Source organism: Paenibacillus sp. An7 (genome assembly GCF_009870785.1).
In the GTDB taxonomy this organism is placed as follows: Bacteria; Bacillota; Bacilli; order Paenibacillales; family Paenibacillaceae; genus Paenibacillus.
Window position 1 is genome coordinate 57,300 of sequence record NZ_WTWX01000009.1, and the last position, 57,671, is coordinate 114,970.

The window sequence follows — 57,671 nt, forward strand, 5'->3', positions numbered from 1 at the left end:
ACCCTGAAGAAGTCATTCCGCGGGAAGATATTGTAGAACTCGTCGATTCGCGCTGGAAATCATATTTCGCAAAGGTCCAATAAGAAGCAGGGATTCTGAGTGCCTGGATGGGGAAAAATGAGGTACAGGGAGGATGTTCATATGCTGCGTACTTTATTAGGTGAACCACCCCGGGTGAACTCGGGATACTTGAAAGAAGCAATGGATGCAATGGCACGCATGCTGCAGTTACTCATGAATGAAATAAAAGAGAGTACAGACCCAACACATGATTATCGTGAATTGGAAATATGGACCCGTGGACTCATCACCTCATTAGATGAGTTCGAACAAAGTTCGTATGCTGCTTCTTTTTATGCGGCAAAGGTTCATGCAGAATCAACAGATGATATGGGACCAGACGAGAAAGCCGATTATGCCAGATACGTATACTTTTACAAGGACGGCTTTATCCGTATGTTTGCAACCTTAGACAAACTGGGTAATGTTCTAGATGACTGGTATCACTTAGAGACCTCCAGAATCAAAGCGCATTTTTCCTATTTCACGGTTCTGAAACAGCTCGAAGGGCAACCCAAACATAAGACACTTCTCATCCAATTAAGCAGCCTGAAAGATAAGTATCATCAGCCCATGAATCGTCTTCGCAAGAGACGAAACACAGAGATCCATCATATGAATGTGGAGATGCAAGATGATTTATGGCAAAGGCATCAGGCACTGCATGGGAAAGTGAAACTGGAAGACCTAAAAGCATTTACTTCTGATCTGGAACTTGGTGTGGATCTCGTCTCGAGAAGTTTACTTGAATCCTTTGAGTACATGATTAGCACATGGAAAAAACAAACGGTTCGCTCTTAATATTTTCCTTTGACAAGTGTTATGAAATATCATATACTTTCACTAAGTTTCTGAAACAATTATTTGTTTAGCAAACGTCAACATTCGACATTATCATTATTCATAACTGCATATCATTCTTATCGAGAGTGGCGGAGGGACAGGCCCTATGAAGCCCGGCAACCGATTCTTTATAGAATATTTTCTATATAGGATGACATGGTGCTAAATCCTTCAAGATCATACATTTTGGTCTTGGCAGATGAGAAGGAGTCGTTTAACTATTGATGCCCTCTTTTTCTGTGAAAAAGGGGGTTTTTTGTGTCTATGAGTCAAAATGAGAATGACCGCAAGGCAAGGAGGTACCGTATTGATTGAATTAAAAAATATCCGCAAAGATTATGGACAAGGAAAGCACGTAACCACTGCACTTTCAGGGCTTGATTTGTCTATTCATAAAGGCGAAATCTTTGGTGTAATCGGTCATTCCGGAGCAGGGAAAAGTACACTGATTCGGTTGATTAACTTATTAGAGCGTCCAACATCGGGTGATGTTTATGTAGACGGTATTAATATGACAAAATTAAATAAATCACAACTTCAAGCGCAGCGGCGCAAAATAGGGATGATTTTCCAGCATTTTAATCTGCTGAGTTCTGCCACAGTTTATGAGAATATCGCATTCCCGCTGCGTTTAGTAAAAACGGACAACAAGAAAGTAGATCAAAAGGTGAAGGAATTACTTGAACTGGTGGGACTTACCAACCACAGTAACAAATATCCTTCTCAACTGTCCGGAGGACAAAAACAGCGTGTCGGTATCGCAAGGGCGCTGGCAAGCGATCCTCAAGTCCTGCTGTGTGATGAAGCGACCTCAGCGCTTGATCCGCAGACAACGAACTCCATTCTTAAGCTCTTGCTTGATATTAATCAGAAGTACAATCTTACGATTGTACTCATTACCCATGAGATGCATGTAATACAGACCATCTGTGACCGGGTGGCTGTTATTCATCAAGGCGGGATTGTAGAAGAAGGACCAGTGGCAGAAGTATTCCTGAAACCACAACATCCCGTTACCCAAGAATTTATTTTACGTGAGACGGAAGTTAGCGATTTAATGAAGGAAGCCATTCAGGCTACGCATTTAGAACATTCACAAACGGTAAAAATCACTTTTCTTGGGAGTAAAACTTATGATTCGATTTTATCACAGACGGTGCGGCAAACCGGAGTGGATTTTGCAATCTTGCAAGGAACAATCTCTACAATTAAGCAGATGCCGTATGGTCAGTTGATGGTTCGTTTAGAGGGACATCCTGAACAGATTTTAAAAACGGTTGAATCCTTGACTTCGCAAGGTCTTGAAGTGGAGGTGCTGAATAGTGGGTCTTGATTTTTCCGTCATTAACTGGGATGAGATTCAAAAAGCTACCTTAGAAACACTAAGTATGCTGCTTGTATCCGGTATCTTTACTTTTATTATTGGTCTGCCGGTGGGAATTATTCTATTTTTAACTTCACGATCTGCTTCTATGCCAAATCGTGTCATATACACTGTGCTTTCTTTTATCGTAAATATTTTGCGCTCGGTTCCTTTTATTATTCTGATTGTTGCCATGCTTCCGATCACAAAAGCGCTTGTTAGCACAACAATCGGGGTTGTGGGAACAATCCCGCCGCTCGTGGTAGGTGCAGCACCTTTCTTTGCAAGGCTCGTAGAGACTTCTCTGCGCGAAGTAGACAAGGGTGTTATCGAAGCATCGCAGGCGATGGGGGCTTCCACGGGGCAGATTATCATGAAGGTGCTCATGCCTGAAGCTCTTCCTGGTTTACTTGCAGGGATTACAATCACGGTGGTTACCCTCATATCCTACACCGCAATGGCCGGGATGGTTGGCGGAGGGGGACTGGGTGCGCTAGCCATTAACTATGGGTATTACAGGTATGAACGAGAAGTGATGATTGTTGCGGTTATTGTTATGATTATTCTGGTACAAGTCCTGCAGATGGCAGGGGACAGATTAGTCAAACATTTTACACGTAAATAGCAATTCGCTTTAAGAGATAGGGATTTACTATAATTAGGAGGGTTTAACGATGTTAACGATGAAAAAATGGTTATTGTCTGGTCTTACACTCGCATTGGTACTAGTTCTAGCTGCATGTGGAAATGATTCTGCTGGTAAGGATACGACAGGAAGTGGCGATAGCGGTCAGACAGATCAAAGAGTCACCCTTCGAGTAGGAGCATCACCTGTACCGCATGCTGAGATTTTGGAGCAGGTAAAACCGATCCTCGCAGAAGAAGGTATTGATCTTGAGATCACCATCTTTAACGATTATGTACAGCCTAATTTACAGCTGTCTCAAAACCAGCTGGATGCGAACTTCTTCCAACACAAGCCGTATTTGAATGATGAAAATGAAAAACGCAGTTTGAACTTGGTAGCTCTTAACAATGTTCATGTAGAACCTATTGGAGCTTATTCTAACACAGTTAAATCTGTAGATGAATTAAAAGAGGGTGCAAAGATCGCCATCCCTAATGATGCTACTAACGGTGGTCGTGCCCTGATGTTACTTGATAAAAACGGTATTATAAAACTGAAAGACAACATGAATGTAGAGTCTAAAATCAGTGACATTGCGGAGAATCCGAAAAATGTGAAAATCGTTGAATTGGACGCAGCTATGCTTCCAAGACAACTGGGTGAAGTAGATCTCGCTGTAATCAACGTGAACTATGCACTTGAAGCTGATTTAAATCCACTTGAGGATGCCTTGTTCATTGAAGATGAAGATTCTCCATATGCGAACGTGCTTGTCGCTCGTGAGAACAATCAGAATGATGAAGCTGTACAAAAGCTTAATGCTGCTCTGAATTCCGATGAAATCAAGACGTTCATTGAAAATAATTATGCGGGAGCCATTGTTCCTGCATTCTAAAAACGACGAAGAACCTGCGCTCTGTTCATAGAGGCAGGTTCTTTTTTCTAGAAATCCTTCTTTCTTTTCTTATTACTCCTGCTATATTATACTGAGTAGGAACCGCTCTTTTTAGGAGGAGGAAGGGATGTTGGACAACAAAGTCGCTCTGATTACAGGAAGCGCTAAGGGACTTGGCAAGATGACAGCACTTCAGCTTGCAGCAGAAGGATATGATATTGCTCTGAATTATGTACATAGTCAGAAGGAAGCAGAGGAATTATGTGCAGCTGTCAAAGAACGGGGTGTTCGTTGCATCGCAGTACAGGCGGACATATGTAAGGCAGAAGATATCGAACGGTTGATCTCAACAGTAGAGCATAAGCTTGGTGTAGTGGATATACTTATAAACAATGCCGGTCCTTTTATTAGGGATCGAAAGCTGTTTTCCGAATATACGCAAGAAGATATTATTATGTTAACGCAAGGAAATCTGGTAGGGACGATGTTGTTAGATCATCGGGTGCTTCCGGGTATGCGGAAGAAAAATTGGGGCCGAATTATCCATTTCGGATTCAGTCATGCCGGTGAAGCGAGATCTTGGCCACAACGGGCGGTTTATGCCTCTGCGAAGGTAGGGCTTGTTTCTTTTACAAAGACGCTTGCCGTCGAAGAAGCACCTTATGGCATTACTGTAAATATGATTTGCCCTGGTGATATCAGGGGAGCACATAAAGAGATGACCATTGAACAAGTAAGTGGTTTAATTGATAAGGAGACACCAAGAGGAAGACCAGGAAGCGGAGAAGATGTAGCAAGAGTTATTCATTATCTATGTAAGAACCAATCGGACTTTATAACTGGGAATATTATGGATATATCGGGAGGACTTGATCCTATTCGTCCAACCATTACAGAATAAAAGAAGAGAGTCCCGAATAGGGGACTCTCTTATATGCTGAGGGGATGATTAGAATACTTGAACTACTTCTTGTACGCCCTCTACTTCTTCAACGAGTGCGCGTTCAATCCCTGCTTTTAATGTAATGGTGGAGCTTGGGCAACTACCGCAAGCACCCATTAGTTTCAGCTTAACGATGCCGTCTTCAACATCAACCAATTCCACGTCACCGCCATCGCGTTGCAGGAATGGGCGAAGTTTATCAAGAACTTCTAGAACTTCATCATACATGGTGCTGCTTTGTACGTTTTCGCTCATATTGTCAACTCCTTTCCTTCCCTTTATTATAGTACAATTGAAGTCAAAATAAAATGGTCAAAACTGAAGCAGGTGAATAATTTGAGACCCATTATTGAATTTTGTACCAACAACATGCATTTTGGAACAGATGAAATCTTTGAGGCACTGGAAGAAAACCTCGAATACGATGTAATCGAATACGGATGCCTCACGAATTGCGGACAATGCAGCAGCACTCCATTTGCTCTTGTGAATGGGGAAGTTGTCACAGCAACAAGTGCAAAAGAATTGCATGAAGCCATTTTGTCCAAAATTGCAGAAATTGACGCATGGAATGACCTGGATCTTTAAAGGAAGAAACTTTCTTCTTTAACCCAGATGACGTTTCGACATCCAGAGGACACCGCTTTTTAGAATCCGCGGAACACGTCCCATCATCGATGTCTTACCCATAAGCCCAAAACCAGCTTTCTTGCCAAGTGCTCCTAGAGTACCGCGCAGTTTGAGAGCTTCGGTTTTGGGTTTTTCATTCTTCCAAAGTGCATGAATGATATGTGCAATGTGTTCTCCTTGCACTTCAGCAGCCTGTGCGCTTGGTGCAAAAGGAAGGCTTGCACAGTCACCCACTACATATACTTCAGGATATTCAGGAATTTGATAATACTCGTTAAGAGTAACACGACCTTGGGGATCTTTCTGTACATTCAAATCACGGACGATTTTTACAGGCTGAATTCCTGCAGTCCATATTACCGCATCCGTTACGATTTCTTCATCTCGGTTATAAATGGCATGAGGTTCTACTCTGGATACCGAGATATGATTTTTAATCTCTACCTGATGTTCTGCGAACCATTCTCCTACATAAGCAGATAATCGCTGCGGAAAAGCGGAAAGAACACGGTCACCTCTGTCCAAGATGGTTACATTTAGATCTGAACGGCTTTCTCTGATTTCTGCAGCAATCTCGACCCCGCTGAGTCCTCCTCCTACAATGTGAACTTGACCGTAAGGTTTAATTTCACTTACGCGCAGATAGGTCTCACGTGTGCTTCGGAAGCTTTGAATGGTATTACTGCATTCTTCTGCACCCGGAGTTCCATGAAAACGGTCCGTGCACCCAAGACCAATAACTAATTGGTCATACGGAAGAGGGTCCTCATTTTGAATTTGAATTACTTTTCCTTCTAAATCAATAGATTCAACTTCACCATATTTATAGGTCAGACGTTCATGAACAGGGTACTGCACACGCAGATCATAATCAGATACAGTCCCTGCAGCTAGTGCATAATATTCAGTTTTGAGCCCTTGAAAAGGCATACGGTCCACGAGGACAATCTGGGTATCATTTGGGATAGAGCCTTCAAGAAGATGTTTAATAACGGTAAGACCGCCGTAGCCGCCTCCGAGGATAACGATATTTTTCATGACGAATTAACTTCCTTTCTTATGCGATCTTGCAAAGATGTTAGTTTACGCTCGGTCATGATGCATTTGGCCGGGTGGGGATGATGGGATAATGAATGGAATTGCTGAAGCAATAAAATTGGATTCAGCTCTATAGTAAAGAGCTGAATCCATATGGGAACTCTTTCAAGTATCAGGTCATTATTCGAAAACTTCGATCTCATTATAGAAGGTGTCACGTTCAACGGGAATACGGCCTGCACCTTTTACAAGCCAGATTAATTCTTTACGAGTCAGCCCTGCAGGTGTAAGCGCACCGGCAGCGTGACTGATCTGTTCACGTACAATCGTACCATGCACGTCAGAAGCACCAAAGCTGAGAGCTACTTGGGTTAATTGAGGGCCAATATTAATAAAATAGGCTTTCACATGATCGATGTTATCAAGCATGAGTCTTGAGATCGCAATGGTCTTAAGATCTTCATAGGCAGAGTTACGACGCATAATACCGGCATTTTTACTTTTCGGCTGCATCGAGAGTGGTATAAAGACCATGAATCCACCTGTTTCATCTTGGAGCTCACGAATTTGAAGCATATGCTGAATTCGATCTTCGTAGGATTCAACAGAACCATAAAGCATGGTGGTGTGTGTTTTCATACCAAGCTGATGAGCTGTCCGGTGGACTTCGAGGTAGCGATCAACATTGGCTTTGGTTACTTTCATTTTCTGACGATATTCATCCGATAAAATTTCTGCCCCGCCACCTGTGAGGGATTGGAGTCCTGCGTTTTGCAGTTCTTGCAAAACTTCTTTGATACTAAGGCCGCTAATTCGTGTGAAGAAATCAATCTCAGCTGCCGTATATGCTTTAAGCGTAACATTCGGATATTTTTCGTTCAGAGCACGCAGGGATTCAACATAATATTCGAATGGAACATGAGGATTATGGCCACCAACAATGTGGAACTCCCTAACACCAGGATGGATGTGCTGTTCTACATAGTCAATCATCTCTTGTCCAGAAAGGGTATAAGATCCTTCTTCCCCTTGGTCTTTTCTGAAGTTACAAAATGCACAGCGTGCTTCACATACATTTGTAAAATACAAACTCATATTTTCAATGAAATATACTTTTTTACCGTTTTTGCGAAGATTTGCTTCATTGGCAAGTTGTCCGATCGTAAGAAGATCATCGCTCTCATAAAGATAAACACCGTCTTCCAGTGTCAAACGCTGTCCATTCTGTACTTTTTCGACGATGGCAGCCATTTTGGTATCTGTAAATGGTGTGATTAATGTAGACATGCTTATTCCTCCTGAGTCATGACTTTCTGTGTTCGCCCGCATATTAAATAATTCAAAGACAAAACGGTTGTCATGTTAGAATGTGAAAAAAGTTACAATAGAAATTACGGCTACAAAAGCAGGTTTCTGTGACAAATCTTTGACAATTACATGTACAATTCCCTACTATTATAAACCTCACATCCAAGCGGTTCAATACAAAGGTGTAAAAAGCTTGTTTACTTAGGACCTTTATTCCATGTTCATCTCTTGAGGTAGGAGAACAGGTGGAGTATAATTCTACATATGATATAGGAATTCAACTTATTTCTACGTCCCTTTGAACGTGAGATGACTTGAATCTTATTAGATAGAAGGAGGTATGACCGATGATTACCATTAGTGATGCAGCAGCAGAGCGTTTGAAAGAGATGCTTGAGCAACAAGAAACACCAAATATGTTTTTGCGTCTAGGCGTAGCACCCGGTGGCTGTACCGGATTTTCATATGCAATGGGGTTTGACGATAACGAAACAGATCAAGATGTATTTATGACGATTCAGGATATGAAGGTAGTTGTGGAGAAAGACAGCCTTCGTCTGTTAGAAGGTCTGGAAATCGACTTTGAAGAATCCGGCATGACCGGGGGATTCACCATCCATAACCCGAACGCGGTTGCTACCTGCGGATGCGGTTCTTCGTTCCGTACGGCAACCGATGCAGGCAAACCAAACGAAGAGCCTTGTTAAGGGCATTTTTTCATAGAATCAAAATTTAAAATGTGTAGGACAATACCTCCTGAACCTAAGTATAGCGAAAGTGATACTTAGTTCAGGGGGTTTTTGTTTTTTTATAAATCAGTAAGACTCATCATAATGATCATATTCACCGATATCTTTTATATAAGTAGGTCTTTGTACATAGAAAAAGGGGATAGGATGATGGCGAACAACATAAATAGGGTCCTGCGAACGATCCTTGTCATGCTGATTATTTGTGCAGTTCTGTTGATTCTGGTACAAAAAGTGGTTGAACCTGTACTTTCGGATTACATTGCACAGCCCATCTCAGAACATATCGTCAAAAAAGCTTCGGATTATTTAGAGTTTCCGCCGTCACCTGAGACGCTTGGCGAGTTTAAACAGGAAGCACTGGATAACGATTGGTATGATTCAGAAGGGGAGTTAACCGTGGGTTATCAGCAGCTTCCAAATGCCGCAGAAGGAACGATTACGGTATCGTACTCCGAGAGATTTTTGATATTTATGCGACTAAGCTCTTCGTCCACTAAGGTGGTTTATTATCAGAAGCCTCTTCATACAGAATTTGTTGTTTCGAGTGAGGATAGAGATCTAGGGCAGATTACGACTGAATATGCAGATGGTACAGAAACCGTACAGCGTGAAGAGACCGATGAGTTAACTACAGAGAGCGAAACCATAGAGAGCGAAGCCGTAACAGCAACAGAAAAAACTGCACAACAACAAGACGAATTTTCGCAAGAAGCTGAACAACCCAGCAAGGATAACGCAGAGGTGATATTGACGAATGCAGTAAATTCTACCGAGGTTCCTTCTGAAGAACATGGTGTTGCTTTATATGTAGACGGATCCTATTTCGATGCTTTTTTTAATAAACAGGATGCGTTGAAGCTAGCTGCTTTTGTCGAAAATGCAAAAATTATCGATTTGGTCACGAGTCGTGTCGTGTGGGAGAGTAAATAAAAAGAGCCTGACGATCTCGCATGAAGAGATGCTGCCAGCTCTTTTTTTAATTATATTTACAGATTTCAGAATTTGTGTAAACAAGAAGCGCAGGATGTGTTAGCATAGCATTACAGATTATTTTGTAAACTATTTCCTATACAAAATACACAAAAAGAGGTGCAACTACCGTGATTGAAATGGAACGAATCCATCATGTGAGTTTGGCTGTTCGAGACTTAACAAAGGCTCATCAGTTCTATTCCGAAAAATTACAATTGAAACAAATCACACGGCCTCCTTTTGATTCAACAGGAGTTTGGTACGCAATCGGAAAAGATCAGCAGCTGCATTTATTGCAGCACCCAGCAGGAGAGACACTTCGGAAGAGCGGCATCGACACAACGGACGGACACTTCGCTGTATGGGTAAAAAGCTATGAAAAAACAAAGCATTGGCTTGAATCAGTAGGAATCCCCTACGAAGCAAGACCAAACAGTGTAGCTGGTTTTGCCCAAATTTTCATCCTCGATCCCGATCAGAACATTATTGAATTTGCTGCACCGTATTCATCCTAACCTGTAAGCATTAAAAAACGACTACATTACAACGGGTACTGCTTCGTGTCATGTAGTCGTATCTATATATTAAACCTCGGTTTGGAATATAACGGTATCTCTAGAGTAATGGTGTTCCATTCCATCTTCACTTCGAACTCGAACCTGATCATTAGAAAACATTTCTACATATCCGCGAGCGATTTCGCAATATACGCCTGCGGAATCTTCCTGCCAGACGGAAACGACGGTTTGAGATAAGGCAGCAGTAAAAAACTCTATGTTTTTTTGCAGCGTTCTAGATTTGTTAGAATTCATCGTATCCTCCTTCTATTAGGTGTTAATTACGTTCTAATGCCCTAAAGAGAGCTGACGTAAACACTTTACCTTCTCTCTACTCTATTGTAAAGCATTCGATAGAATTTGGCAGATTCGCACTCGAAACTTTATGAATTCTTCATTCTATCTATGATATATATATGCAGTTAGATGGAAGATTTTACATTATGTTTACATAAATTTAACATAGGGCTGATGATTGATTCTTTTAGTAGGGTTTACAATAGAGTGAGCTACTATAATGATTCTTACTGTGAGGGGTCTTATGAAAAAAGAGAATGTGATTCTAGAAAACAGGACGGAACGTGAAATATATTCATATTTGAATCGCGATTTAAGCTGGCTCGAGTTCAACCGAAGAGTACTTCAAGAAGCGCAAAATGTGGACACACCTCTATTAGAACGTGTTCGTTTTTTATCCATTGTTACCTCAAATCTTGATGAATTTATGAGTGTGCGGGTTGCCGAAACAAGAGAGAAGATAAAGGCAGAGCTGATGAAAAAAGATTTTACGGGTTACACACCAACGGGTCTATACAAACGATTAATGAAGCGGATCTCTAAGATGATTCAGGAACAGTACCGCTCCTATCGGGATCTTATGAGACAGCTCTCCAAAAAAGGCATTGTATTTATGGAATACACAGATCTGAATGCAACCCAGCAGAAGGCAATGGAGCAATATTATCATGATATTGTTTTTCCTGTGCTTACACCTATGGCTGTAGATCAAAGCAGACCTTTTCCTCTTGTGCATCATAAGTTTGTTTATCTCGCTGTCGTCTTGCGGAAAGAAGGAGACGCGAATGAATTTTATTTTGCTATCGTCCAAGTCCCTTCCAATATTCCAAGAGTCATTCAGGTTCCACTCCGTTCAAACAGTAAGAAAAAATCATTTATCCTTACCGAAGAGCTGATAAAACATCATATTCATACGCTGTTCAGCGGGTACATACCAGAGTCGGTTCATGGTTTTCGGTTAACCCGAAATTCAGATCTTTATATTAATGAAGAAGAAGTAGAAGATTTACTCGAAGAAATAGAAAAAGAGCTGAGACGCCGCAGACGGGGGGCCCCGGTATGCCTTGAAGTGGAGGAGGGCATTCACCCGAATGCGCTTGCTTACTTAAAGCATGAATTCGGTATTAAAGACGACCAGATGTTTGAGATTCAAGGTCCGCTTGATCTTGGGTTTCTAGGCAGTTTTGTTGACCAGCTTGAAGGATATAATCATTTAAAATATCCGAATCTAAAACCGGTCTATCCCGAAGTTTTCCACACCGACGAAAGCTTTTTTAAAATTTTACGCAGACAAGATGTTCTCTTATACCATCCCTATGAATCTTTTGATGCAGTGACTGATTTTCTGGAAGAAGCAGCAGAAGATCCAGATGTGATGGCGATCAAAATGACTTTATATCGGGTTAATGGAGACTCGAGGTTAATTCCTGCATTGGCACATGCTGCAGAGATGGGGAAACAGGTCACCGTCGTCGTAGAACTCAAAGCAAGATTTGATGAAGAACGAAATATAGCTTGGGCAAGAGAGCTAGAAAAAGCCGGATGCCATGTCGTTTATGGCTTATTAGGTCTCAAAACGCATGCAAAAATCATTTTGATTGTACGCAGAGAACAAGATACACTTCGCAGATATGTTCATGTAGGCACCGGTAACTATAATGCGAATACGGCACGGATATATACGGATATCGGGTTATTGACCTCTGATCCTCAGATCGGTGAAGATGCTTCACAGGTATTTAATGAGATTACCGGTTATTCAGAAGCGCAGGGGCTGGGTGAGATTCACCTCTCACCAGAGGGACTGAAAAATAAATTGTTTGAAATGATCCGGCGAGAAGCAGCAAATGCCCAAAGCGGCAAACCCGCAAGAATCATTGCCAAGGTGAACTCTCTTTCTAATCAAGAAATGATTGATGAACTATATGCAGCTTCACAAGCAGGAGTACAAATACAGCTTATCGTTAGAGGGGTTTGCTGCCTGCGTCCGGGTCTTGAAGGGATCAGCGAGAATATACAAGTGATAAGTATTGTCGATCGTTTCTTAGAGCATTCGCGTATATTCTACTTTGAGAATGGAGGAGAATTCGAAGTTTATTTATCGAGTGCAGATTGGATGACAAGAAATCTGGATCGCCGAATCGAACTCATGTGCCCGGTTAATGACCGCAAATTAAAAGAAATACTGGTGAATACACTGGAACTTTCCCTTAAAGACAACGTAAAGGCCCGCCTGTTATTATCTAACGGAACTTATGTCCCGGTGAATAACAAGGAGCCTTTACTTCGGAGTCAATTTGAGGCGATTCAGATTAAGGCTTGGAAGAAATCGAGATAGTCCAATGTAAGTGTATTTTCCAAGCTTTTTCTACTTCTTTTTTTATGTCTTCCAGTTCTTTTTGTTCCATAGACGGCATTCTGCGGCAAGTTAAATGTAGCTGCAGGAAGTCGTCTTTTTTTTCTGTTTTCATCGATTCTACGGCAGTTCCTCCGTTTCCGTACAAGGCAGAAGCAAGTCTTAGCAGTGAGCCAAGGCGAGTGATCCGTTTATAGTCTTCTGAATATAAGATATCTTGATGATAGTCGATCTCAGCAGGCGTTCGGCCTTTTGGATGATAGTCGGCTATGATCGCAGTGATGATCGTTTCACGGTGGCTAAGGCCCCATATTCCGTGATTCTTAATCCAGTAGAGCGAGTGCTGGCTTGCTTTATGATGCTGAAGTTGTTCCCCAATACGGTACAGCATGGAGGAGGCATACATGATTCGGCTGTCGGATACCGAAGCTTCCCCTTCTAGCACCTGATACAGCTGCTGCATACCGGAATGGACTTGGTTCAACTGTCCTGCCGGGGCTGTGGAATGAAAATGAAGCAGATTCCAAATACTTTTTGTTAATACGTCCTGTTTCATAAAGTCAGGATAGTCTTTTTGCATGAGTTCATAGAATAGCCCGTCCCGAAGCCCTGCTCCACTGACAATGTAATGGGTAGATTCCAGCCAGTTGAAGATCGTTTGCAGCAAAATGACACCAGGTATGATCAGATCTGCCCGGTCTTTTGATAAGCCGGGTATTTTTTTTCGTTGATCTGAAGGAATATAAGGAAGGGTATTATAAAATACGCGAATATCTTCCGGTTCCATTCGGTAATTGTGCATGACAGGAAGAGAATATTCTTGTTTTTTCTGTACCATTTTAGCTAGAGATCGTACCGTTCCACCAAGACCAACCAGTGTAAGTCCTGGATGGTGCTGTGTCCAAACATGTTCTTTTAAAAAGGTATGTATGGAACTCACGAAATCATCTACCATCTCACGACTCCAGTGAGTAGAAGTGCCATAGCGGGCATGCGCATTGACAGCACCGTAGGGAATAGAAAGGCTTTCCTCATATTGACCGTTTAGAAAAAGAGTGATCTCCGTACTTCCTCCGCCGATGTCAATAATAAATCCGTCAGATAAGGAAATGGACTCAATGACACCCAAGAAGCCAAGACGCCCTTCATCTTCACCAGAGATCAGCTGGATTTCAAGACCAGTTTCTTCCTTAATCCACCTCGTTATGTCACTGCTATTCTGTGCATTACGTATCGCCGCCGTAGCGGCTGCCCTGACGTGAGATACTTGGTAGCTTGCACATATATCCTGATAACTGCGGAGTACCGGCAGAATAGAGCTGATTGCTTCATAGCCGATCGTCCCATCCATATCTACCTTTTGACTCAGTCTTGCTGCATACTTTTTCTCGTATAAAACCCGGTAGGCCCCCCCATTCAGCACTTCATAGATGACAAGTCTGATGGAGTTTGATCCGATATCAATGATTCCCATACGCTCCGACATAGGTAGAACAGCTCCTTCTTTCCCCGTTTTTCTTATTGTAACCGAAAAAGAGATATACGAAAAAACCACCTTTCTCTTGGTAGGAGAAGATGGTTCCCTGTGGTCCAATACTTAAGCGATAACTAACTTAATAGCTTCTATAATAATTACGGTAAAAAGAATGGAAAAGCCAATACAGCCGATTCCAAATCCAATATGTTTTTTATCACGAATGAACTTAATGCCGGTGATAAAGGTGAGAAGGGTGACTGCCACGAGTACGATGGCCATTGCAAAATAGGCAACCCCATAAAAACTTTCAATAAATTGAGCCACGAAGTAATAAGCTCCTTTCCTAATCGTAATCTATCTCTTAATATAGCCTATCTTTGGTAAAAACCCAATTCTCTTTTCCCTCATAAAAAGGCGTCTCTATAAGGACAGACATACAAGAGAAGAAAGAGTTACCGAAATATATATAGTATTAGGACTCAATCTGACCTCATTATTTATGTTCTGAAGGAGGGAAACGTATGAATCGAACTATTGGAAGTAAGTGGATCAAAACAGAAGTTCTTCAGACAAATCCTTATATCGCAAATCATATCCCAGAAACCGCAATATTTACCGAGCAACATTTGAAAGATATGTTACAGAAATATGGAATGGTATTTGTTAAGCCCGTGCATGGCGGGGGTGGGAACGGCGTTATGCGTGTGGGAAGAGAGGGAGAGAAATATACCTTTACAAAAATGTCTCATACGTATAGCTTCTCTAACTATAAATCGATGTATCGTTCACTCGCGAAAAATAAATTGAAAAGAACCTATCTTATTCAGCAAGGAATTACACTGGCTCATATTAAGGGACGGCCTCTTGACTACCGAGTAAAATTTGTGAAGAAAGAGACAGGGTGGAAGATTACAGCCATGCTTGGAAGGCATGCTCGAAAAGGGCTCGTCATTACTAATGTATGTAAAGGAGGAACACTCCTGAAATGCCGGGAGGCTTTACGTCGTTCACTACCTCATATTGATGCGAGAGCCAAGCAGCAAGAAATGCGCAAACTTACACGGACCTGCACCGCACTTCTGGAAGAAAGGTTCCCGGGCATTGGTGAACTTGGTTTTGATTATGGGCTTGATCACTCTGGTAAAATATGGATTTTGGAAGTGAATACGAGACCGCAATAAATTTTTAAAAAAGGGTTTAGGAAAGATAATTCATGGGTAATATATTCGGGGATTTCTTATAATCTAGTCATTTCACTTTAAATCTAGCTAATTTCTCTAATAATATATGAAATATATTTTTCTTTAGAAAATTACATTTTTATCCTGTGTATAAATATTGTCCACATATCCTTCCTTCTAAAACTTCGGATTTTGCCATTTATTAACAAACTATACACAGGATTTCCACAGTTGGTTGTGGATAACAGAACGCTTGTTCTACTTTTTGATCTTTGATAGAATAGAGACGAGGAAAATAAAGAAAGGTTGTGTCGGAGATGGCTATGCTTTCAGATGAGATGTTGCTCGATTCTTATCACATGGCAATCGAGCTTCAACTTGAACGCGATTTCATCGAGTTATTATTAGGTGAGATCCTCAGGCGTGAACTGAATACCGACGTCCCTGCCATTTTTCATTAGAGTTCCTCGTGGTTTGACGGTCTAATATGGCCTTGCACTTCCCATGTCTCTACAGCATAGGAAGACTGCGTCAGACAGTGAGGACAGAACATGAGGTGAATGCAGTAGCCTTTAGCTTCTGGTATCGTAAGATCATCGGAAGATGATACATAAGGGCTGTAAGGCCCGGCGTAGTCTTCCGTTAATCCGTAATCCACGATAGGCTCACCACAGGTGGGGCAAGGTTGTGCAGCAGGTACATTGAGACCGTTACATAGTGGGCACATATAAGTCAAAGGGTATCCCTCCTGAATGGTTGTCAGGAGTAAGATACCCTTTTTTATTGGTGTATTATTCTTTAAATATAAATTAACTAAATATTACATTTTCATATTACTGCTGTGTCCAGGAGATAATTTGGCACTTGGGTCTACATATACTTTGGCATTATTGACTGCTGTAGGTGCTTCACCGAAGCCGACAGCAATCAGTTTTAGCTTGCCTTCGTATGTGGTGATATCCCCTGCTGCAAATATACCAGGTATGCTTGTCTCCATTCGAGTGTCAACAACGATGGAGTTACCTTGAATATCAATGCCCCATTCAGCAATAGGTCCAAGAGAAGAGATGAAACCAAAGTTTACAATGACATCATCGACTTCAATTTCTTGTGTTTCTTTGGTTTTTACATGAGAGAGAGTAACTTTTGTAATGCGATCTTCTCCGTGCAGCTCAGCGATTTCGGTAGGAGTGATTACATTTACTTTGGAAGCCATCAGATTCTCAACACTATGTTCGTGTGCGCGGAATTTGTCCCGGCGGTGGATTAGTGTAACTTGTTCAGCAATGGGCTCAAGCATAAGCGCCCAGTCAACAGCAGAGTCCCCGCCGCCGCTGATTAGTACTTTTTTACCTGCAAAACGGCTCAGGTCACTGACAAAATAATGAAGATTTGCTTTTTCAAAACGTGTTGCTCCTTCAAGATCCAGTCTGCGAGGTTGGAAAGCGCCTACACCTGCTGTAATAATGATGGATTTAGCATGATGAACATCTTTGTCGGTTGTAACAACAAAATGCCGTTCTTCTTTCTTCTCTACAGAAATGACTTTTTCTTCCAGTCTAATGTCTGTATCGAAACGATCCATTTGTGTGAGGAGATTATTCACCAGTTCTCCTGCTGTAATTTTAGGGAAGCCGGCAACATCATAAATGAATTTCTCCGGGTATAATGCAGCGAGTTGGCCGCCCAATTGAGGCATGCTTTCCACGATTTTCACAGATGCCTGACGCATACCGCCATAAAAAGCAGCAAACATTCCAGCAGGACCACCGCCAATAATGAGTAAATCGGTCATCTCGTAAGTAGTTTCAGATGCAGAGGTCGTCATTTTATAGAACACACCTTTCTCTATATGTTATTGTGAATCAATAACGTCACGGATATCCACGAGATTGTCGATTCTTAAGTTAAATTCATTTTCATTATAGACACTACCGCAATTTGTTGCAAAGGTGATTTCCATTCTGTTTTGCCTGTATTTAAAGTAGTTATTCTGTATTTTATACCTGTAAAAGGGTATATTGTCACTTGCTATTTTAAGTTTGTATCGCTATCATTTTTGTTGCGTGAATTTTTTTCTTGATTTTTACGTATTTACCGTTTATTTTATAAAGTTTTGAAACCTCATGACATAACATGTCGTTTTAATGAATAGGGATAGAACTATCTTTGCCTTTAATGGATCGAATCAATTTTTATAAGTTGGGTTTATAAGGTGCCTAAGTAATCTTTATTTAGAAGTTATCGCTTTCAGGCGTTAATTTCATACTATATTCTTAGGCCTTCTATTAAAGAGTTGAATGATTTTGGAGGGGTAGGCGCATGAGTAACATTCCTAAGATCGTCATCCTTGGCGCAGGCTATGGCGGTATACTAACCGCACAGCGACTTCAAAAGGAACTGAACTACAATGAAGCAGATGTCACACTGGTAAACAGGCATGACTATCACTACATAACAACGCATCTGCACATGCCAGCTGCTGGGACGGATACTATTGATCATGCAAGGGTACCCATTTCGAAGCTGATTGACGAGTTCAAGATCGATCTTGTGAAATCTGCTGTAAAAGATATTAGGCCGCACGAGAAAAAAGTAATATTGGAAGACGGCACCTTATCGTATGATATTTTAGTCGTCAGTCTAGGCGGAGAACCCGAGACATTTGGGATACCCGGGATGAAAGAACATGCAATGACGATTCGCAGTATTAATTCCGTAAGATTAATTCGAGAACATATTGAATACCAGTTTGCTTGTTATAAAAATGACAACGTAGCAAGCCGTCTGCGATTTGTGGTTGGAGGAGCTGGGTTTAGCGGAGTGGAATTTGTATCTGAACTGGCAGACCGCTTACCTCGTCTATGCAAAGAGTTTGATGTAGATCCAGAAAAAGTGGAACTCTACAATGTCGAGGCAGCTCCCACACCGCTTCCCGGCTTTGATAAAGAACTAGTAGAGTATGCTATGGATGTACTCAAGAATAAAGGGATTATTCTTCGAATCGGCGTGCCGATAAAAGAGTGTTTTGCCGGTGGTGTGATCATTGGAGATGGCGAACGAATTGAAGCCTCTACCGTAGTGTGGACTGGGGGAATTCGATGTAACAAGCTGATCGAGAATGCCGGATTTGAGGTGACACGCGGACGTGTCAAAGTAGATGAGTATTTGAGAGCGCCAGGTTACGATCATATTTACATTATAGGAGACAGCTCACTGGTACTAAACAAGGATGGCCGCCCTTATCCACCGACGGCTCAAATTGCGATGCAGCAGGGGGTTAATTGTGCGAAAAATATAGCGCTTTCGATCCGCGGGAAACAGCTGAGCAAGTTCACATTCAGCCATAAAGGAACGGTCGCTTCACTCGGTAAAGGGGAAGCCATAGCGATTGTGAACGGGAAGAAGTGGAAGGGATGGAAAGCAGCACAGCTGAAAAAAGCAGTGGATATTCGCTATCTATATGTGATTGGCGGTATACCGCTTGTACTCCAAAAAGGAAGGTTCTTTTAAACCATGAGACATTGCAGTGTACAGGTAAGAGGACTACTCAAAAGAGATGAACTGGATCGATATCATGCCCTAATGGAAGTTGGCAGTTATCTCGAAGAGCAGGAAAAGTATGATCTATCTTATATCGTGCAAAAGGAAATTGATATTTTGATATTACCTGCTATTGAAAGGTTAAAAGAAAAAGGTCGTGACCGCGATCGGGCCACGGCTGAATTTCTGGAATCCTTAAAGAAGCTCGAAGAAGAGAATGACTAAACGAAGAAACATATAATAAAAAGGATGCCGCATAAGGGCATCCTTTTTATTATATGAGCTCATTTATATTATACTTTTAACATACTTTCGAAAGATTCGGGATTCAAAAGACTACCTACATAGAAAGAACCGAATTCTCCGTAACGTGCGCTAACTTCATCAAAACGCATCTCGTACACCAGCTTTTTGAACTGAAGAGCATCATCGGCAAAGAGAGTAACGCCCCATTCCCAATCATCGAAACCAACAGAGCCGGTAATGATTTGTTTTACCTTACCTGCATAGCTGCGTCCAATCAAACCATGACTTCTCATCATCGCTTTACGCTCGTCCATAGAGAGCATGTACCAGTTATCGCTTAGGTCCCGCTTTTTATTCATTGGATAGAAACAAATATATTGTCTTTTTGGAAGAATCGGCTTCAGACGTGCTACAATTTCTGGATTTTGCATCGGATCAGCGTCCTTACCAGCAAGGTAATTACTCAGTTCTACTACACTGACATAAGAGTAAGCTTTGGTCGTAAAACGAGCAAAAGTTGTTTTGTTAAATGCATTTTCAAGTGCATTGAGGTCTTCCAAAGATTCACGTAAATGCATCATGACAAAATCCGCTTTTTGACCGATGATCGTATATACGGCTGAGCTGCCGTTCCCCGCTTCCTCAACAGAAGTCCACTCTTGTAAAAATTCTTGCAGATCGTCTAAAGCAACAGCGCGTGCTTCCTCATCAGCAGAACGCCAAGCGGACCAGTTAATGGATCGGAAATCATGTAGAGCATACCAGCCTTCCAGAGTCGATGCAGCTTCGTTCATTTGTTTCACTCCTATATGATATTAAATTTTGTATATCAGATTATTTCATATCTCAAATCAATGATTCTATTGTATCAAAGGCGGAAGTAGCAGGGCAAATGAAGATCTCATTAAAAGTCGGTAAACGCTGGCAGAACCTAGAAAGTTCATTGCCGAGACACTTATTTTCGGTTACACTATTTATTATCTGTTATGGATAGAGGTTCATGATTTGGTAGAAAGAAGGAGGATGTAAGCGAATGCAGTTTTTACCTGTGCTCGTGCTTATGATCTTGTTTTTTGTTATGATGTTTGGAATCGGTTTTATTTTGAATATGCTCATGAAAACGACTTGGTTTCCTGCTTATCTATTTATCATTGTCCTTATACCCATTGTCATTTTCTCCATGTGGGATCGAAGCGCAAGTTTCGGTACACATATGAGTTCTTATGGACCTGTTGATTATTTAATCGGACTCAGCGGTGTGGCAGGTGCAATTCTTAGTGGATGGACGATCCAAAAACTGCGAATAGGCGGCTACAAAATGTTTTGATTTTACCCTATTATATTTAGGTGTATACTTGCCCTCTTTTCATATCATGAGAAGAGGGTTTTGTCATGAAACGCTTCCCTTTTCATAGAATAGTAGAGTACAATGGAAAACTCGATTTCAAAAACAGAGGGAATGCGAACATTTGTCAGATAAGAGGGAATAGCGGAAAGATTAAGCAGGGATTTTGGCTATATTTGAAGATTTAAGCCGGACCTTTTTATGATAGAATAGAGTTCACTACAAATCGGAGAGAAGGAGTAATGAGCAATGCGCGTGAAGAATATGCTTCACTTTACAGAAAATCATCGTTACTGCGTTTTCCGTGAGTTTGGCCTTAGCAGCCTGGACGAACGGATGCTCAGCTCTGCCTATCAGCCGATGGTAGGCGCTTTTGCCATCAGTTTGTACCATTTATTGTTCCAGCATATAAGAGCTGATCAGATTGGTTACTCAGGAATGGAACAGCAACGTAAATTATTTCTGACTTTGGGAATAGATCCAAGTGAGAAGGGACGCTCGTTTCTAATGGAACAAACTTCCAAGTTGGAAGCGGTCGGCCTTTTACAAACATCACGGGTTTATGTGCCAGAGACAGATGAATATACCTATGAATATGAGCTTAGTCCACCGCTTTCACCTGGAGAGTTTTTCAGGACACAGCATTTGACTTTGCTTCTCAGAGATCGAATTGGCAAGTTTGCCGTGCTGGCTTTGAGGTCCCAGCTCTGGACAGAAGATGCAGCGGATGTTGGTATGCCAGCTATGAATAAAGAAAATATTTCGGTCCCTTTTTATGAGATTTTCGAGCTGAATACGCATGTAATTGACTATGAGCTTGAGCAAGCTTTAGTCGAAGTATCCAGCGGCAGAGCTGATCAAGCGACTTTGTCTGTACCAGAAGAAAGCAAACTGAACTATTCAGATATTATTCTTCGTTTCCCGAAGGAATCCATAAATCGTCGTCATGTGGAACATCTTCGATTTGATACAGAACAGATGGGGATTATTAATTATGTAGTCCATAAATATAGCTTAGGTGTTCAAGATGTATGCAGATTGCTTGATGAAGACGGGGTGTTTAATCCGCAAGGCGAGGTCATTCTTGATCGGCTTCAGCAACTGGCGAGTCAAACATTCCGGCAAGGGAAGAAACGGAAAGAGGAACAAAGTATTCATGCAGCCAAAGTAGTTAATCTTCGTCAGGCAGCGCAGAGTGAACCAAGTGATGAACTTCCTGTTGAACATGTCGTTGAAATGGAGTACTATCTGGAGGTTCCACCTCAATTTGCGACCAAATGTGACATTCATCAATATAATATGATGCTAAGGAACGAACCTTATTTACGTTTATTACAAACGTTCTTCCCCGGTTCTGTTCCAGATAATCTGATTGATATTTTTGAGAAGATTGATTTGAGCTATAAGCTGCCGGCAGAAGTGATCAATGTACTGATCCATTATTTGATGACCATGGTTGTAACGGGCAGTGATCAGCGAATTAATCGTAATTTTGTGGAAGCTATTGCATCCAATATGCTGCTAAAACAAGTTTATACTTATGAAAAAGCAGTTCAATATATTCGGGATCAAGCGAAAATCAAAGGGAACAAAGAAAAAACGGGAGCTGGAGAACGGACACCGAAAACAAGCCGTCCTCGTTCATATCAACAGCAGACAAGATCCAAACCCGAGATTCCCATTGTTCAAGATACAGGCAGCACTGATGTAGTAAGTGAGGAAGAACTGGAGGAAATGATTCGTTTTGCAGAGGAAATGCAGGCGAAACGAACTACCTTTTCATGAGTTTCGGTTAGGTACGCTTGGCGGAGCTGAGCGAGTATAATTAACAATCTAAGAAGAAAGGTGGGCGCAAACTATACCTATGGAATCTTTAGGCCCCATTTTGCAGCAGTTGAATCCATCCTTTCGTCAGCAATCAAAGCGCATTGAAGATCAGGTTAACGCAGATCCCTTTGTGCAAAAGTTCAGGGAAGAACATCCTGAAGTGGATGATATGAAGTTTAAGCTCTCATTAAGTAAATTTTATCAATATGCGAAAGACCGTAATCATTGTGCTAATTGTCCGGGACTTGCGAATTGCCCCAATGATTTTCAAGGTCATTATTCCAAACTTTCGGTTGAATATTTTAATGGACAACCTGAAATTATAGATAAGAAGACTCCTTGCTCTTTGCAGCTGAAAAGCGACCATGATAAGCAGGTGAAAGAGCGAATCCGCAGTTTCTATGTCGATGATCGCACGTTAAGTGAAGGATATAATGTGGCAGAGATTTTACGGAAAGACCTGCAGCGTGCTCCAGCAGTGAATAAAGTGTTCCGTTATATTAATGATACCAAGCAAAATGGTTTATCCCCTGAAGGGCTATATCTGGAAGGAAGTTTTGGAACAGGGAAGACATTTTTAATGGGATATTTGCTTCATGAACTTGCTCTTCTTGGTTATACGGGTGTAATCGTCTATATGCCTGATTTTGTGGAAGATCTAAAATCCATGATTCAGGAAGGACAGAAGCTAAAAGAAACAACGGAAATATTAAAAAATTGTGATTTGCTCATTTTTGATGATATCGGGGCAGAGAACTTAAGTCCATGGGTACGCGATCATGTTCTGGGTTCCATTTTAAATTACCGAATGAACCGTAAACCAACGTTCTATACCTCCAACTACAGTTTGGAAAGTTTGGAACAACATTTGAGTTTTACAAGCAAGGATGGGGAAGAGAGACACAAAGGGCAACGACTCATGGACCGTATCCGGCCTTTTGTTGAAGTGGTTCCTGTGCGCGGAGAGAATCAGCGGGGGAAACATCAAGGATAAAGTTAGATAAGACAGCGGAGCTCTTCTTTTTTTGAAAAACTGAATAATAAACCGCTCTAAGCAGCAAAATAAACAAAGTCTGATCCGATCTCTGAATAGAGAAAGAATCAGACTTTGATGTCTCCTGGATCTTCGGTGCCTAACTGACCAGGAATTTAATAATGACCATTCCAAAAAAGATGACCGTCATGAACAGGAACATGCCAAAAAATCCACCCATAAGATCGAATAAATCATTACGGGGTTCTTCATTCTTGTGGGAACGTGGATCATAAGGACGAAGCACTTTTGGTTCCATGATGGACCCTCCTTCATAAGACTGTATACGCTGTAGATCTTTCAAATAACAGCGTGTACGAATTTATTCAAGTATAACGGTTATAGGAAGATTTTGTAAAGAAATTGTAAGGTTAGGGAATGATCAAACGTTTCGCATTACACATCGTTATATGCTATAATAAAGTAATCGTTTATGATAACGATAAGGAGTTTAAATAATACTTGTGCATGATATAGAAGGAGGACTTTCTCATGGCTATTGTAAATGTATCCGATCAATCCTTTAACAGTGAAGTTGAAGGTACAGGAACGGTTCTTGTAGATTTCTGGGCGCCTTGGTGCGGTCCTTGTAAAATGCTTGCTCCGATCTTGGAAGAGCTAGCTGCTGACGTTGGCGATGACGTTAAAATCGCTAAGGTGAACGTAGATGAGAACCCTGAATCTGCTTCCCGTTTTGGCGTAATGAGTATTCCAACTTTGATTCTGTTCAAAGATGGTCAGCCCGTTGATAAAGTCGTTGGACTGAACTCCAAAGAAAACCTGAAAAACCTGATTTCCAAGCACTAATACCGCTTGGGATGGGGAACGCCTCTGGCATCTATGCCAGGGGCGTTTTTTATGGAATCCATAGGCTTCCACTTGAATAGAAGAAACAGAAGTTATACTATGATATAAGAACATGTATTCGATAAATGGTTTAATAAATGATTATTTAATATATGATTTAATAGATGACTTAGGATGAGATTCTTTTTTTATATAAAGCTTAATTCATGGTTAGGAGGGGAAACCGAGATGGACTCGCATTTGGAGAGCAGAGAAGAACAAGAAAAAGCGCTTGAGAATATCAAGCATAAGCTCGCTTTACTTCCGGATCTTCCCGGCTGCTATCTCATGAAGAATGCACAAGGAACGATTATTTATGTAGGTAAAGCCAAAGTTCTGAAGAATCGAGTACGGTCTTATTTTACAGGCAGTCATAATGGAAAAACACAAAGACTCGTTGCGGATATTCGCAACTTTGAATATATCGTCACAAATAGTGACAAAGAAGCATTGTTACTAGAGCTCAATCTTATAAAACAACATCAACCGAAGTATAATGTGCTTTTAAAAGATGACAAAACATTTCCTTACTTAAAAATAACGAATGAACGCCATCCCAAATTAGAGGTGACTCGGAGAGTTCTCAAGGATAAAGCGAAGTATTTTGGCCCCTATCCAAACTCCTATGCCGCACATCAGACGAAAAAGCTGCTCGACCGGATGTATCCACTTCGTAAATGCGGAGTAATGCCTAAGGACGTTTGTCTTTATTACCACATGGGTCAGTGTATGGCTCCATGTGTAAAAGAAGTTCCGAAAGAAACATATGAGGGCATCAGTCAGGAGATTGGGTCTTTTCTTAGCGGTGGTCATGAAGAAATAAGAAAAGATTTAGAGAAAAAAATGCATGAAGCCGCAGAAGATCTTTATTTTGAACGGGCAAAAGAATTACGTGATCAGATTATGAGCATAGATGCGCTTATGGAGAAACAGAAAATTACAACCGCGGATAATAAAGACCGGGACGTATTTGGTTTTGCTGTGGATAAAGGGTGGATGTGTGTTCAAATTCTATATGTCCGCCAAGGGAAAATGATTGAACGGCATGTTACGACTTTTCCGTTCTATGGGGATGCTTACGGTGATTTTATATCCTTTGTAACCCAGTATTATAGTGATAATCCCGCATTACCTAAAGAAATTCTGCTTCCTGTAGCAGAGGAAATGGATCATAAGGAAGATCAAGAAAAGGATGAAGCCGCCGCGTTATTGAGATCCGAAAAAGCTGAATCGGCTGGAACGCATGACCCTGTCTCTGCGGCTGAACTATTGCAAGACTGGCTTGGTATCAAAGTGCTTCTTCCTAAACGCGGACTTAAGCGTCAAATGGTAACTATGGCGATTCAAAACGCGAAGGTTTCCCTTGATGAGAAATTCCGTTTGATAGAACGGACCGAAGAACGAACCTCTAAAGCAGCAGAACGCTTGGCTGATGCTCTTGGACTGCCGTCATTAAACCGCATTGAAGCCTTTGATAACTCGAATATCCAAGGTTCAAATCCCGTATCTGGCATGGTGGTATTCATTGACGGAAAACCTGAGAAGAAAGAATACCGCAAATATAAGATTCGGACTGTACAAGGACCTGATGATTACGAGACGATGCGTGAAGTGATACGGCGCCGATACGAAAGGGTGCTGAAGGAAGACTTGAAGCGACCTGATCTAATTATCGTCGATGGCGGGAAAGGTCAAATATCAGCAGCTCAGGACATTTTGCATGATGAGTTAGGATTATTTATTCCGGTTTGCGGACTTGTAAAGGATGCAAAACATAAGACTGCGCAGCTGATGAAAGGCGATACCTACGAAACGGTGCAGCTTGCTCGCGACAGTCAGGAATTTTATCTTCTTCACCGGATCCAGGAAGAGGTTCACCGCTATGCTATTACGTTCCACCGTGAGCAGCGCGGTAAGTCCATGGTTGTCTCTAAGCTCGATTCCATTCCGGGAATCGGAGAGAAGAGACGTAAGATGTTACTCAAACATTTTGGTTCATTACGCAAAATTAAAGAGGCCAGCATTGAAGACTTCCGGCCTCTTTCCATTGGCGATAAACTCGCCAAACAAATTATTAATTCTCTTCAAGATGAGGAGCCGTGAATAACGGCTTCTTTTTTTTAGGTGCGGGATTAAATCGATAAATAATATAACCCACAACTGCTGGAAGGATGATCCAAAAAACACCTGCGGACACATTTACTGCATCCATCATCATGATCAAGCTTACTCCCATCAGAATGCTGTTAAATATGACGTGACTAAACATGGAAGTAATAAATCCGTATCTTATCATTATATAGCTGAACACGAGTCCAATAATGGTAAGTTCAATCGGTCTTGTAATGACAGGATAGATTGGGTACAGCGTATGACCCATGGCCCAGATCACAGAAGTGATCAGACTTGCGAGAATGGTACTGCGCACCATTTTTTTGAACATACGGATACCAAACAAACGATACACAGCTTCTTCTCCAATACCAGCCATCCAAGCAAGCAGAGGCATAAGCCATGGATAGAGCATGTTATACGGTGACTGGCTTGCATCTGTTGTTGACCAGGCCCCGAGGCCCTTCTCCAAAAAGATAAAAATGATGGATTGGAGCCCTAACAGAGCGAAAGCCCAGAGGTAACCGGAAAGCATACTGTTCAGTACATAACGCCCGTATCCTTTTTCATTGGCCTGCGGCCATAGATTCATTCCATCTTTACGCCAGAGTCCATCACCAGCCACAAGGGAGAAGTACACAAGACAAGTCATTGCTAGTGTAAACAATGCTTGTATGCTAAGCAGTATGATAAACATTGCGGTTGAGTAGCCTTCTGCCTGAAACGTGGGAAGCAGATTAAAGGTACCGATCATAGTAAACAGGAAGTACAAAATGGATAACCAGATTCCTCGTTTAAATGAGGTGTATGCTCGGGTACGGACACTATAGACAATGGCTAGAACACCTAGCAGTAAGGTGAATAAACCGTAACCGACAAGCGTCATGATTGTGGCTTGAGACGTTTGTTTTTTTACATAGGCTGTATGAGCTGCCGGAACAGAAAACTGAGGCTCATAGGAACGTATTTCTCCATTCTCAAAGGTGAAACGAAGCTCAAGGACAGAGTCGCCAATTTTCATGGAAGGATCGGTATAGATAAGGCCTGTATCCGATTCATCCGTATTTTTGAGGTTCAGCTTACTGGGCGTATAACCTGCAGCGGCTAAGATGGGAGCAGCTAGCTGCTGTTTTTCCGATAAGGTAATCCCTCCTTCTGCCATTCGGTTGATTAGCAGTGCTTCTTCTACTTTAGATGCGGGAAGCACTTCAAGATCCAAATAGGAAGAAGAAGGAAACTCATGAGTGTAGCTGACGGGTATCCCCGTATTCATATGTACATCGACAGTCACCTGCCCACCCTCTGAGTCGGGTATCCTTACACTGTATAGATCATAAGGATATTGCTGTTTAAACTGTTCGTTGTATGAAACAAGCAGCTCATTATCTACAAGATAGCCGTAGAAATCCGAGTGTGACTTATAGGTGACAAGTACATCTTCATATGAGACATTGGCTGCTGGAATTCCTACTTGCTGCTGTGCATATGGCAGAGCTGCCTCAAAGGCTTCTTGTTTTGTAATAACTCTCTGCGTCTGCTGTTCAGTGGACTGCATCGCAGTTCCCGGTAAAATCTGAAAGACAACAAACAAAAGGAGACCAATTGCTCCCAGCACGCAAAGCCGTTTGAAATTGGGGGTAAGCACAAGGGGTTGCCCTGTTCGATTCATGATATTCCTCCTTGTAATTTACAGGTAAATCGTCATAATAAGTTTACTGTAAAGATAGCATAGCCACTTAGTGAAAGCGAGTGGAACGAGCAAATCTATGATAAAGCGTTTATAAGCTTGTAAATATACAATATTGTCTTATAATCTAATCTTTATGGATGAATTTATGCTAATTTGAATGAATTTCTTATAAATTATCGGTTCTTTCATTTTGTGTTCATGATTGGGGAAGACTTATAATCGGGGTTGAACTTCTTATGGTCATGGTCAGAATAAATCCTAAAAAGAAAAAACAGGGGGAACCATTACCTAGAGCTATACAAATCGCTCGGAAAAGGTTCTCTTTTTAATTGAAGTTAATGAATGAGGTGAACATGTGTTTAACATGACTGCCCGTATATTTAAATTAAACCCACCTCAAATATTAGTGCTCGGCTTTGCAGCCATTATTATGGTTGGTACTTTGCTGCTGATGCTTCCGATTGCTAATACGACAGGGGAAAGGATCGCATTTATAGATGCTTTTTTTACGGCAACATCGGCAACATGTGTAACTGGACTTGTCGTACTGGATACGGGGCATTATTTTTCTGTATTTGGCCAAGTGGTGATTGCCGTACTCATTCAGCTTGGCGGTTTGGGATTTATGACAATGACGACTCTGATCGCGATTGTCTTTCGGCGGAAGATATCCTTGCGTGAACGGCTTATTTTACAGCAAGCTTTAAATCAGAATTCAATTGAAGGCATTGTAAAACTGGTAAGAAAAGTATTATTTTACTCTATTACTATAGAGTTGATTGGAGCACTCATCTTAACAATACGCTGGTCTTTTGATATGCCGTTCGGCAAAGCCCTCTATTTTGGTGTGTTTCATTCGATCTCTTTGTTTAATAATGCAGGGTTTGATTTGTTTGGTGATTTCCGCAGTTTAACCCTGTATGTAAATGATCCGGTCATCAATATCGTTAGTATGGCTATCATCATTCTTGGTGGTCTTGGATTTGTCGTTTTGTCTGATTTAGTTGGGATTCGTCAGATTAGAAAATTATCATTACATTCTAAAGTAGTCATTTCGGTGACTTCGTTTCTCATCATTTTTGGGGCAGTCGTGTTCTTATTTTTGGAATTCACCAACCCTAGGACACTCGGACAATTGGATTCAGGGGGCACAATACTCGCTTCTTTCTTTCAGTCCATTACCACCCGGACAACAGGCCTGAACACGGTTGATATTGCCGGACTCCGGCAAGTAACTCAGTTTTTCTTTATTATATTGATGTTTATTGGCGCCTCTCCGGGCTCTACAGGCGGAGGGATCAAAACGACAACATTTGCGATTCTCATCGGAGCAGTAATCTCGATGGTTAAAGGACAAGATGATGTAGTGATGTTTCGTTATCGCATTCCCCAAGAGCGAATATTTAAAGCATTGACGATTACAATGTTATCTCTGGTGGTCGTCATCGGAGTGACGATGATTCTATCGACTATTGAAGACAGTTCGTTCTTAGCTATTTTATTTGAAACCACTTCGGCCTTTGGTACGGTCGGTCTCTCCATGGGACTGACACCTGATCTTTCATTGATTGGGAAATTGCTGATTAGTTTAACGATGTTTGTCGGTCGTCTTGGTCCCATTACACTAGGCTACGCGCTAAGCAAGAAGAACAAAGAACTATACAGACACCCTGAAGGCAAGATCATTATAGGGTAAGGGAGTTTTAATATAAAGATGAAGAAACAACAATTTGTAGTGGTTGGGCTTGGTCGATTTGGATCTAGCCTTGCAATGGAACTCGTTGAAAAAGGATATGAAGTGCTCGGCATAGACCGTAATGAAGAGATCGTAAATGACATGAGTGATGTGCTGACTCATACCGTGGTTGCGGATGCCTCAGACGAGGACATGCTGCGCTCGCTAGGTGTTCGAAACTTTGACTGCGGGATTGTCGCAATAGGCGATGATGTGCAGATGAGCATTTTAAGTGCGATTTTGTTAAAAGAACTCGGTGTAAAAAAGGTCATTGCCAAAGCAATTTCTTTACTGCACGGCAGGGCGCTGGAGAAACTCGGAGTCGATCGTGTAGTATATCCTGAAAGAGATATGGGAAAGCGGGTCGCTCATCAGCTTGTTACTCCCAATCTGCTTGATTATATTGATCTATCGGATAACTACACGATCGTGGAAATTACAGCTCCCGAGCATTTGGACGGCAAAACTCTTAGTGAGGTAAATACGAGAGCCCGTTTTAATTGCAGTGTTGTCGCTTTGCAAAAGAAAGAGGGCGTAATTATCGCCCCTACTGCGCTTGATGCCATTAACAGCGGAGATATTATGGTCATTATCGGTACCCATTCCAATATTGATCGATTTGAAGAAGAAGTAATTAACGAGTAAAAGGAAGACGCATCATGGTAAGCGGCGGGCATGCAAAAAAATCATTTGTTTCTTGAATCCATTGCTTGGCGGTTGCGCTGAGCTCTTCTTTTTTTCCATAGATCATACACGTCGTTCGCAGCGTCTGCTTCAGCTCGGAGATCTGTACCGTGACAAGATCATTGTCTGACAGCAGCTGCGGTCTTACATAGGATTTAGGAAGTAAAGCGGCTGCTTTACAAGTAGGAAGCAGACGGATAATAGCCTCAAAGGAATCAATCTCCATACGAATATCAGGCATAATCCCCGTACGGTGAAACAGATCATCGGTTAATTTACGGTACCATGTCCCCTTGGAAAAAGTAATCATCGGCAGTTTCTGTAAATCTTCCATGAATGATTCTTTTCCGCTCAGCGGATGAGTGCTGGGGACTACAAGTTCTAGATGATCCTCAAATAAAGGACAACAATTTAGACCTGGCTCACTGATAGATGAAGCAACGATGCCTACATCCGCTCGCCGATCTCTGACTGCCGATACAATCTCATGTGTTTTCCCTGTGACGAGCTTAATCTCTGCATGGGGATGGTTATCCATAAAAGCTGAGATCAAGGGAGGCAGCGTAGTTTGAAGCGTTGTAAGACTCGCTCCTAGTGTGATGATACTGTCGGTGTCATCTTTAAACTGAGCCAAGGACTGCAGAAATTTTAATTGATGCTGACGCTGTTCTAGTGCAAAGTCATAAGTAAGACGACCGATGGTCGTCAGTTCAAGCCTTTTTCCTTTCCGATTAAAGAGTGTAACGCCAAGCTCACCTTCGAGCTTGGCTATTTTGCGTGATAAGGCCGGCTGGGATAGATTAAGTAATTTGGATGCCTGATTCAGACTGGATTGTTCTACAACGGTAGCAAAGGCTTGCATTTCTTCAAACATAGATGTGCACCTCCAAGATATCCTTTGGATCAGGAATGTATGCTTATACCTTTTAGTTATAACATGTAATAATTATATTGCAATTCCATTATAAGAGAAAAAGAGGTAACATAAAACAAGACACAAGTTGTTCACAAGTAGGAAAATGGAGCAATTTGTCGATCCCTTTGTATGCAAAGGGTAATGCGGTGATCTTTCAATTCAAAATATGAGAACGCTGTACATGAAAGGGGAACGTCAATTTATGAAAGGGTTTTATTCGAGAAAGCTCCACTCGCTTCTTGGTGTCATCCCGCTGAGCTTGTTCTTCCTCGAGCACTTGATTACAAATTTTTCAGCCGTTGAGGGCGGCCCGCAAGCGTTTAAGGATTCGGTTGCTTTTCTGAATAGTCTTCCGCTTGTACTTGTCCTGGAAATATTTTTTATTTGGCTGCCGCTATTGTTCCATGGTGTGTATGGGTTGTATATTGCTTATCAAGCGAAACCGAACGTGGGACGTTTTGGCAATGAACGTAACTGGAGATACACGCTGCAGCGGATTTCCGGTGTCATTACGTTTGTCTTTGTAATCTGGCATTTATATGAGACTCGAGTTCAGGTAGCTCTTGGGAATGTAACACATGAGCAGCTAGGCAGTGTTATGCACGATATCGTGATGAATCCAATCTTCTTTGTTATCTATTTAATCAGTGTAGTATCTGCATCATACCACTTTGCCAATGGCTTATGGTCATTCTTAGTAAGCTGGGGGATCACACGCGGACCACGTTCGCAGCGCGTATCTTCTTATATCTGTATGAGCATGTTTGCACTCATTTCCGTTATGTTTATCGCATCATTATTCGCATTCCGCGGCGTGGAGTTCGATGAAGCGTCCGCTTTTATTCAAATATGGAAGACAGTCTGAGGTTTAAGGGAGAGTGAACTGAATTGGCTACAACTAACGTTATCGTAGTGGGCGGTGGTCTGGCAGGTTTAATGGCTACCATTAAGGCAGCTGAAGCCGGCGTCCATGTACATTTATTTTCGATCGTACCTGTAAAAAGATCTCACTCCGTGTGTGCACAGGGCGGTATCAACGGAGCCGTTAATACCAAAGGGGAAGGGGATTCACCTTGGGTGCATTTTGATGATACCGTATACGGCGGTGACTTCCTGGCAAATCAGCCGCCCGTTAAAGCGATGTGTGAAGCTGCGCCAGGTATTATCCATTTGATGGACCGGATGGGTGTTATGTTTAACCGTACACCGGAAGGACTTCTTGATTTCCGCCGTTTTGGTGGAACGAAGCATCACCGTACAGCGTACGCAGGTGCAACAACAGGGCAACAGCTTCTATATGCACTAGATGAACAGGTACGCCGCTGGGAAACAGCTGGACTCGTAACGAAGCATGAACATTGGGAGTTCCTGCAAGCAGTGGTAGACGATGAGGGCGTATGCCGCGGAATCGTAGCTCAGGATCTGCGTAACATGGAAGTGGTTACTTTTGCAGCAGATGCGACCATTCTTGCAACTGGCGGTCCTGGTATTATTTTCGGTAAAACAACAAACTCCGTAATTAACACAGGAACAGCTGCAAGTGCTGTGTATCAACAAGGTGTTAATTATGCGAATGGTGAGTTCATTCAAATCCACCCGACTGCCATTCCCGGCGATGACAAATTAAGACTGATGTCTGAGTCTGCGCGCGGTGAAGGCGGCCGAATCTGGACTTATAAAGACGGCAAGCCATGGTATTTCCTTGAAGAGAAATATCCTTCTTACGGTAACCTTGTACCGCGGGATATTGCAACTCGTGAAATTTTTGATGTGTGCGTTAGTCAGAAGCTTGGAATTAATGGCGAGAACATGGTTTATCTTGACCTGTCTCACAAAGATCCGAAGGAACTGGATGTAAAACTGGGCGGTATTATTGAAATTTACGAGAAATTTATGGGTGATGACCCGCGTAAAATTCCAATGAAAATTTTCCCTGCAGTTCATTATTCTATGGGCGGCATGTGGGTGGATTATAACCAAATGACAAATATCCCTGGACTATTTGCAGCCGGTGAATGCGAATATCAATATCATGGTGCAAACCGGCTAGGTGCAAACTCTTTGGTGTCAGCGATCTACGGCGGCATGGTTGCAGGACCGAAAGCAGTGGAATACATCAAAGGAATGAAAAAATCAACACAAGATGTTTCTTCTTCTGTTTTTGATGGATATAGAAAACAACAATCAGAGAAGTATGATCAAATTACCAAAATGCAAGGCAGCGAGAATGCCTATGTAATTCATAAAGAGCTGGGCGAGTGGATGACAGACAACATGACGGTTGTTCGCCACAACGACAAGCTTGAGCAAACCATCGGTAAGATTAAAGAACTGAAAGAACGTTATAAGAACATCAATGTTAACGATACATCAAGCTGGAATAATGCTGGGGCTTCGTTTACAAGACAACTTTGGAACATGCTGGAGTTATCCGAAGCAATGACACTAGGCGCTTTATTGCGTAACGAAAGCCGCGGAGCACACTATAAACCGGAATACCCAGAACGTGATGATGAGAACTTCCTAAAAACAAGTATCGCAACATGGAGTAAAGAAGGGCCTAAGATTTCTTATGAGGATGTCGACGTTTCGCTCATTCCGCCGCGTATTCGCGACTACTCTAAAGATTAAATCAGGTTATCAGCAGTAATCCTGCAGTATTAAGTGAGGAGGGAAACATCATGGCAGAAACTACGGTGACAAAATCATCTAAAAGTGTGAAGTTTATTATTACCCGCCAAGATAAGCCGGATTCCGCTTCATATACCGAAGAATTTGAGCTTCCGTACCGTCCGGGTATGAACGTAATCAGTGCTTTGATGGAGATTCAGCGGAACCCAGTGAATACAGAGGGTAAACAAATTGCTCCTGTCTGCTGGGAATCCAACTGTCTGGAAGAAGTGTGCGGTGCTTGTTCTATGGTCATTAACGGGAAACCCCGTCAAGCCTGTGCGGCGCTGGTTGATCAGCTAGAACAACCGATCAGACTTGAGCCGATGAAGACTTTCCCGGTCGTTCGTGACCTGGTTATCGATCGCGATCGGATGTTTAAGGCGCTCAAACGCGTTAAGGCATGGATTCCAATTGATGGAACCTACGACCTGGGTCCAGGTCCACGTATGGCTGAGAAGAAACGTCAGTGGGCTTATGAGCTGTCGAAGTGTATGACATGCGGTGTATGTCTTGAAGCTTGTCCAAACGTCAATGAAAAAACCGACTTTATCGGTCCTGCTGCCATTTCACAGGTTCGCCTGTTTAATTCTCACCCAACTGGAGAGATGAACAAGGAAGAACGACTGGATGCACTTATGGACGACGGCGGTATTGAAGGCTGTGGTAACTCTCAGAACTGCGTACGCTCTTGTCCAAAAGGAATTCCGCTCACCACTTCCATCGCGGAGATGAACAAAGATACAACAAAACATATGTTTAAACGTTGGCTTGGCGCGTAATTTACGAGTAGTAACGATAGAACATGAACCCCGTTCTTTATTGCACGGGGTTTTTTTGTTTGGAATAACAAAGATAAGTTTCTATATGGGTTATACCGCTCACTATCCTGCCGTACCTAGGTTCCTTACTTCAATTTGGATTATGGTATAATTTGAATCACTAGAAGGGAAGTGCATCTCTATGGCAGACGCCATTATAGAAAGACCCGTTACACGTTCTGAGATCGCGGAAGGGCTTACGAAGCTTGGACTGAGGCCCGGAATGACGATTCTTGTCCATTCTTCAATGAAAAGTTTTGGAGGTTGGGTCCCCGGTGGTCCTCCAGCGGTTGTTTTAGCGCTTCAGGATGTGATTGGACCGGAAGGGACCATTGTGATGCCTGCTCAATCAATGGATCTGACAGATCCTTCTACATGGATGAATCCACCGGCTGATGCCAAATGGTGGGATTTGATTCGTGATGAGATGCCTGCTTATGACCCCGATTTTACGGAAACGGCAGGAATGGGCGTCATCGTAGATGCATTCCGGCAGTCTAAAAATACCCGCCGCAGCAGACATCCCCATGTGTCTTTTGCTGCATCAGGACCGATGGCTTTCTATATATTAGAAGACCACAGTTATGACTACAGTCTAGGTGAACTGTCCCCTTTAGGACGGCTATATGAACTGGATGCGCACGTTGTCTTACTTGGCTGCGGACATGAGCGGAATACTTCATTTCATCTAGCTGAATACCGAGCCCGCTATGCAGGTAAGGAAGAAGTCCAGCACCGTGCGCCTGTTCTTTCGAATGGAGTAAAGCAGTGGATTACATACCGAGACTACAACATTAGCTCGGATGATTTTCAAAAGCTGGGTTTGGATTATGAGCAATCCGCAGTTTCGCCTTATAATAAAGTTCAGATTCGCTGGGCCCCCTGTTTTATGGCACCACAGCGAGCCTTGGTTGATTATGCGGAAACCTGGTTGAGTACGAATAGGAAGATGGATAAGGAAACCTAAGCGATGGGCTAGGTAAAGAAAGGGGACCTCCAATGAAGGAAACACGAGTGCATTCAGAGCAGAATGACCGTAAACCGGTGCGACCACGAGATGGACGCGAAACGGTCCCAGCGATTTTCCCAGGAAAAGAGAAAGTGCATGATCCCTCTCGCAGGCGCTTTCTTAAAAAAGCGAGTAAACTTGCGCTTACAGCAAGTGCCGGCATTTTTACAGGAGGATATGCATGGTTATGGGAGCCAAGGCGACTTGAAGTAGAGCATGTAGAGATTACATTGCCGCGGCTGCCTAAAGCCTTTCATGGTATGAAAATTGCTCATTTCAGTGACATGCATCTGGGATTTCATATGGATCTATCGGATATGGAGCGACTTGCTTCCGCACTAGCCAGACAAACTCCCGATCTAATCTGTTTTACTGGAGATATGTTGGAAAGCAAAGCGGAGCCCATGGTAGAATGTATTCCACTGTTACAGTCAATGAAAGCCCCGCTAGGAAAGTATGCTGTTCTCGGTAATCATGATTACAGAGGACGTGAATATGAACGACTCGCTCAAATGTACAAAGAAGCAGGGTTTACATTACTCGTGAATAAGCATATCACTGTGGAGCGCGAGGGCGAACAAATAGCAATCGTAGGAATAGATGATGCACTAAATGGAGTACCTGATCCTGAAGCGGCCCGTAAAGGGCTGAAAAAGGGGACATTTGCTATCCTTCTCATGCATGAGCCTGATTATGCAGATATCGCGAAGGATTATGATTATGATCTACAATTATCAGGACATAGCCATGGTGGTCAGGTTAGAGCACCTTTTATAGGGGCACTTACCACTCCAAGGGGCTCTCAAAAGTACATTCAAGGCCTGTATTATACAGGTGAAAAAGAAAAATCCATGCCTGTTTATGTGAATCGTGGAGTCGGAATGACTCAGCTCCCTATACGGTTTTTGTGCAGACCGGAGCTGACCATTTTTCATGTGTAACATTCATGGCACGCAGAAGTAAAGCTCAGCAAAGAGGGCAGAAAGGATGGATAACATGGAGCAAATCGCTATTGTTTCTGATATTCATGGCAATATGACGGCATGGGATGCCGTTCTAGAAGATATTCGTAAGAGAGGGATTACCCGCATCTTTTGTTTGGGTGATTTGGTTGGCAAAGGTCCTGACTCGATTTCTGCTGTAGATCGTGTTCGTGAGAATTGTGAAGTTATTGTGCGTGGGAATTGGGATGAACTTGTTGCGAAGAGACAACCAGGTCCACATTTTGAGTGGCATGCGGAAAGTCTTGGGGAGGAGCGGTTATCCTACTTGGCAGCACTTCCTTTCAGTTATCACTTTCGGCTAAGCGGCAGACGAATTCGGCTTGTTCATGCTTCGTCTACGAGTGTATATCATCGAGTACAGCCATGGGATTCGCTCGAAGAAAGAATGGGGATGTTTGGGGCTATTTCAGAGTCTTCCTCAGAAGAAATGGATGCTGGAGAGCCGGATGTCGTGGCTTACGGTGATGTACACAATGCCTACTTACAGTATTTGAACGGTAAATTGTTATTCAATGTAGGCAGTGTCGGCAATCCCCTTGATTTGCCACAGGCTTCCTATTGTATTCTAGAGGGAACTAGCGAAGAACAAGCTGAACTTGAAACGGGTGCTCCAAGCGAGCCTTTGCCTTTTAATGTGCAGTTTGTTCGTGTACCTTATGATATTGAAGCTGAGGTATCAAAAGCACTGCAATCGAGTGCACCTAATATGGATCTATACATCAATGAAATTCGAACAGGGGTTTATCGCGGATTACAAGGCAAGTAACTTTTTTTGAAGAAGGAGTACACTCACTTTCATGTTTACAAAACTTGCGCTGAGACAGGGTTTGCCGGTACTGGCTTCAGAGCGCTTGCGTATGAGAGCTTTGACGCCTGAAGATGATGAGGTAATCTTTCAATTTTTAAACGATAGTGAAGTGATTCAATATTTAAATCGTGTAAACTTGCCGACCAAGATCCGTGCAAGACGGATTATGAAAGAAATTCGGTTATCTGGAGATAGGCTGGAATCCATTCACTATGGAATTTGTCTGCAGGAATCAGGGCATCTCATCGGGGTAGTTTCCTTTCAGCAGTGGAAAGAGTCGCAAAAGCAAGCACATATTGGCTATATGTTTAATCGGGCGTATTGGGGTCAAGGATATGCGGCAGAAGCATTAGAGCGGCTGACCCAGTTTGGTTTTGAGGAGCTTGATTTTACTCAGCTGAAAGCAAGAATTCATGAGCAGAATGATCGTTCCAAGAAACTGCTGATGAGAAGCGGTTTTACTCATAAAAAGACAGAGCAACACTTTTCTCTGCTTCAAATGCAGAATCAAGACATTCTTGTCTATAAGATCGACAGGGAACAATACAGACATAATAGAAGAGGTTATCATGAAAGCGGAAAATTGGTTTAGACATCCGGCAGGCATCGTCATAAGTTCGGCAGTGGCCACGTTACTGTGGGGCAGCGCGATGCCTGTCATTAAAAAGGGGTATGCAGCGCTTGATATCGAGGCGGCACATGTAAGTGAACAGTGGTTATTTGCAGGATACCGTTTCACATTGGCAGGATTACTGCTGATCCTATTCCACTATCTGTTCCAAAGAAAGAAGAGCGGAGCTGCACATAGAATAAAAAAGGGCCGACTTGGCCGGCTCGCGCTTATTCAGACATTTCTTCAGTATCTGCTGCTTTATGTAGGGCTTAGTTATAGCACAGGAATCCAAGGATCTATTATCGTCGGCTCCACTTCCCTGTTTCAAATGTTAGCGGTTCGGATGTTTGACTCATCAGAGCGACTTACCTTGATGAAATTATCAGGTCTGTTCCTTGGGTTTGCAGGAATTGCGGCTGCGGGGATCGGAAATGGAAATATGGAGATATCCTTTGGATGGGGAGAGTTACTGCTGCTTGGTTCTGCAATGTTTGGCGGAGTAGGGAATGTACTCGCTAGGCAGGAAAGTAGAAATGAACCGGTGTTATCTTTAACGGGAAGACAAATGATGCTCGGCGGAATAATGCTGCTTGCCGTTAGTGTCCCTGTTACAGGACTTGCCCCATTTCCGATGGACGGAACAACGTTCTTATATTTATTTTATCTTGCTTTGTTGTCAGCTGCAGGGTTTGGATTATGGAATACCATTATGAAATATAATGAAGTAGGCCGGGTCTCGATGTACTTATTTCTCATTCCTGTATTCGGAGTGATATTATCGTCTCTGATCCTTGGCGAACAGCTGTCGGGCTGGATTGCGGTATCTCTATCGCTCGTGGTCAGCGGTATTATCATTGTGAATCGATCCGTTTCGGACAAGCGTTTGAAAGGGCTAAAAACAACGAATAACACCCCATGATACCCTATTAACATATCTTGTTACACAAATGAAATATTGCTGAAACTAAACTCTAACAGAGACAGGTTAAACTGATCTCATGACCCCCTTTTTGATAATATAAATGCAGTTAGGACCCGTGAGCGAGCTCACCGGGTCCCTTTTTTTTATCTGGATTCAAGCTAGAGCGGAACAACTTGCCTTTCTTTTTGCTTGAAATAGACCCAGCTTTCAAATCCAATTTCTTTCAGCTTGCTGCGAACCTCTTCCCATTCATCTCCAACACGCTCTGGTTTATGAGCATCAGAACCAAATGTAACATACACACCGTAGTAATGAGCCCGCTCCAAAATCTCATCCGAAGGGTACCAGCCGCCGCTGAGTTTGGTCTTGCCAGATGTATTAATCTCAATAGCAATTCGTTCTTCCGCAATCGTCTGAAGCGTATCATCAATGGCTTTTTCTGCCGGTATTTTAGAAAAGTCAGGGTAATTCCCTTTCATTGCATCAATATGTCCAAGGATTTGGAACATCCCGCTTTTGGCTGATTGCCGAATCAAATCATAATACGTTTCTTTGACTTTGATACTCGCCTTTTCATCGTGGTTCTTCCAGCGGTTTTTGTTGAAAATACTAACTCCTCCCGTACTATGTACGGAACCAATAATATAGTCGAACGGATACTTGTTTAGCGTCTTGCGATACACCTCCGCAAACTCCGGAAAAAAGTCGGACTCAATGCCTAGCAGAACATCTATTTTTCCTGCATATTCTTTCTTGAGAGAGAGTACTTCTTCTACATAATGTACAAGTTCACTTTTTGCCATCGCAATTTTGGGAAAAGCCTGTTCTTCTTCCCTTCCAAAGTAAGGGGTATGATCAGAAATGCCGATCACTTGCAGGCCTGCAGATATTCCAGCTTCAACGTAATCCCTTATGGTTCCGTTTGCATGACCACAGCGAACGTGGTGCGTGTGCAGATCAAATTTCAAGATGGGAGTCCTCCTATTCTATTCGGAACTGACAAACTGAGTTTCTGGCATGCCTTTCAGATCACTTAAAAACTGCTGCATCGCAGAGTTTAAATATCGGGTGGATTTATAGATAACACCAACCGGATGCGCGACACCAAGCTCGCTAAGCGGGATCATTACTAGTGAGCCTGAGCGGAGTTCACTTGCAGTTGATTGTTTAGAGATGACAGCCGCGCCGAGGTTAAGCTCCACCATCCTTTTGATCTCCTCACTGCTGGATAATTCCATAACGACATTTGGTTCAATCTGATGTTTCTGCAAAATGTCGTCAACAAACTTTCTTCCTACCGTATCAGGAGAAAGCATAATTAGAGGAGTTGTGCCTAATACATCAATAGTTGCATGTTTCTTTTGGGCTAATGGATGATGCGGTGAGACCACAAGCTCAAACGTATCATAATAAAGTACAGACGTATTTAAATTCGGGTTACGTTCAATAAGATAACCGATTCCCACATCGATCATGCTATTTTCTACTTGCTGATAAATTTGGGAGGAGGGCATGGACTGAATGCTGGTTTTGATTAAAGGGAATTGGTCCTGAAAATAGGACAGAATTCGCGGTAGAATCTGTATTGCGATCGAAGTCGTTGTTCCAAGCACAATATGTCCTTGCGGATTTTGATCGAGGTCGGAGAGCTTAAGTTTGAGTTCATCCACAATATCAAGAATTCGTTCCGCATGATTTAGGAATACCATGCCGCGATCGGTTAATGTTACGGGCTGCGTACGATCAACAAGCACCGTACGAAACTCGTCTTCCAGACTTTTTATTTGAGCCGACACAGCAGGTTGCGTTAGATTGAGTAGCTCTCCGGCTTTGCGGAAGCTCATCGTTTTAGAAATGGTAATCAGTGTCTCCAGTTGACTGATGTTCATAACGTGCCTCCTGACGTTGAAGAGTACATAAGATATCGTTCTTTTTTAAATTATAGGGGAATGATGGGTGGAGGGCAACGCTGTCATGTTTTCATTCTTAATAGAAAGCTTTGATATATTTCATACATCTTCTATAAAGTGGCTGTATCCAGGGGAAAGAGAAGCAGCAGAGGATGGTGACATCTGTACCACCAGACTGTTATTCCCTTAGTAGTTTCACGTTGTAAGAAGGGGGGCAGAGGCCCTTTGAACTAGAAAAATAAGATTGTGAATCATTGGACTTACCTAATTGTTTGCTTTTGATGGCTACGACTTTCTTATTCATGTATAAACAATCCCTTCTGATCTGTCGATAATAGTTATTATGGGCCTTTAGATTTATTTCGTAATGAATTGAAATGTGGCTTAAAGTATAATAATGTTAATTATAATGGGACTTTTGGGTCGTGACCATTAACTCAGTAAGGGGGCAAAATTGTTGAAAGCCGAAGTGATTAATCCGTTTTTGGAGTCCGCACGGCTCGTATTTGAACAATTGATTCATAAATCACCTTCCACCGGTCAACTGGGTATCAAAAATGTGGAGTACTTAGAGGACCATATATGGATCATGATTGGAATGACAGGGCAACTGAACGGCAACGTTGTTTTCGGAATTGAGGAACAGGTGGCACTACGCATCGTATCCGCTATGATGGGCGGGTTTATCATTGCTGAGATGGATGAGATGGGGGAAAGTGCAATTTCGGAACTCGGTAATATGATTAGCGGAAATGCAAGTACAATCCTATATAACCAGGGATACTCTGTTGATATTACTCCGCCACAGGTGATGAAATCCTCTCATCCCGGCATGGACCTCGTCAGTCAGGCACTTTGTATTCCGATCTCAATGGACGGCATTGGAGAGCTTGATATTCAAGTTATGATCTCTTAAACCGTTCTCCTAAGCAGCAGCTCGCTATTCTAGTTTTGTCTTTTACATACACGTGCATTATCATAGTAAGAATAAGCGAACTGCAGGCTGGAGGATAAATGGCGATGAGGTTACAAGGTAAAGTTGTACTGATTACAGGAGCATCAAGCGGTATTGGCGCTTTATGTGCACAGAAGCTGAGTGCAGAGGGTGCGATTCCGATCTTGACCGCAAGATCACAGAATAAGCTGACTGATATCAGTCAGTCCATAGACGGTAATCACGACTGGCTGAAGATGGACGTGACAAACATAGAGGAAGTGCAGTCCAGCGTTGAGAAAATTATAGAAAAGTATGGAAAAATTGATATTGTACTTAATAATGCGGGTTATGGAAAATTTGAATCGTTCGATACGATGCCTATTTCTTCATTTGAAGATATGATGGACGTAAATTATATGGGGACGGTACGGGTAACGAAAGTCGTATTGCCTTATATGCTGGAAGCAGGGCAGGGTCAAATCGTAAATGTTGCCTCTATGGCAGGAAAGATTGGAACTGCAAAATCGGTTTCCTACACAGCGACAAAACATGCGATTCTCGGCTTTAGCAATGCACTGAGACAGGAATATAGAAAGTCGGGCATTCACGTAACAACGATTAACCCCGGCCCCATTGATACCCCTTTTTTTGAACAGGCAGATCCGGACGGCGGTTACATGAAAAATCTAGGCGGCTTCATCATGAAACCCGAATACGTTGCTGATAAGATTGTACAGGCGATCATCCGCCGTAAGGAAGAGGTAAATCTCCCCCGATCAGCGGCTTTTGGCATGCGGATTTATCAGTTGTTTCCAAGATTTGCAGATCGGTTGACCTATGGACTCATGAACCGAAAATAAAGGGAAAGCTCCTGGCTAATTATAAGCTTAGGGGCTTTATTTTTCGTTTTTTTATGGCGAAAAAAAAGATCGCATTTGGTACAGCGCCTGTTTTCGCATATAATGAAATATAATCGATTTTCAAACAAAGGATGGACTAATAAAAATGACAACAAGTTTTGATTCACTCGGGCTACACCCGGATTTAATACAATTGCTTTCGGATAAAGGGATTACAGCGCCTTCTCCCGTACAGGAACAGACGATTCCTGTGATTCGTGAAGGAAAAGATGTACTTGCTCGTTCCCAGACCGGAACAGGAAAAACATTAGCTTATTTGCTGCCGCTTTTTGAAACAGTAGATACAAATGTGAAAGGCACACAAAAAGTGATTCTTGCTCCGACACAAGAGCTTGCTATGCAAATTGTACGAGAAGCAGAAATGTACGGCGCATATAAAGGAATTAAGACACTTGGTCTTATTGGTGGTGCTGCCATCAAACGTCAGATCGAGAAGCTGAAAGAGCATCCTGAGATTGTCGTAGGGACACCGGGCCGAGTACGCGAATTAATTGAAGTACGTAAACTCAAAATGCATCAGGTCAAAACGATTGTTATCGATGAAGCCGATCAAGTATTTCAGCTGGGGGGTGCAGGTGATGTGAATCATATTCTGCGCAGTGCACTCAGAGATCGCCAGCTCGTCTTCTTATCCGCTACGGTGGATGAAGGAACACGGAGACTGGCTGAACGTGAAATGAAAGATTTTGTCACGATTGGTATTGATCCGGAGCAAATGACGGCAACAGGACTCACACATTTGTATTTTGTAGCAGGTGAGCGCGAGAAAATTGATATGCTTCGCCGTGTGGTGCGTCATTTTGATCCGACCAAAGCGATTGTGTTCGCTAATAATGCAGAGACGATTTCGGAAGTAGAAGCGAAGATGAACTACATGGGTATCTCTGCTGCTGCTCTTTACGGTGATGCGGATAAAATGACTCGGACTCGGGTTTTGAGTGCTTTCCGTGATGGACAGATCAAGCTTCTCATTGCCAGTGATGTAGCTGCACGAGGTCTTGATATTCAAGATTTACCGCTCGTTATTAACTTTGATCCTGCTTTTGACTCCGATCATTATGTTCACCGTGCAGGCAGAACAGGACGGATGGGCAAGACGGGAACCGTTGTATCCATCGTTGGGGAGAAAGAGACCTTTATCATGCGTAAATTCGCTAGAGAACTTGGTATTGAGCTGAATGAACGGGCTATGCAAGGTGGAGAAATGAAAGACGGATCGGCGGTTTCCTCCAATAGACCTCAGCGAACATTCACTAAAAAAGGAGCTGCTTCTTCTGCTTCCTCTTCACATGGAAAACCAGCGGTTCGCACAAGCAGTGCGAAAGACCGTGAGCAATCCTCCGCTGTTCCTGGACGCAAGAACGAGAGAGAACGCGATCGGAAGAACAAAGGGGCTCCAAAATGGCTTAAAGACAAGAAAAAAGAGCAATAAGCCTAGTATAGAAGAAAGCGGGGGATATCATGGAACAATCACCGATTCTGCAAATTAATGATCTTAGCGGAGGGTATAGTGCCAAAAAACCCGTGCTGCATCATATTGATTTTCAGGTGGCTCCTGGTGAGATGGTAGGCCTGATTGGACTGAACGGGGCGGGAAAAAGTACGACCATGAAGCATATACTCGGCCTGATGGTTCCGCAGCAAGGGGAGGTTCTGATTCAAGGGAAACGAAGGGAAGAAGATCCAGAATCTTATCAGAGCGGGATGGCCTTTGTTCCTGAATCACCAGAACTGTTTATGGAGATGACCGTTATGGAGCATCTGGAATTTACAGCCCGTGCTTATAATGTGACCAAAGCAGAGTTTAGGGAACGGGCGGATCATTTGCTGGACATGTTCCGAATGAGAGATAAGAAAGATACCTTGTCTTCTCATTTGTCCAAAGGGATGCGGCAAAAAGTGATGATTATGAGCGCTTTTGTTGCAAGACCGCCGCTTTACATTATTGATGAGCCTTTCCTTGGTCTTGACCCGCTTGGTATTCGGTCTTTACTGGATTTTATGATGGAAATACGCGCATCGGGTGCTTCTATTTTACTGAGTTCACATATTCTATCGACTATTGAAAATTACTGTGACAGGTTCATCATTCTTCACAGCGGCAAAATTATTGCTCAAGGAACACTCACAGAACTGCGTGAACAGTTCGGGATGAAGCAAGCTCCGCTTGAAGATCTATTCTATCAACTTGTACAAGGCAGGGATTGAAGATGGATCTGAAGCAGCTATGGAAAACAAGGCGTTCTGCATTCTGGAATCAGATTACTCCTTATTTAGGGTATGTCATGCAGAGCGGGGTAGCAGTGATGATGGGGTTTGCCCTGATTGCTTTTTCCGCATGGTATACCGCTCTTGTGCAGGATATTCCTGAAGGATTTCCGATCAACCTGGTGATGCTTGTTGTGCTTGCTCCTCCCGTGATTTTCAGCAGCTTTAGAACATACCTGCAGCAGGCAGATATCGTCTTCCTAAGACCTCAGGAATATCGGATGAATCTGTATTTACAGAACAGTTTTGTAAGAGGGATCGTCTATAAGTCGGTAGGTCTTGTTCTATTATTCATTCTTCTATGGCCGCTTTATATTCGGAGTGATGGAGAACCGAAGCCCTTTTATCTATTCTTAATTGTGCTTCTATTGCTTAAGTACTTCGCAAGCTACGGAGGCTGGATAGAGCAACAGATGATATCACGGTCCGCTCGATTAGGATACCGAGTAATAAGATATGGGTTTATTGTAGTAAGTTTATATGCATTTCTATGGCATTCGCTTGCGCTAAGTCTGATCTTTATTGCCTTGCTTGCCGGATTATATCTGGTTTCTCTTCGGTTTCCAGTGAAGCTGCCTGTACACTGGGAATATCTGATCGAGACAGAGCAGAACCAAAGTTCACGAGCAATGAAGACGTTAGGTTGGTTTGTGGAAGTCCCTGCTTCTCGTCAGCGGGTTCATGCCCGGAAGTGGCTCGCGCCGCTCGCTGATCGGCTGCGGTGGAGACAAGAGACCGCATTTCAGTATCTTATCATCAAAACGTTTCTTCGCAGCGACTTGCTCGGAATCACCATAAGACTTACCGTGATTGGCGGATTATTCGTATACTGGACAGCAGGCAGTTTATGGGGTAGCGGAGTATATTTGTTCTTCTTATTCTTGCTAGGAATTCAGTTGTCTGGTCTCCGGCGTAATCATCATGATTCGTTCTGGATTCATATCTATCCTGTGACACCCCAAAGCCGAAGAGAACAGGTACTTGGTTTTGTCTATGTATTACAGTTGGCGGGTGTAGTCTTATTATTCATCCCGCTGCTTCTTGGAGGGTGGGGCAGATGGGTAGAGACCTTAATTACATTTGGAATAGGTATACTCATCGCCCGCTGGTTCCGAACTTCAGAACGTAAGAAGTGGTCAAACGAGGAAGATGCGGAATAAATGGAAGGCGCAGGGAGAACGAACTAGATGTAATAATGAAGTCCTTGCCATTGATCCGATGGGAAGAAAAACAAGGCCGGGATGATCCCGGCCTTTTGTCTTGTAATGTTTACAAGAACAGGTTTTTAATTAGTAGCTCATGAACGATTTAGCAATAATCACGAGCAAGATGAAGAGTACGAGGATTGCACCAATGCTTTTGCCATCACCGTAACCTCCGCCGAAACCTCCACCGTATCCATATCCGCTTCTTTCTTCTGATCCAGACATTGTACATTCCCCTTTCAAATCGGTTTGTCGTGCGCCTCTTAACGAAGCGTACAACGTATTGTATGACAGGTGTACCTTGAGGGTTTGGGCTTACGCCTTCATGTATCAAAAAAAAGGAAACTCCGTACCGTTAGGCGGCAGAGTTTCCTTTTTTTTGATTGTTTAGAGCATCGCCTGAAATTTCTATAACAGGAAGAACGGAGTTCTACTCCTGAGTTAGATCTTGAACTGCCTCATAAATGAGATCAAACAGGTCTTCTAGCTGCTCTTCTTCAAGAGAAGAAAATGCAATTCTAAGATCGTGTTCGCCAATGGCAATCGTGCCGATTCCGTACTCATTCAGCAGATGAGTTCGCAGTTCTTCAGCAGATACTTTTGTAAGCTTGAGACACATAAAATAACCGGAGTTAAACGGATAGTAATCCCAAGCACCGCTGTATTTTCCACTATCGAGCAGTGCTTTTACTTTATTTGCTCTTGCTTTCATGATGAGAAACTTCTCTTGTTTTTGTTCCGAGAATTCTGGAGAATTCAGTGCATCAAGTACAAAAGTCTGGGATGGGTGGGGACCGCTTGAAATCGTTGCCCGAATAATACCCAGCGTTTTTTGCTCCAGTGCAGATAATACATCAGCACTTTCATGACCATAGGTGATGAAGCCGACACGGAAGCCCCATACGAATTCTTCCTTCGTAGCGCCGTCCACTTTGACAGGCAGAATACGCGGGTGAATGTTAGTCAGACTTCCAAACAGGGATTCATGCAGTGAGTCTTCAAAGAAGAGACCGAAATAAGCATCATCGGTTACCACAACCACGTTAATACCTGCGTCTGCGGCTTCCTTCACGGCAGCTACAATTTCTTTGCCTTCCTCAGGCCCTGGAGTATACCCTGTCGGGTTATTCGGGAAATTAAGGACAACAATCGCTTTTCCTTGATCTTTTTGAGCGAGCAGAGCTTCTTTGAGTCCTGCGCTGTTAAACTGATTGTTCTCATTAAACAGCGGATAGTTAATGAGTCTAGCCTGTCTGCGAACCCCAAAAGTGAGTTCGTAGTTCTCCCAGTTTTTATCTGGATATATAACAGCATCTCCCTCATCTACGAATAGGTCAGCAACAATGCTGAGACCATGCGTGAGCGCATTCGTAGCGACGGGATTACCAAATGATTTTCCTTGTAAAGAGGGGGTCTCTTCGAGCATTTTCTTACGCCATGCTTCCCGGAGAGCCGGTTTGCCTGCAGGAGGTGCATAAGGATACAAATCCTGTGGTTTATAGGCAGATAATTTTTCTTGAATGACTTGAAGGTGCATTGGTTTACCGTGTTCCGTGGCGATTCCGATTGTAGCATTATATTTCTTGGCACGGCTAGAAGCTTCTGCTGATTGACTCAAAATACCTTCCTTTGGATAATAAAGTTCTTTGCCAAGCTTCGAGAGCATGTCGTATATATGATTACTGCTCGCTTGAATGCTTTCGTTCAGCTGTAAAGCTAGTGGATTCATTTTATTCATCCTTCCAAGTCTTTGAATTGCATCCGTTCTGACCTTCTAAGGTGATAATATAAGACGCAGCCCGGATAGTCACCATTTACTGCCTCATATTATAGCATCAACACCTAGTGCCGTCACGGAAAAAAGGCTATAGGCGAGCTCTCACTGCATGAACGCGTTACTTTTATGTTAGATCTGTAGGGAAGGGGCAAAATTTGCGCATGAGTTCAGTTGTTTCTACGTCCTTATTCGTTCCTCGGCTGAGAACCTTCACAGATCCCCTGCCGGCATCTGTTTTTTTTCAAGACGTTTCAAGTTATAATAGAAAAAGTACATAGGAACCACATGATAAGGAGGAAGGACGACATGTTACAGGCGTCACCGTCGTCTTTTGTGATTTTGCCCGCCGTCGCCAAGATTGTCTGTGAGCCAGGCTGGAAATGGCAGAAGCGCGAAAAACCGATGCAAAACTATGATTTGTTTTATGTGTGGAGCGGAGAAGGTACCGTTATCCTGAACGATGAACCTTTTTCTGCCCAAAAAGGAAGCTGTTTTCTATTTCGACCTGGTGACCATACGAGTGCGACTCATAATCCACAAAAACCGTTTGTCCTGACATATATTCATTTTGATGTGGAAGGTTTAGTAGAGGAAGTTCCTGGTCCTTATCGCAAGCTCAGGGAAACGGTTCACTTTGAACATATGCTCGCTAGATATGTGCGTTTGTTCTTGTCTAATTCGTATGGCAGAGAGGAAGAAATCAAACTGATTCTGAAACAGCTGATGATACATCTGCTTCGGGTTGATCAAGAGGAACCTGAGGAAAGGAAAGTAAGCAATCAGCTTGCACAGGCGATCCAGGAGATTGCAAATTACGTGAGACAGCATCCAGGAATTAACCATCGTGTGGAGGATTTGGCTGCGCGTGCAGGGTTATCTCCGCGTTATTTTTCAATTAAATTTAAAGAACTGGTCGGTTATTCGGTACAGTCTTATATTATAAAGATGAGAATTGAACGTGCCGAGCATCTGTTGGTTCATGCAGGTATGAATGTTACTGAAGTTGCCGATGCACTGGGATATCGCGATATTTTCTTTTTTAGCAGGCAATTTAAACAGTACACAGGAAAGAGTCCATCCGAAATTCGGTGAAATAAGACTGTTTCAAACTCTTTTGTGCAGGGTATTTACTTGGAATAGTAGATTGAAGATGCTTTGTACAGTGAGGAGGGTGGAATTGTGAACGGCATACGGAGAATTCGTAATCGTTGCTGCTCGGGTAAAGGGTGGAATTTATTCCGCACGCGTATGCGCCGTAAACCGGCAGAAGATATATGGTTTTAATGTTAATGATAATTAATTTCAGTCTATATGATGATTGGTCATAGATAAAAAGCAGCGAGCTTGTCAGGATATCCTGAAAGCGGCTGCTTTTTTTAGGTATGTGGTTAAGTGGAAACGGAACGAGATTTTTTAGGTTTTAACAAGCCAAGCGGCTGTCCCATTTTCACATTTTGTCCTAGAGAAAGATCATGGTTTGGTTCAAACGTTCCTTCTTCACAGAGAAGAACCACTGTAGAACCAAATTCAAAATAAGCAAGCTCTTCCCCGCGTTCCCAGGAGGTTGCTGTATTGTCTGTATACTGAATGCTGCTTACATTCATGGCCCCGACTTTGACCACCGCGATCTCACCAAATTCGTGTTTGATATATGTAATCCGTCTTTCATTTCGGCTGAGCACCGATCTCATATGACGAAGACCAAAATCATTCACAGGATATACTTTACCGCGTATATGTTCACTTTCTACCAATTTACCTGATACGGGAGAGTGGATTCGATGATAATCTTTAGGACTAAGATACAGGACAAAAGCCCAGCCATTCTTATATTTTTCAAGATGAGGAGAATGGTTGAGAAGGTCTGACAAAGTGTAATCATGGCCTTTCACATTTAGGAGTGTTCCTCCCGTAATAGGACTCATCGCTGTAATCTTACCGTCCACAGGACTCAGGAGCATATTTGGTTCTTCGTAAATCATTCTTGCACCAGTCTGTAATCTCCTCGTAAAAAAAGCATTTAGTGAGGGATATTCTCTGGGTGAAAGTTCTGCCTCATGTGCAGGGATCTCATATGTTTTAATAAACCATGGAATCAGCAGCCGGCTTGCGCTGCTTTTCGAAAAAGTGCCGGTAATCCGGGAGATCCATTTACGTGAAGAAAGCTCTGTCATCAGACGCAGCAATGGTTTCGACATGCATATCCCCCTTATAAAAAACGTACCTTATAGACCGGGTTTCTACGGCCCGGCCACTCTGCATTATATTGACACAGAACGCAGGCGAAATCAATACGGCTTTTTTCGTATTTGAATGACCTGCATTTAGAGATTCAGAGGATGTCTCAGCCCTGATCCAACAAAAATCTTGCATACGCGATAGGTGTTCTATAACTTTCGAACCACTCTTTATCCATTCCTGCTTTACGAAAACCGTAGCGCTGGTCTCTGCCATTACATTCGATGAAATAGATTTCTCCCTGTGAAGTAAGAGCGATGTCAAATCCTAGATCAGCGAGACCAGGTAAGGTAAGAGAAAGGTGCCGAGCGGCGGTTACAGCCAGGTGATGGATTTGCTGGACAACAGCAGGTAAGGAGTGTAAGGGAAGAACGAAGGGGTGAATTACATCGTAAGGCAATGCCATTCCGCCCTGAGCCACATTGGTCACAAAATGATCCCGCGGAGCAACCTTCGCATACATCCCAGTGACGTGCCAGCAGCCTGTACTTCCTCGCTGCACAGAGACACGTAGATCTATTGGGCTTCCTTCATAGGCAGCTAGAGGAATACGTTCTTGGACTAGGTAACTCTTTTCCCGAATACGAGTGTACACGGCAGCAGGCAATTCTCCTTTTCTCATCGGATAATGATTCTGTTTTTTATCTCGAGCCGATGTAATATAAATCTTCCCATTTCCATGTTCGTGATTGATACGCATGATTCCTTTTCCTATACTGCTGCTTACCGGCTTAAGTATCACATCACGGTGTCTTTCAAGCATTCGCTGAATTGTCTCGGTGGATGCAAGCTCGGTTTCCGGCAGATGAGCGGATAGTTCTGTGTTGTTCATGAGCAATCGGTAAATCTCATCTTTACCATAACGGTTCCGCACATTAAAAATAGTAACGCCGCGCTGAATGAGACCGGCAATTAAGTAATGACTGATTTTAGAGAAATGCATGCCCCGATTGTGGATGACCTTTGGGATTTCGATATGATGCATCTGGTAACGTTGATTTTTACGAATATAAGCTTTGCATTTACCCGCAAGCAGGTCAACATCTTCTAATCTTAGAAAACAGACAGTTAGACCATAGCTGGCAGCAGCAAGCTCGTAACAAGCAAGAGATTCCTGTTTAGTTCTACCTGCAGGGATGCCTCGAAGTATGCTTGAATCCAGTAAAATTCCTACACGGTTCATCACCATACCCCTTCCTCTTTATTTCCAGCCTAGTTGTTATTCTTCTTATTCTATGAAAAAAAAGAACAGCCCGGGCAGGGCAACAGCTGAACCGGCAGAAATGATACAAGCCTGATTCGGAAATCTAAGAGTTAACCCGCGAAAAGGCGGCCAGAAGGAGATCGGAATAACAGTGTCAGCCGCCCAGTGGATCGCATAGGATGCAAAGATTACAGCTCTATGTTGATTTGTTCACCCGAGAAGGTTATTCCGAATAGGAAGGGCAACTGCCGTTTCCAAAAATGAAAATGGTCATAAGATGTACGTGATAACTCCATCTATATGCTAGTGGCCTGCAAGGGAGGTATACAGCGCATGGAAGATTTGAGCGAAGGACAGCAGAAGACGAAAAACGGAGTAGGAAAAAAGTCAGTTGCTAAACGTCCGGGAAGGATTAGAAAAAAAATAAAGAAAGGTTCCATGACACCTCATCGAACCCATCAAATAAAAAGACCTGGCAGTAAAAACAAGAAACGCAGAAGTAAGAGAGCTAAATCGATCTGGGCGAAGGTATCCCCACTAGAGCAGGAACAATTCATGGCACTGACCCGGAGTATTCCCTCTGATGAACCAGTAGTTTCGGTTATTATTCCAGCGATGAATGAAGAATCTACGATTGCAGAAGCAGTCCTCGAAGGACGCCGAATACATCCATCCAGCGAAGTCATCGTAGTGGCTAATGGCTCTACAGATGAGACAGCACTACGAGCGGAGACAGCAGGAGCCCAAGTGTTACATTATCATGATCCGCTTGGTCATGATGTCGGCAGACGTGTGGGGGCAGAAGCAGCAAAGGGACGTGTGCTTTTGTTTGTAGATGGAGATATGGTCATACCGGCTCATCAGCTTCGGCCGTTTGTTCAGGCCGTTCTGTCCGGTGTTGATATTGCACTTAACGACTATAAAGGTCCGGTACAGCGTACACCGGTTCATCCGGTCATCGAAGCCAAGTATGCGTTAAATATTCTGCTGGGAAGGTCCGACCTTGGGGGGGCTTCACTGACGGCAGTTCCTCATGCGATCAGCCGTAAGGCATATGAAACGATAGGGTCAAATGCCCTCATCTCTCCTCCGCTTGCACAGGCAATGGTTATAGCAAAGGGTCTGAATGTTCAGGCAGTTCATCCTATTCCAGTCGGTCAGCTGAACCCTTCTCGGCGTAAAGGCGGAGCAGATCTACTGACAGAGGTTATTCTCAGAGACCATCATGAAGCGGTACATTGGCTGACCGAGAACGATGGTCCAAGAGCAGGTTACACCGACCTATATCGAGATCGGCAGTTAGTTCGAAGTGAAGTAAAGTGAGTAAAGTGAAGTAAGCAAAGCGAGGTGAGGTGATGAGAATGAGAAACTCCACTGCAAAGAAAACGATAAAGCCGCGAAAGCGAAAAAATAAAAGCACGAAGCGAATCCATGTTTCTCGCACCTCATCTGTCCCTAAGACCCTTCGGATCCTGGGAGTAAAGGCAGGTCTCGCTGCTTCGAAGAAACGACATCCATCCTCGAAATCCATACAAGATGTGCATGCCGAATTTACGTCATGGTATTTTCAATCCGTAACGAAACCCCTGCCATATGGTCAAGTTAGGCAAATTGCCGAAGCCTATCAGCACGCTTTTTATCTCAAAAAGAAAAGTACAAACCTGCCTATATTACTGCCCCTTACGCATTCAGCTGCAGCCGTTGTATCCGCCTCAGACGAAGAAGAAACACTGGGAGCTGTTTTGCATGAACTAAGCAGGCTGCCTTTGCAAGAGATCATCGTCGTACTCAATGGATGCAGTGACAATAGTTATGCTGTGGCGAGAGAATACCCCCTCGTGACGATTATCTATGAGCCGGAGCGGGTCGGTCATGATGTCGGGCGGGCGATCGGTGCCCAAATGACGACCGCAGATACGGTATTGTTCACAGATGGCGATATCGTCATTAGTGCAGAACAATTGGCTCCTTTTTTATATGCTGTAGACACAGGGGTAGATATGGCTCTAAATGATCTTTGCTCCTATTTACCGTCTTTTGCAAATCAAGATACAGTAACACGTCTGAAGAGTTATCTAAATTCGGTACTGAACAGACGAGATCTGGGTGCAAGTTCCCTGATCTCTGTTCCGCACGCCCTGTCAAAAAAATGTATACAAACGATAGGATACTCTAGCTTGGTTGTTCCGCCGCTTGCTCAAACGACAGCCATCCAAAAAGGGTGCACTGTAGAGGTGGCTGCGTCCGTTGACGTTATTACAAAGAATCGCCGCAGATTAGGAAATGTGGGGAAAGGGAATTCGGTGGAACAAATGATTATTGGAGATCATGCAGAGGCACTGTCATCGCTGTTAAGCACTTTACATGCGGAAGCGGAGGCAAAGACCGAAGCCTCACTCTTAAGCAGAGTAGAGGTAGCGCGCTGGAGGAATGCCAAATGAATCATTACCCTCTAACGAGTATAGTGATCCCCTCATTTAATGGGAGAGGTTGGCTGAAGCAGTGTATCGATTCCATCCGTCAGTACACGAATGAACCTTATGAAATCATTGTCGTGGATGATGGTTCTACGGATGATACATTCGGCTATTGTGCTTCGGAGAAGGTTCGTTTCATTTCTCTACCGAAGAATGGAGGGTTTCCTGCCGCCTGTAATACAGGCTTAAGATTGGCAAGAGGGGAATCACTGCTGCTGCTTAACAACGATGTAACGGTGGCAAAAGACTGGCTTACCTTGCTCTTGCAAGGGCTTTATAGTGACCCATCTATTGGAATTGTAGGCCCAGTCACCAATTATGCGAGTGGAATTCAGCAGATTCCGGTGGAATACAATTCAGTGGAGCAATTTCAACAAATAGCGGCTGAACATAATAGGCCGGACCCTCAGAAGTGGTTAGAAGTAAACCGAATTGTTGGTCTCTGTTTTTTGTTCAAACGTGAGGTTTTTGAGGCAATTGGCTATCTTGATGAACGATTCAGCCCGGGTCATTATGAAGATGATGATTATTGTTATCGTGCTCGGCTTGCGGGATACCGTCTCCTCGTTTTGGGTAATATTCTGGTCCATCATGAGGGAAGTGCGAGTTTTAATAAAGAAAAAAGGGATAAATTACAGCAAATTCTTAACCGCAATCGGAAGTTATATATGGAGAAGTGGAAGGTCGATCCACTGCAATTTATTAATAAGTTACATGATGAGAAGGAGGGATAGACTTGAAAGGAGTAATTCTTGCAGGAGGAACGGGAACACGTCTTCGTCCGCTTACTCTGTATTTAAATAAACATCTGCTGCCAGTCGGGAAGTATCCTATGATTGTGTACGGAATTGAATCTCTGCGTAAAGCCGGAATAAAGGATATTCTTATGGTCATTAGCAAGCAGTCTTCAGGTCTATACACCGACTTTCTAGGCAGCGGGGCAGCTTTTGGCGTGAGTATTACCTACCGAATCCAAGAACAGGCGGGTGGAATCGCTGAAGCGCTTGATCTAGCCAAAGGATTTATTTTGCCACAGGAGAAATTCGTCGTACTGCTGGGGGATAACCTGTTCGCAGATGATCTAAGTCCCTATGTTGCGTCTTATGCGAAACAGCCACAAGGAACGGCCCGGGTACTGCTGAAAGAAGTGGATGATCCGAGAAGGTACGGCGTCCCTGTATTTGACACAGCTAACAAAAAACTTATTTCTCATATTGAAGAAAAACCGGATCAACCTAAGTCTACTTATAGTGTAACTGGGTTCTACATGTTCGATGCTTCCGTATTTCAGCTCATCAACGGACTTGCTCCCTCGGCAAGGGGAGAACTTGAAATTACGGACGTGAACAATGTTTATGCCACAGCAGGAGGATTAGAGTATGATATTGTTCCTGGATTCTGGAGTGATGCAGGGACTTTTGAATCTTTACAAGAGGCCGCCGAAAAAATGAAAGACCTGCTGCCATAGGAGAGTGGTCCAAATGAGTCGCAAGCAAGTCTCCAAACCTAAGAAAAGGATTCGTTCTAAAAGAACCTTATTCAAATCTAGGGTAAAAGAAAGAGGAAAAAGTAACTTCCGCGGCTCTAGATCGACTTCTGCAGGACCAAAACGTCGTAGTAAGAATTCTAAGCAGTCGGCTGACAAGCAGTTATCAAAGAATAGAAAGCAGACGGTGAAAGCTGAATCAAAGAATGTTCAGTCTATTCTTCATTCCTTATATAGAGAAGCCGTTTATTCAGGTGGAGAGGCTCTCGTTGAGAAATGGATGCCGGATGGGATGCTCCTGCCTGATGTCACTTGTGAAGATATAATCCAGGCAGGACTTGCCTATTATCGATCTCATATGTTGCAACTTGCAGGCGTTTCGGAGATTAGAGATCTCTTGTGGACCGCAATCGTAGAGAAAAGGCCCTTATCGCTGGTAAGGCTTGGTGATGGAGAGTTGCTAAGTCTTGCTTATGATACAGTGATGTCTCCAGCGGAAGTCGATGAGTTAGGGGCATTCCTACCTTATGCTGGAGTGCCTGTACCTGATGCTTCTGTACAGAGGTCTTTAATCGATGCGATTAAGGAAGCGGATTATATTGGGGTGCCTGTATCACGTAAGCCGGCTTTTCAGATGTTGATGTTTCGTATATGTAAGCATTACCAGCTGCCTATCAGAGAGATGAAACTCACGACTTCTACGATAAATTTCAGCTTGTATTATACAGGGTACTTAATACCGCTTCTATACGGAAGGCGTATATTGCTGATCGGGAACAAAGCCGTAAGTACAGCGCAGGTCCTGCGAGAAAAAGGAATCAATGTGACCGGTACGATCTATCCGGTCTCTAATTTTTCTGACATTGAGAAGGTTCTTGCTTCCTGCTGTGAATACGAATATGATATTGCACTTGTAGCTGCGGGTGTCCCAGCTGTTGTCATCTGTCAGCGGATTGCTTCAACGTACCGAAAGGTTGCTATTGATATAGGCCATGTTGCGGATGAAATGTTAAAAAATGAAGCAGCACCTGGCTGATAAAAGGGGAATCCGTATGAAAAAAACCTTCACCAAGAAAGGGATCATCTCTAGAAGAAGGAAGCGAAAACAAGGAGGAGCAGTCTTGCAGCCATTTAGCCCTGCTTATCAAGATGGATACCTGCTGGGCTATGAAGAGGGCTTAAAAGCGGGGACAGCATCTTACGGGAACTACATGGATGGAACCAGTATTGTTATTCCAACATTTAACCAGCTTGCTTATCTTAAAGAATGCATTAACAGCATAAAGGCACACACCGGCGTGCCATACGAGATCATTGTCGTGGACAATGCGTCAAGTGATGGTACTGAAGCTTATTTACGGAGTCAAAACTTAGGGGTGCGCTATACAATTCTTGAAGAAAATCGTGGGTTTTCCGGTGGCATTAATCATGGGCTGATGATGGCACGAGGCAAATATATCGTCATGCTGAATAATGATACAGTAGTAACAAAAGGGTGGTTAACTCATATGCTCCATTGTCTACAGAGTGATGAGCAGATCGCAGCAGTGGGTCCCGTCACGAATTACATTGGAGGAGACCAGCAGATTGAAGTCTCTTATCAGCAGATACAGGACATGTGGGCATTTGCGGAAAGATACAGTAACTCCGATCCTTCTCAGTGGCGAATAACAGACAGGCTTGTGGGATTCTGTCTATTGTTTCGGCGTGAGCTTATCTCAGAAGTTGGATATTTGGACGAAGGGTACCGGATCGGAAACTATGAAGATGAAGATTGGAACATTCGTATTCGCTTAACTGACCGCAAATTAGCTGTTGCAGGAGACAGTTTTATTCATCATTATGGCAGTGTGAGTATGAAGAAACTTGCGGATCAGTTCGAGCAGACGAATGATCATAATGCGAAGTTCTATGCAGCCAAGTGGGGAAATCCTCATGAACTTGTTCTGAGAACAAAAGAAATACGAAGAATAGAAAATAGTACTGAACTTAAAATATATGCTTACCACCTATATCCAAACTATCGATGGATTCAGAGTACAGCAGGAATTCTATACTGGTTAGCTGATGGGCAGAAACATCGTGTTAGCTTTGTAGGAGAAGAAGCAGACTATCATCAGCTCCA

At 43.0% G+C, this 57,671-nt stretch carries 60 protein-coding genes and 1 riboswitch (2 of these 61 cut by a window edge); of the genes, 42 read left to right on the forward strand and 18 right to left on the reverse strand.

Annotated features, from left to right (window positions below; translation table 11 throughout):
• From GQY27_RS12370 to GQY27_RS12395, 6 genes are all read left to right on the forward strand, one after another.
• A protein-coding gene (locus GQY27_RS12370) for a UbiD family decarboxylase (RefSeq protein WP_160034779.1) crosses the window boundary here: on the forward strand, positions 1-83 show its 3' end. The gene continues 1,693 nt to the left of window position 1, outside the view; the window shows 83 of its 1,776 coding nt (coding positions 1,694-1,776); its start codon lies off the left edge, out of view; it ends in the stop codon at positions 81-83.
• A gap of 58 nt (positions 84-141) precedes the next feature.
• Positions 142-861 (forward strand): Cthe_2314 family HEPN domain-containing protein, encoded by a 720-nt coding sequence (locus tag GQY27_RS12375; RefSeq protein WP_160034781.1) that lies wholly within the window; start codon positions 142-144, stop codon positions 859-861.
• 116 nt (positions 862-977) lie between these two features.
• Positions 978-1,109, forward strand: a riboswitch (SAM riboswitch).
• Positions 1,110-1,210: 101 nt separating this feature from the next.
• Positions 1,211-2,236 carry a methionine ABC transporter ATP-binding protein gene (locus tag GQY27_RS12380; RefSeq protein WP_160034783.1) on the forward strand — a complete coding sequence of 342 codons (1,026 nt, stop codon included), beginning with the start codon at positions 1,211-1,213 and terminating at the stop codon, positions 2,234-2,236.
• Positions 2,223-2,891 (forward strand): methionine ABC transporter permease, encoded by a 669-nt coding sequence (locus tag GQY27_RS12385; RefSeq protein ID WP_160034971.1) that lies wholly within the window; start codon positions 2,223-2,225, stop codon positions 2,889-2,891. The genes GQY27_RS12380 and GQY27_RS12385 overlap by 14 nt, the downstream gene beginning before the upstream one ends.
• 58 nt (positions 2,892-2,949) lie before the next feature.
• Entirely contained in the window at positions 2,950-3,789 is an 840-nt protein-coding gene (locus GQY27_RS12390) for a MetQ/NlpA family ABC transporter substrate-binding protein (RefSeq protein WP_160034973.1), read from the forward strand.
• A 130-nt stretch (positions 3,790-3,919) separates the two neighbouring features.
• Positions 3,920-4,690: an SDR family oxidoreductase gene (locus GQY27_RS12395; RefSeq protein WP_160034975.1), complete on the forward strand. Its 771-nt coding sequence runs from the start codon at positions 3,920-3,922 to the stop codon at positions 4,688-4,690.
• Positions 4,691-4,738: 48 nt separating this feature from the next.
• Here the strand turns inward: GQY27_RS12395 and GQY27_RS12400 are convergent, their stop codons facing one another.
• Entirely contained in the window at positions 4,739-4,987 is a 249-nt protein-coding gene (locus GQY27_RS12400) for a NifU family protein (RefSeq protein WP_160034785.1), read from the reverse strand.
• Positions 4,988-5,068: 81 nt separating this feature from the next.
• Between GQY27_RS12400 and GQY27_RS12405 the strand changes: the two genes are divergently transcribed.
• A complete protein-coding gene (locus tag GQY27_RS12405; protein WP_160034787.1) occupies positions 5,069-5,320 on the forward strand; it encodes a YuzB family protein in 252 nt (83 codons plus the stop codon).
• A gap of 18 nt (positions 5,321-5,338) precedes the next feature.
• On the opposite strand, the gene GQY27_RS12410 is transcribed toward GQY27_RS12405, so the two are convergent.
• Positions 5,339-6,400 (reverse strand): NAD(P)/FAD-dependent oxidoreductase, encoded by a 1,062-nt coding sequence (locus GQY27_RS12410; protein WP_160034789.1) that lies wholly within the window; start codon positions 6,398-6,400, stop codon positions 5,339-5,341.
• A gap of 180 nt (positions 6,401-6,580) precedes the next feature.
• Complete coding sequence (mqnE, locus tag GQY27_RS12415) at positions 6,581-7,687, reverse strand: aminofutalosine synthase MqnE (protein ID WP_160034791.1); 1,107 nt, start codon at positions 7,685-7,687, stop codon at positions 6,581-6,583.
• Between the two features lie 368 nt (positions 7,688-8,055).
• Between mqnE and GQY27_RS12420 the strand changes: the two genes are divergently transcribed.
• From GQY27_RS12420 to GQY27_RS12430, 3 genes are all read left to right on the forward strand, one after another.
• On the forward strand, positions 8,056-8,415 hold the full coding sequence (locus GQY27_RS12420) for a HesB/IscA family protein (RefSeq protein ID WP_160034793.1): 360 nt from the start codon (positions 8,056-8,058) through the stop codon (positions 8,413-8,415).
• Between the two features lie 192 nt (positions 8,416-8,607).
• On the forward strand, positions 8,608-9,390 hold the full coding sequence (locus tag GQY27_RS12425) for a hypothetical protein (RefSeq protein ID WP_160034795.1): 783 nt from the start codon (positions 8,608-8,610) through the stop codon (positions 9,388-9,390).
• Between the two features lie 179 nt (positions 9,391-9,569).
• Positions 9,570-9,947 (forward strand): VOC family protein, encoded by a 378-nt coding sequence (locus GQY27_RS12430; protein ID WP_442950905.1) that lies wholly within the window; start codon positions 9,570-9,572, stop codon positions 9,945-9,947.
• A gap of 69 nt (positions 9,948-10,016) precedes the next feature.
• Here the strand turns inward: GQY27_RS12430 and GQY27_RS12435 are convergent, their stop codons facing one another.
• Positions 10,017-10,244 (reverse strand): hypothetical protein, encoded by a 228-nt coding sequence (locus GQY27_RS12435; protein ID WP_160034799.1) that lies wholly within the window; start codon positions 10,242-10,244, stop codon positions 10,017-10,019.
• A gap of 286 nt (positions 10,245-10,530) precedes the next feature.
• On the opposite strand from GQY27_RS12435, the gene ppk1 reads away from it, so the two are divergent.
• Positions 10,531-12,624 carry a polyphosphate kinase 1 gene (gene ppk1 / locus GQY27_RS12440; protein WP_236570580.1) on the forward strand — a complete coding sequence of 698 codons (2,094 nt, stop codon included), beginning with the start codon at positions 10,531-10,533 and terminating at the stop codon, positions 12,622-12,624.
• Here the strand turns inward: ppk1 and GQY27_RS12445 are convergent.
• Positions 12,599-14,128, reverse strand: a complete 1,530-nt coding sequence (locus GQY27_RS12445) for a Ppx/GppA phosphatase family protein (protein WP_160034801.1) — start codon at positions 14,126-14,128, stop codon at positions 12,599-12,601. The two genes, ppk1 and GQY27_RS12445, sit on opposite strands and share 26 nt — an antisense overlap.
• A gap of 111 nt (positions 14,129-14,239) precedes the next feature.
• Entirely contained in the window at positions 14,240-14,443 is a 204-nt protein-coding gene (locus GQY27_RS12450; protein WP_160034803.1) for a hypothetical protein, read from the reverse strand.
• A gap of 197 nt (positions 14,444-14,640) precedes the next feature.
• On the opposite strand from GQY27_RS12450, the gene GQY27_RS12455 reads away from it, so the two are divergent.
• Positions 14,641-15,300, forward strand: coding sequence for a YheC/YheD family protein (locus tag GQY27_RS12455; RefSeq protein WP_160034805.1), 660 nt, complete (start codon positions 14,641-14,643; stop codon positions 15,298-15,300).
• Positions 15,301-15,617: 317 nt separating this feature from the next.
• Positions 15,618-15,761, forward strand: a complete 144-nt coding sequence (locus GQY27_RS12460) for a sporulation histidine kinase inhibitor Sda (protein ID WP_160034807.1) — start codon at positions 15,618-15,620, stop codon at positions 15,759-15,761.
• Here the strand turns inward: GQY27_RS12460 and GQY27_RS12465 are convergent.
• On the reverse strand, positions 15,758-16,036 hold the full coding sequence (locus GQY27_RS12465; protein WP_160034809.1) for a hypothetical protein: 279 nt from the start codon (positions 16,034-16,036) through the stop codon (positions 15,758-15,760). The genes GQY27_RS12460 and GQY27_RS12465 overlap by 4 nt on opposite strands.
• Before the next feature lie 84 nt (positions 16,037-16,120).
• Positions 16,121-17,128, reverse strand: a complete 1,008-nt coding sequence (locus GQY27_RS12470; protein WP_160034811.1) for an NAD(P)/FAD-dependent oxidoreductase — start codon at positions 17,126-17,128, stop codon at positions 16,121-16,123.
• Between the two features lie 494 nt (positions 17,129-17,622).
• Between GQY27_RS12470 and GQY27_RS12475 the strand changes: the two genes are divergently transcribed.
• Together GQY27_RS12475 and GQY27_RS12480 are read left to right on the forward strand one after the other, a co-directional pair.
• Positions 17,623-18,813 (forward strand): NAD(P)/FAD-dependent oxidoreductase, encoded by a 1,191-nt coding sequence (locus GQY27_RS12475; protein WP_160034813.1) that lies wholly within the window; start codon positions 17,623-17,625, stop codon positions 18,811-18,813.
• 3 nt (positions 18,814-18,816) lie between these two features.
• A complete protein-coding gene (locus tag GQY27_RS12480; protein WP_160034815.1) occupies positions 18,817-19,068 on the forward strand; it encodes a hypothetical protein in 252 nt (83 codons plus the stop codon).
• Positions 19,069-19,136: 68 nt separating this feature from the next.
• Here the strand turns inward: GQY27_RS12480 and hemQ are convergent, their stop codons facing one another.
• A complete protein-coding gene (hemQ, locus tag GQY27_RS12485; protein ID WP_160034817.1) occupies positions 19,137-19,883 on the reverse strand; it encodes a hydrogen peroxide-dependent heme synthase in 747 nt (248 codons plus the stop codon).
• Positions 19,884-20,122: 239 nt separating this feature from the next.
• Between hemQ and GQY27_RS12490 the strand changes: the two genes are divergently transcribed.
• The 3 genes from GQY27_RS12490 to dnaI all read left to right on the forward strand — a co-directional run bounded on the left by GQY27_RS12490 (position 20,123) and on the right by dnaI (position 23,255).
• Positions 20,123-20,416 (forward strand): YuiB family protein, encoded by a 294-nt coding sequence (locus GQY27_RS12490; RefSeq protein WP_160034819.1) that lies wholly within the window; start codon positions 20,123-20,125, stop codon positions 20,414-20,416.
• 267 nt (positions 20,417-20,683) lie between these two features.
• Positions 20,684-22,219, forward strand: coding sequence for a DnaD domain protein (locus GQY27_RS12495; protein ID WP_160034821.1), 1,536 nt, complete (start codon positions 20,684-20,686; stop codon positions 22,217-22,219).
• A gap of 79 nt (positions 22,220-22,298) precedes the next feature.
• Positions 22,299-23,255 (forward strand): primosomal protein DnaI, encoded by a 957-nt coding sequence (dnaI, locus tag GQY27_RS12500; protein ID WP_160034823.1) that lies wholly within the window; start codon positions 22,299-22,301, stop codon positions 23,253-23,255.
• A 139-nt stretch (positions 23,256-23,394) separates the two neighbouring features.
• On the opposite strand, the gene GQY27_RS12505 is transcribed toward dnaI, so the two are convergent.
• On the reverse strand, positions 23,395-23,553 hold the full coding sequence (locus GQY27_RS12505; RefSeq protein WP_160034825.1) for a YqzM family protein: 159 nt from the start codon (positions 23,551-23,553) through the stop codon (positions 23,395-23,397).
• A 233-nt stretch (positions 23,554-23,786) separates the two neighbouring features.
• Here GQY27_RS12505 and trxA point away from each other — a divergent pair, with 233 nt between their 5' ends.
• Positions 23,787-24,101 carry a thioredoxin gene (gene trxA, locus GQY27_RS12510; RefSeq protein WP_160034827.1) on the forward strand — a complete coding sequence of 105 codons (315 nt, stop codon included), beginning with the start codon at positions 23,787-23,789 and terminating at the stop codon, positions 24,099-24,101.
• 228 nt (positions 24,102-24,329) lie between these two features.
• Positions 24,330-26,243: an excinuclease ABC subunit UvrC gene (gene uvrC / locus GQY27_RS12515; protein ID WP_160034829.1), complete on the forward strand. Its 1,914-nt coding sequence runs from the start codon at positions 24,330-24,332 to the stop codon at positions 26,241-26,243.
• On the opposite strand, the gene GQY27_RS12520 is transcribed toward uvrC, so the two are convergent.
• Positions 26,215-27,921 (reverse strand): CPBP family intramembrane glutamic endopeptidase, encoded by a 1,707-nt coding sequence (locus GQY27_RS12520; RefSeq protein WP_160034831.1) that lies wholly within the window; start codon positions 27,919-27,921, stop codon positions 26,215-26,217. The genes uvrC and GQY27_RS12520 overlap by 29 nt on opposite strands.
• Positions 27,922-28,306: 385 nt before the next feature.
• On the opposite strand from GQY27_RS12520, the gene GQY27_RS12525 reads away from it, so the two are divergent.
• Together GQY27_RS12525 and GQY27_RS12530 are read left to right on the forward strand one after the other, a co-directional pair.
• Entirely contained in the window at positions 28,307-29,638 is a 1,332-nt protein-coding gene (locus tag GQY27_RS12525; RefSeq protein ID WP_160034979.1) for a TrkH family potassium uptake protein, read from the forward strand.
• A gap of 18 nt (positions 29,639-29,656) precedes the next feature.
• Positions 29,657-30,322 (forward strand): potassium channel family protein, encoded by a 666-nt coding sequence (locus GQY27_RS12530; protein ID WP_160034833.1) that lies wholly within the window; start codon positions 29,657-29,659, stop codon positions 30,320-30,322.
• Here GQY27_RS12530 and GQY27_RS12535 read toward each other — a convergent pair.
• On the reverse strand, positions 30,312-31,235 hold the full coding sequence (locus GQY27_RS12535; protein ID WP_160034835.1) for a LysR family transcriptional regulator: 924 nt from the start codon (positions 31,233-31,235) through the stop codon (positions 30,312-30,314). The two genes, GQY27_RS12530 and GQY27_RS12535, sit on opposite strands and share 11 nt — an antisense overlap.
• A gap of 244 nt (positions 31,236-31,479) precedes the next feature.
• Between GQY27_RS12535 and GQY27_RS12540 the strand changes: the two genes are divergently transcribed.
• The 8 genes from GQY27_RS12540 to GQY27_RS12575 all read left to right on the forward strand — a co-directional run bounded on the left by GQY27_RS12540 (position 31,480) and on the right by GQY27_RS12575 (position 39,121).
• Entirely contained in the window at positions 31,480-32,142 is a 663-nt protein-coding gene (locus GQY27_RS12540; protein ID WP_160034837.1) for a succinate dehydrogenase cytochrome b558 subunit, read from the forward strand.
• A gap of 23 nt (positions 32,143-32,165) precedes the next feature.
• On the forward strand, positions 32,166-33,908 hold the full coding sequence (gene sdhA / locus GQY27_RS12545) for a succinate dehydrogenase flavoprotein subunit (RefSeq protein WP_160034839.1): 1,743 nt from the start codon (positions 32,166-32,168) through the stop codon (positions 33,906-33,908).
• 50 nt (positions 33,909-33,958) lie between these two features.
• Entirely contained in the window at positions 33,959-34,729 is a 771-nt protein-coding gene (sdhB, locus tag GQY27_RS12550) for a succinate dehydrogenase iron-sulfur subunit (RefSeq protein ID WP_160034841.1), read from the forward strand.
• 181 nt (positions 34,730-34,910) lie between these two features.
• A complete protein-coding gene (locus GQY27_RS12555) occupies positions 34,911-35,735 on the forward strand; it encodes an AAC(3) family N-acetyltransferase (protein WP_160034843.1) in 825 nt (274 codons plus the stop codon).
• 32 nt (positions 35,736-35,767) lie between these two features.
• The gene (locus tag GQY27_RS12560) at positions 35,768-36,718 is read left to right on the forward strand and encodes a metallophosphoesterase (RefSeq protein WP_160034845.1); all 951 of its coding nucleotides are present in this window, start codon (positions 35,768-35,770) and stop codon (positions 36,716-36,718) included.
• Between the two features lie 55 nt (positions 36,719-36,773).
• Complete coding sequence (locus GQY27_RS12565; RefSeq protein WP_160034981.1) at positions 36,774-37,547, forward strand: metallophosphoesterase family protein; 774 nt, start codon at positions 36,774-36,776, stop codon at positions 37,545-37,547.
• Between the two features lie 31 nt (positions 37,548-37,578).
• A complete protein-coding gene (locus GQY27_RS12570; RefSeq protein WP_160034847.1) occupies positions 37,579-38,181 on the forward strand; it encodes a GNAT family N-acetyltransferase in 603 nt (200 codons plus the stop codon).
• The gene (locus tag GQY27_RS12575) at positions 38,159-39,121 is read left to right on the forward strand and encodes a DMT family transporter (protein ID WP_160034849.1); all 963 of its coding nucleotides are present in this window, start codon (positions 38,159-38,161) and stop codon (positions 39,119-39,121) included. The genes GQY27_RS12570 and GQY27_RS12575 overlap by 23 nt, the downstream gene beginning before the upstream one ends.
• 161 nt (positions 39,122-39,282) lie before the next feature.
• Here GQY27_RS12575 and GQY27_RS12580 read toward each other — a convergent pair whose 3' ends face one another.
• Both GQY27_RS12580 and GQY27_RS12585 read right to left on the reverse strand, forming a co-directional pair.
• Positions 39,283-40,092 (reverse strand): histidinol-phosphatase, encoded by an 810-nt coding sequence (locus GQY27_RS12580; RefSeq protein ID WP_160034851.1) that lies wholly within the window; start codon positions 40,090-40,092, stop codon positions 39,283-39,285.
• Positions 40,093-40,110: 18 nt separating this feature from the next.
• The gene (locus tag GQY27_RS12585; protein WP_160034853.1) at positions 40,111-41,013 is read right to left on the reverse strand and encodes a LysR family transcriptional regulator; all 903 of its coding nucleotides are present in this window, start codon (positions 41,011-41,013) and stop codon (positions 40,111-40,113) included.
• Positions 41,014-41,491: 478 nt separating this feature from the next.
• On the opposite strand from GQY27_RS12585, the gene GQY27_RS12590 reads away from it, so the two are divergent.
• From GQY27_RS12590 to GQY27_RS12610, 5 genes are all read left to right on the forward strand, one after another.
• Positions 41,492-41,950 carry a chemotaxis protein CheX gene (locus GQY27_RS12590; protein ID WP_160034855.1) on the forward strand — a complete coding sequence of 153 codons (459 nt, stop codon included), beginning with the start codon at positions 41,492-41,494 and terminating at the stop codon, positions 41,948-41,950.
• Between the two features lie 104 nt (positions 41,951-42,054).
• Positions 42,055-42,831: an SDR family NAD(P)-dependent oxidoreductase gene (locus GQY27_RS12595; protein ID WP_442950904.1), complete on the forward strand. Its 777-nt coding sequence runs from the start codon at positions 42,055-42,057 to the stop codon at positions 42,829-42,831.
• 145 nt (positions 42,832-42,976) lie between these two features.
• Positions 42,977-44,323, forward strand: a complete 1,347-nt coding sequence (locus tag GQY27_RS12600) for a DEAD/DEAH box helicase (RefSeq protein WP_160034859.1) — start codon at positions 42,977-42,979, stop codon at positions 44,321-44,323.
• 29 nt (positions 44,324-44,352) lie between these two features.
• Positions 44,353-45,099, forward strand: coding sequence for an ABC transporter ATP-binding protein (locus GQY27_RS12605; protein ID WP_160034861.1), 747 nt, complete (start codon positions 44,353-44,355; stop codon positions 45,097-45,099).
• A gap of 2 nt (positions 45,100-45,101) precedes the next feature.
• The gene (locus GQY27_RS12610) at positions 45,102-46,319 is read left to right on the forward strand and encodes an ABC transporter permease (protein ID WP_160034863.1); all 1,218 of its coding nucleotides are present in this window, start codon (positions 45,102-45,104) and stop codon (positions 46,317-46,319) included.
• A 129-nt stretch (positions 46,320-46,448) separates the two neighbouring features.
• Here GQY27_RS12610 and GQY27_RS12615 read toward each other — a convergent pair whose 3' ends face one another.
• Together GQY27_RS12615 and GQY27_RS12620 are read right to left on the reverse strand one after the other, a co-directional pair.
• Positions 46,449-46,589, reverse strand: a complete 141-nt coding sequence (locus GQY27_RS12615) for a sporulation protein YjcZ (protein ID WP_160034865.1) — start codon at positions 46,587-46,589, stop codon at positions 46,449-46,451.
• 205 nt (positions 46,590-46,794) lie between these two features.
• The gene (locus GQY27_RS12620; protein ID WP_160034867.1) at positions 46,795-48,093 is read right to left on the reverse strand and encodes an aminotransferase class I/II-fold pyridoxal phosphate-dependent enzyme; all 1,299 of its coding nucleotides are present in this window, start codon (positions 48,091-48,093) and stop codon (positions 46,795-46,797) included.
• A gap of 354 nt (positions 48,094-48,447) precedes the next feature.
• On the opposite strand from GQY27_RS12620, the gene GQY27_RS12625 reads away from it, so the two are divergent.
• Positions 48,448-49,233 carry a helix-turn-helix domain-containing protein gene (locus GQY27_RS12625; RefSeq protein WP_160034869.1) on the forward strand — a complete coding sequence of 262 codons (786 nt, stop codon included), beginning with the start codon at positions 48,448-48,450 and terminating at the stop codon, positions 49,231-49,233.
• A 296-nt stretch (positions 49,234-49,529) separates the two neighbouring features.
• On the opposite strand, the gene asd is transcribed toward GQY27_RS12625, so the two are convergent.
• Both asd and GQY27_RS12635 read right to left on the reverse strand, forming a co-directional pair.
• Positions 49,530-50,339, reverse strand: coding sequence for an archaetidylserine decarboxylase (gene asd / locus GQY27_RS12630; protein ID WP_160034871.1), 810 nt, complete (start codon positions 50,337-50,339; stop codon positions 49,530-49,532).
• A gap of 146 nt (positions 50,340-50,485) precedes the next feature.
• Entirely contained in the window at positions 50,486-51,568 is a 1,083-nt protein-coding gene (locus tag GQY27_RS12635; RefSeq protein WP_160034873.1) for a YheC/YheD family endospore coat-associated protein, read from the reverse strand.
• Positions 51,569-51,916: 348 nt separating this feature from the next.
• On the opposite strand from GQY27_RS12635, the gene GQY27_RS12640 reads away from it, so the two are divergent.
• The 6 genes in view from GQY27_RS12640 to GQY27_RS12665 are tightly spaced (at most 38 nt apart) and all read left to right on the forward strand, a layout consistent with a single transcriptional unit that may run on beyond the window.
• The gene (locus GQY27_RS12640; RefSeq protein ID WP_236570581.1) at positions 51,917-52,906 is read left to right on the forward strand and encodes a glycosyltransferase family 2 protein; all 990 of its coding nucleotides are present in this window, start codon (positions 51,917-51,919) and stop codon (positions 52,904-52,906) included.
• 38 nt (positions 52,907-52,944) lie between these two features.
• The gene (locus tag GQY27_RS12645) at positions 52,945-54,024 is read left to right on the forward strand and encodes a glycosyltransferase family 2 protein (RefSeq protein WP_160034875.1); all 1,080 of its coding nucleotides are present in this window, start codon (positions 52,945-52,947) and stop codon (positions 54,022-54,024) included.
• A complete protein-coding gene (locus GQY27_RS12650; RefSeq protein WP_160034877.1) occupies positions 54,021-54,794 on the forward strand; it encodes a glycosyltransferase family 2 protein in 774 nt (257 codons plus the stop codon). The genes GQY27_RS12645 and GQY27_RS12650 overlap by 4 nt, the downstream gene beginning before the upstream one ends.
• A gap of 2 nt (positions 54,795-54,796) precedes the next feature.
• Positions 54,797-55,528, forward strand: coding sequence for a sugar phosphate nucleotidyltransferase (locus GQY27_RS12655; RefSeq protein ID WP_160034879.1), 732 nt, complete (start codon positions 54,797-54,799; stop codon positions 55,526-55,528).
• Between the two features lie 13 nt (positions 55,529-55,541).
• Positions 55,542-56,582 (forward strand): GT-D fold domain-containing protein, encoded by a 1,041-nt coding sequence (locus GQY27_RS12660; protein WP_160034881.1) that lies wholly within the window; start codon positions 55,542-55,544, stop codon positions 56,580-56,582.
• A gap of 16 nt (positions 56,583-56,598) precedes the next feature.
• A protein-coding gene (locus GQY27_RS12665) for a glycosyltransferase family 2 protein (RefSeq protein WP_160034883.1) crosses the window boundary here: on the forward strand, positions 56,599-57,671 show its 5' portion. The gene runs 340 nt beyond the window's last position; only the first 1,073 of its 1,413 coding nucleotides appear in the window; it begins with the start codon at positions 56,599-56,601; the stop codon falls past the right edge of the window.

Bases quoted from the DNA above. Each gene is read 5' to 3' on its own strand.
- GQY27_RS12375 (WP_160034781.1), top strand. From the start codon at position 142: ATGCTGCGTACTTTATTAGGTGAACCACCCCGGGTGAACTCGGGATAC.
- GQY27_RS12390 (WP_160034973.1), top strand. From the start codon at position 2,950: ATGAAAAAATGGTTATTGTCTGGTCTTACACTCGCATTGGTACTAGTT.
- GQY27_RS12400 (WP_160034785.1), bottom strand. From the start codon at position 4,987: ATGAGCGAAAACGTACAAAGCAGCACCATGTATGATGAAGTTCTAGAA.
- GQY27_RS12410 (WP_160034789.1), bottom strand. From the start codon at position 6,400: ATGAAAAATATCGTTATCCTCGGAGGCGGCTACGGCGGTCTTACCGTT.
- mqnE (WP_160034791.1), bottom strand. From the start codon at position 7,687: ATGTCTACATTAATCACACCATTTACAGATACCAAAATGGCTGCCATC.
- GQY27_RS12420 (WP_160034793.1), top strand. From the start codon at position 8,056: ATGATTACCATTAGTGATGCAGCAGCAGAGCGTTTGAAAGAGATGCTT.
- GQY27_RS12425 (WP_160034795.1), top strand. From the start codon at position 8,608: ATGGCGAACAACATAAATAGGGTCCTGCGAACGATCCTTGTCATGCTG.
- GQY27_RS12430 (WP_442950905.1), top strand. From the start codon at position 9,570: ATGGAACGAATCCATCATGTGAGTTTGGCTGTTCGAGACTTAACAAAG.
- GQY27_RS12435 (WP_160034799.1), bottom strand. From the start codon at position 10,244: ATGAATTCTAACAAATCTAGAACGCTGCAAAAAAACATAGAGTTTTTT.
- ppk1 (WP_236570580.1), top strand. From the start codon at position 10,531: ATGAAAAAAGAGAATGTGATTCTAGAAAACAGGACGGAACGTGAAATA.
- GQY27_RS12445 (WP_160034801.1), bottom strand. From the start codon at position 14,128: ATGTCGGAGCGTATGGGAATCATTGATATCGGATCAAACTCCATCAGA.
- GQY27_RS12455 (WP_160034805.1), top strand. From the start codon at position 14,641: ATGAATCGAACTATTGGAAGTAAGTGGATCAAAACAGAAGTTCTTCAG.
- GQY27_RS12460 (WP_160034807.1), top strand. From the start codon at position 15,618: ATGGCTATGCTTTCAGATGAGATGTTGCTCGATTCTTATCACATGGCA.
- GQY27_RS12470 (WP_160034811.1), bottom strand. From the start codon at position 17,128: ATGACGACCTCTGCATCTGAAACTACTTACGAGATGACCGATTTACTC.
- GQY27_RS12475 (WP_160034813.1), top strand. From the start codon at position 17,623: ATGAGTAACATTCCTAAGATCGTCATCCTTGGCGCAGGCTATGGCGGT.
- GQY27_RS12480 (WP_160034815.1), top strand. From the start codon at position 18,817: ATGAGACATTGCAGTGTACAGGTAAGAGGACTACTCAAAAGAGATGAA.
- hemQ (WP_160034817.1), bottom strand. From the start codon at position 19,883: ATGAACGAAGCTGCATCGACTCTGGAAGGCTGGTATGCTCTACATGAT.
- GQY27_RS12490 (WP_160034819.1), top strand. From the start codon at position 20,123: ATGCAGTTTTTACCTGTGCTCGTGCTTATGATCTTGTTTTTTGTTATG.
- GQY27_RS12495 (WP_160034821.1), top strand. From the start codon at position 20,684: ATGCGCGTGAAGAATATGCTTCACTTTACAGAAAATCATCGTTACTGC.
- dnaI (WP_160034823.1), top strand. From the start codon at position 22,299: ATGGAATCTTTAGGCCCCATTTTGCAGCAGTTGAATCCATCCTTTCGT.
- GQY27_RS12505 (WP_160034825.1), bottom strand. From the start codon at position 23,553: ATGGAACCAAAAGTGCTTCGTCCTTATGATCCACGTTCCCACAAGAAT.
- trxA (WP_160034827.1), top strand. From the start codon at position 23,787: ATGGCTATTGTAAATGTATCCGATCAATCCTTTAACAGTGAAGTTGAA.
- uvrC (WP_160034829.1), top strand. From the start codon at position 24,330: ATGGACTCGCATTTGGAGAGCAGAGAAGAACAAGAAAAAGCGCTTGAG.
- GQY27_RS12520 (WP_160034831.1), bottom strand. From the start codon at position 27,921: ATGAATCGAACAGGGCAACCCCTTGTGCTTACCCCCAATTTCAAACGG.
- GQY27_RS12525 (WP_160034979.1), top strand. From the start codon at position 28,307: ATGACTGCCCGTATATTTAAATTAAACCCACCTCAAATATTAGTGCTC.
- GQY27_RS12530 (WP_160034833.1), top strand. From the start codon at position 29,657: ATGAAGAAACAACAATTTGTAGTGGTTGGGCTTGGTCGATTTGGATCT.
- GQY27_RS12535 (WP_160034835.1), bottom strand. From the start codon at position 31,235: ATGTTTGAAGAAATGCAAGCCTTTGCTACCGTTGTAGAACAATCCAGT.
- GQY27_RS12540 (WP_160034837.1), top strand. From the start codon at position 31,480: ATGAAAGGGTTTTATTCGAGAAAGCTCCACTCGCTTCTTGGTGTCATC.
- sdhB (WP_160034841.1), top strand. From the start codon at position 33,959: ATGGCAGAAACTACGGTGACAAAATCATCTAAAAGTGTGAAGTTTATT.
- GQY27_RS12555 (WP_160034843.1), top strand. From the start codon at position 34,911: ATGGCAGACGCCATTATAGAAAGACCCGTTACACGTTCTGAGATCGCG.
- GQY27_RS12560 (WP_160034845.1), top strand. From the start codon at position 35,768: ATGAAGGAAACACGAGTGCATTCAGAGCAGAATGACCGTAAACCGGTG.
- GQY27_RS12565 (WP_160034981.1), top strand. From the start codon at position 36,774: ATGGAGCAAATCGCTATTGTTTCTGATATTCATGGCAATATGACGGCA.
- GQY27_RS12570 (WP_160034847.1), top strand. From the start codon at position 37,579: ATGTTTACAAAACTTGCGCTGAGACAGGGTTTGCCGGTACTGGCTTCA.
- GQY27_RS12575 (WP_160034849.1), top strand. From the start codon at position 38,159: ATGAAAGCGGAAAATTGGTTTAGACATCCGGCAGGCATCGTCATAAGT.
- GQY27_RS12585 (WP_160034853.1), bottom strand. From the start codon at position 41,013: ATGAACATCAGTCAACTGGAGACACTGATTACCATTTCTAAAACGATG.
- GQY27_RS12595 (WP_442950904.1), top strand. From the start codon at position 42,055: ATGAGGTTACAAGGTAAAGTTGTACTGATTACAGGAGCATCAAGCGGT.
- GQY27_RS12600 (WP_160034859.1), top strand. From the start codon at position 42,977: ATGACAACAAGTTTTGATTCACTCGGGCTACACCCGGATTTAATACAA.
- GQY27_RS12605 (WP_160034861.1), top strand. From the start codon at position 44,353: ATGGAACAATCACCGATTCTGCAAATTAATGATCTTAGCGGAGGGTAT.
- GQY27_RS12610 (WP_160034863.1), top strand. From the start codon at position 45,102: ATGGATCTGAAGCAGCTATGGAAAACAAGGCGTTCTGCATTCTGGAAT.
- GQY27_RS12615 (WP_160034865.1), bottom strand. From the start codon at position 46,589: ATGTCTGGATCAGAAGAAAGAAGCGGATATGGATACGGTGGAGGTTTC.
- GQY27_RS12620 (WP_160034867.1), bottom strand. From the start codon at position 48,093: ATGAATCCACTAGCTTTACAGCTGAACGAAAGCATTCAAGCGAGCAGT.
- GQY27_RS12625 (WP_160034869.1), top strand. From the start codon at position 48,448: ATGTTACAGGCGTCACCGTCGTCTTTTGTGATTTTGCCCGCCGTCGCC.
- asd (WP_160034871.1), bottom strand. From the start codon at position 50,339: ATGTCGAAACCATTGCTGCGTCTGATGACAGAGCTTTCTTCACGTAAA.
- GQY27_RS12635 (WP_160034873.1), bottom strand. From the start codon at position 51,568: ATGGTGATGAACCGTGTAGGAATTTTACTGGATTCAAGCATACTTCGA.
- GQY27_RS12640 (WP_236570581.1), top strand. From the start codon at position 51,917: ATGGAAGATTTGAGCGAAGGACAGCAGAAGACGAAAAACGGAGTAGGA.
- GQY27_RS12645 (WP_160034875.1), top strand. From the start codon at position 52,945: ATGAGAAACTCCACTGCAAAGAAAACGATAAAGCCGCGAAAGCGAAAA.
- GQY27_RS12650 (WP_160034877.1), top strand. From the start codon at position 54,021: ATGAATCATTACCCTCTAACGAGTATAGTGATCCCCTCATTTAATGGG.
- GQY27_RS12660 (WP_160034881.1), top strand. From the start codon at position 55,542: ATGAGTCGCAAGCAAGTCTCCAAACCTAAGAAAAGGATTCGTTCTAAA.